The 43,972-nt window shown below is 71.2% G+C and carries 35 protein-coding genes; 17 read left to right on the top strand and 18 right to left on the bottom strand.

All coding sequences use genetic code 11. The annotated features are described in order from the left end of the window. Window positions 1–167 precede the first annotated feature (167 nt). Entirely contained in the window at window positions 168–929 is a 762-nt protein-coding gene (locus tag DLJ59_RS14090; protein ID WP_124772964.1) for an SDR family oxidoreductase, read from the bottom strand. Between the two features lie 188 nt (window positions 930–1,117). On the opposite strand from DLJ59_RS14090, the gene DLJ59_RS14085 reads away from it, so the two are divergent. Beyond that, window positions 1,118–2,014 (top strand): helix-turn-helix transcriptional regulator, encoded by an 897-nt coding sequence (locus DLJ59_RS14085; RefSeq protein ID WP_124772963.1) that lies wholly within the window; start codon window positions 1,118–1,120, stop codon window positions 2,012–2,014. Here the strand turns inward: DLJ59_RS14085 and DLJ59_RS14080 are convergent, their stop codons facing one another. Continuing rightward, complete coding sequence (locus DLJ59_RS14080) at window positions 2,015–3,898, bottom strand: Xaa-Pro dipeptidyl-peptidase (RefSeq protein WP_124772962.1); 1,884 nt, start codon at window positions 3,896–3,898, stop codon at window positions 2,015–2,017. A gap of 124 nt (window positions 3,899–4,022) precedes the next feature. Further along, window positions 4,023–4,559 (bottom strand): helix-turn-helix domain-containing protein, encoded by a 537-nt coding sequence (locus tag DLJ59_RS14075; RefSeq protein WP_124772961.1) that lies wholly within the window; start codon window positions 4,557–4,559, stop codon window positions 4,023–4,025. A gap of 292 nt (window positions 4,560–4,851) precedes the next feature. Here DLJ59_RS14075 and DLJ59_RS14070 point away from each other — a divergent pair, with 292 nt between their 5' ends. The 11 genes from DLJ59_RS14070 to DLJ59_RS14020 all read left to right on the top strand — a co-directional run bounded on the left by DLJ59_RS14070 (window position 4,852) and on the right by DLJ59_RS14020 (window position 18,455). Then, window positions 4,852–6,456 (top strand): ABC transporter substrate-binding protein, encoded by a 1,605-nt coding sequence (locus tag DLJ59_RS14070; protein ID WP_124772960.1) that lies wholly within the window; start codon window positions 4,852–4,854, stop codon window positions 6,454–6,456. 10 nt (window positions 6,457–6,466) lie between these two features. After that, window positions 6,467–7,552, top strand: a complete 1,086-nt coding sequence (locus DLJ59_RS14065) for an ABC transporter permease (protein WP_208648686.1) — start codon at window positions 6,467–6,469, stop codon at window positions 7,550–7,552. After that, window positions 7,549–8,448, top strand: a complete 900-nt coding sequence (locus tag DLJ59_RS14060; protein ID WP_124772959.1) for an ABC transporter permease — start codon at window positions 7,549–7,551, stop codon at window positions 8,446–8,448. The genes DLJ59_RS14065 and DLJ59_RS14060 overlap by 4 nt, the downstream gene beginning before the upstream one ends. Before the next feature lies 1 nt (window position 8,449). Continuing rightward, a complete protein-coding gene (locus DLJ59_RS14055; RefSeq protein ID WP_124772958.1) occupies window positions 8,450–9,427 on the top strand; it encodes an ABC transporter ATP-binding protein in 978 nt (325 codons plus the stop codon). Continuing rightward, window positions 9,424–10,401: an ABC transporter ATP-binding protein gene (locus tag DLJ59_RS14050; protein WP_124772957.1), complete on the top strand. Its 978-nt coding sequence runs from the start codon at window positions 9,424–9,426 to the stop codon at window positions 10,399–10,401. The genes DLJ59_RS14055 and DLJ59_RS14050 overlap by 4 nt, the downstream gene beginning before the upstream one ends. Before the next feature lie 9 nt (window positions 10,402–10,410). Continuing rightward, window positions 10,411–11,649 (top strand): amidohydrolase family protein, encoded by a 1,239-nt coding sequence (locus DLJ59_RS14045; RefSeq protein WP_124772956.1) that lies wholly within the window; start codon window positions 10,411–10,413, stop codon window positions 11,647–11,649. Beyond that, window positions 11,646–13,289, top strand: a complete 1,644-nt coding sequence (locus DLJ59_RS14040) for a DUF885 domain-containing protein (protein WP_124772955.1) — start codon at window positions 11,646–11,648, stop codon at window positions 13,287–13,289. The genes DLJ59_RS14045 and DLJ59_RS14040 overlap by 4 nt, the downstream gene beginning before the upstream one ends. A gap of 29 nt (window positions 13,290–13,318) precedes the next feature. Then, window positions 13,319–13,690 (top strand): nuclear transport factor 2 family protein, encoded by a 372-nt coding sequence (locus DLJ59_RS14035; RefSeq protein WP_124772954.1) that lies wholly within the window; start codon window positions 13,319–13,321, stop codon window positions 13,688–13,690. Then, complete coding sequence (locus DLJ59_RS14030; RefSeq protein WP_124772953.1) at window positions 13,687–14,013, top strand: TIGR04076 family protein; 327 nt, start codon at window positions 13,687–13,689, stop codon at window positions 14,011–14,013. The genes DLJ59_RS14035 and DLJ59_RS14030 overlap by 4 nt, the downstream gene beginning before the upstream one ends. Continuing rightward, window positions 14,010–15,002 carry an LLM class flavin-dependent oxidoreductase gene (locus tag DLJ59_RS14025; RefSeq protein WP_208648685.1) on the top strand — a complete coding sequence of 331 codons (993 nt, stop codon included), beginning with the start codon at window positions 14,010–14,012 and terminating at the stop codon, window positions 15,000–15,002. Before DLJ59_RS14030 ends, DLJ59_RS14025 begins: the two co-directional genes overlap by 4 nt. Before the next feature lie 102 nt (window positions 15,003–15,104). Further along, window positions 15,105–18,455 (top strand): S8 family peptidase, encoded by a 3,351-nt coding sequence (locus DLJ59_RS14020; protein ID WP_124772952.1) that lies wholly within the window; start codon window positions 15,105–15,107, stop codon window positions 18,453–18,455. Window positions 18,456–18,545: 90 nt separating this feature from the next. On the opposite strand, the gene DLJ59_RS14015 is transcribed toward DLJ59_RS14020, so the two are convergent. From DLJ59_RS14015 to DLJ59_RS13985, 7 genes are all read right to left on the bottom strand, one after another. Next, on the bottom strand, window positions 18,546–19,028 hold the full coding sequence (locus DLJ59_RS14015) for a DUF2231 domain-containing protein (protein WP_124772951.1): 483 nt from the start codon (window positions 19,026–19,028) through the stop codon (window positions 18,546–18,548). A 92-nt stretch (window positions 19,029–19,120) separates the two neighbouring features. Further along, window positions 19,121–20,347, bottom strand: a complete 1,227-nt coding sequence (locus DLJ59_RS14010) for an SGNH/GDSL hydrolase family protein (RefSeq protein ID WP_124772950.1) — start codon at window positions 20,345–20,347, stop codon at window positions 19,121–19,123. Then, entirely contained in the window at window positions 20,347–22,758 is a 2,412-nt protein-coding gene (locus DLJ59_RS14005; protein WP_124772949.1) for a glycosyl hydrolase family 95 catalytic domain-containing protein, read from the bottom strand. Before DLJ59_RS14005 ends, DLJ59_RS14010 begins: the two co-directional genes overlap by 1 nt. Before the next feature lie 82 nt (window positions 22,759–22,840). Further along, entirely contained in the window at window positions 22,841–24,655 is a 1,815-nt protein-coding gene (locus tag DLJ59_RS14000; protein WP_124772948.1) for an alpha-galactosidase D, read from the bottom strand. A gap of 71 nt (window positions 24,656–24,726) precedes the next feature. Continuing rightward, entirely contained in the window at window positions 24,727–25,893 is a 1,167-nt protein-coding gene (locus DLJ59_RS13995; protein ID WP_124772947.1) for an ROK family transcriptional regulator, read from the bottom strand. Between the two features lie 108 nt (window positions 25,894–26,001). After that, complete coding sequence (locus tag DLJ59_RS13990) at window positions 26,002–26,748, bottom strand: metallophosphoesterase (protein WP_124772946.1); 747 nt, start codon at window positions 26,746–26,748, stop codon at window positions 26,002–26,004. A gap of 95 nt (window positions 26,749–26,843) precedes the next feature. Then, on the bottom strand, window positions 26,844–27,890 hold the full coding sequence (locus DLJ59_RS13985; protein WP_124772945.1) for an SEC-C domain-containing protein: 1,047 nt from the start codon (window positions 27,888–27,890) through the stop codon (window positions 26,844–26,846). Window positions 27,891–28,498: 608 nt separating this feature from the next. Here DLJ59_RS13985 and DLJ59_RS13980 point away from each other — a divergent pair. The 5 genes from DLJ59_RS13980 (at window position 28,499) to DLJ59_RS13960 (ending at window position 34,611) form a co-directional block, all read left to right on the top strand. Beyond that, window positions 28,499–29,512, top strand: coding sequence for an ABC transporter permease (locus DLJ59_RS13980; protein ID WP_124772944.1), 1,014 nt, complete (start codon window positions 28,499–28,501; stop codon window positions 29,510–29,512). Between the two features lie 80 nt (window positions 29,513–29,592). Further along, complete coding sequence (locus tag DLJ59_RS13975; RefSeq protein WP_208648684.1) at window positions 29,593–31,332, top strand: ABC transporter substrate-binding protein; 1,740 nt, start codon at window positions 29,593–29,595, stop codon at window positions 31,330–31,332. A 122-nt stretch (window positions 31,333–31,454) separates the two neighbouring features. After that, entirely contained in the window at window positions 31,455–32,432 is a 978-nt protein-coding gene (locus tag DLJ59_RS13970; protein WP_124772943.1) for an ABC transporter permease, read from the top strand. Further along, window positions 32,429–33,538, top strand: coding sequence for an ABC transporter ATP-binding protein (locus DLJ59_RS13965; RefSeq protein WP_124772942.1), 1,110 nt, complete (start codon window positions 32,429–32,431; stop codon window positions 33,536–33,538). Before DLJ59_RS13970 ends, DLJ59_RS13965 begins: the two co-directional genes overlap by 4 nt. Before the next feature lie 11 nt (window positions 33,539–33,549). Further along, window positions 33,550–34,611 carry an ABC transporter ATP-binding protein gene (locus tag DLJ59_RS13960; RefSeq protein WP_124772941.1) on the top strand — a complete coding sequence of 354 codons (1,062 nt, stop codon included), beginning with the start codon at window positions 33,550–33,552 and terminating at the stop codon, window positions 34,609–34,611. Window positions 34,612–34,688: 77 nt separating this feature from the next. Here the strand turns inward: DLJ59_RS13960 and DLJ59_RS13955 are convergent, their stop codons facing one another. The 8 genes from DLJ59_RS13955 to DLJ59_RS13920 form a co-directional block, all read right to left on the bottom strand. Continuing rightward, window positions 34,689–35,723, bottom strand: a complete 1,035-nt coding sequence (locus DLJ59_RS13955) for an LLM class flavin-dependent oxidoreductase (RefSeq protein WP_124772940.1) — start codon at window positions 35,721–35,723, stop codon at window positions 34,689–34,691. 155 nt (window positions 35,724–35,878) lie between these two features. Further along, window positions 35,879–37,183, bottom strand: coding sequence for a HEAT repeat domain-containing protein (locus DLJ59_RS13950; protein ID WP_124772939.1), 1,305 nt, complete (start codon window positions 37,181–37,183; stop codon window positions 35,879–35,881). Between the two features lie 45 nt (window positions 37,184–37,228). Further along, the gene (locus tag DLJ59_RS13945) at window positions 37,229–38,065 is read right to left on the bottom strand and encodes an aldo/keto reductase (RefSeq protein ID WP_124772938.1); all 837 of its coding nucleotides are present in this window, start codon (window positions 38,063–38,065) and stop codon (window positions 37,229–37,231) included. 60 nt (window positions 38,066–38,125) lie between these two features. After that, window positions 38,126–39,925, bottom strand: a complete 1,800-nt coding sequence (locus DLJ59_RS13940) for a glycoside hydrolase family 15 protein (protein ID WP_208648683.1) — start codon at window positions 39,923–39,925, stop codon at window positions 38,126–38,128. A 49-nt stretch (window positions 39,926–39,974) separates the two neighbouring features. Beyond that, entirely contained in the window at window positions 39,975–40,451 is a 477-nt protein-coding gene (locus tag DLJ59_RS13935) for a hypothetical protein (RefSeq protein ID WP_124772937.1), read from the bottom strand. A gap of 245 nt (window positions 40,452–40,696) precedes the next feature. After that, entirely contained in the window at window positions 40,697–41,428 is a 732-nt protein-coding gene (locus DLJ59_RS13930) for a hypothetical protein (protein WP_208648682.1), read from the bottom strand. A gap of 173 nt (window positions 41,429–41,601) precedes the next feature. Next, complete coding sequence (locus DLJ59_RS13925; RefSeq protein WP_124772936.1) at window positions 41,602–42,000, bottom strand: DUF4190 domain-containing protein; 399 nt, start codon at window positions 41,998–42,000, stop codon at window positions 41,602–41,604. Window positions 42,001–42,069: 69 nt separating this feature from the next. Then, window positions 42,070–43,972 (bottom strand): AAA family ATPase (locus DLJ59_RS13920; protein WP_124772935.1); only part of this gene is annotated, 1,903 nt, incomplete at its 5' end.

Below are 43,972 nucleotides of genomic sequence, written 5' to 3'. Positions count from 1 at the left end.
CGCCCGCCCGCCTGGCTGGTTGTCCGCCCGACTGCCGGGCTGTCTGGCTGTTCGGCCGTTTCGCCGCCGCGCCCCCAGCCAGTCGGCCAGGCGGGCGGGCGTGTGGTCAGGGGGTGTGCTTGCCCGTCCCGGCGATGAGCGAGGAGGCCGCCGAGCGGGGAGGGGTGTCAGCCTTCGCGACCGGGGAGCATCGCCAGGGCCTTCGAGCGCTGTGCGACGAGATCGTCGTAGGTGCCGTCGCGCTCGGCCCAACGGTGCATGAGGACGCCTTTCACCAGGATTTCGTGCGGGGTGGGGTTCGCTGAGAGCAGGTGCATGACCTCGGTGGCGAAGTCGTCGAGCGGCAGCGCGTGCGGGTTGACCTTTTCCTGGCCCGCTGTGGCGACGGCCGGGGGGACGAGCTCGACGACGTCGACCCCGCTGTCGGCGAGCTGCGCGCGCAGTGCCTCGGAGTAGGCGTGCACGGCGGCCTTCGAGGCGGCGTAGCTGGGCATGGGCGGGAACGGCAGGAAGGCGATGCCGGAGGTGACGGTGATGAAGGTGCCGGCGCCCCGAGAAACCAGGTGCGGGGTGAAGGCGTCGATGACCCGGATGGTGCCGACCAGGTTGGTGTCGATCGTCGCCTCTGCCGCCCCGAAGTGCGCAGGGTCGCGCAGGTCTTCCAGGAGCATGAGACCCGACATCGTCACCACCGTGTCCAGCTCGGGGTAACGGGCGAGCACGGCGTCGCGAACGGAGGCGACAGAGGTGCCGTCCGTGACGTCGACGCTGAACGTGCCGAAACCTTCCCCGGCGAGCTCCGACAGGGCTTCGGTGCTGCGACCGCCAACGGCCACGGTGCTGCCGGCCGCGGCGAACCGCCGGGCCAGTTCCCGCCCGATACCCGAGGTTCCGCCGACGATGAGAACTGTGCGGTTGGAGAGATCCATGAGATCTTCCCTTCAATTCAGAGGGCGCCGACGTGTGAACTCGCGGCGCGAACAGTGATGCTCGCTGTCCTTCTCAAAACAGGGCGATCACAGTCTTGACGGATCCGGCTGGATGTGGCAGAGCCCCCGTTATCCCAGGTCCTACCAGGGCCCCTCTGCGGGACGCGTACCGCATTACCGTGGTGACCATGAGGGATGAGGAACCTGGCGACGGCCACCGGCTGGGCAGCTACCTTCGTGCCCGGCGCGAGCTGGTCTCACCGGCGCAGGTCGGGCTCCCGACCGGCGGCAGGCGCCGCGTGCCCGGCCTGCGACGTGAGGAAGTCGCCCTGCTCGCCGGCATCAGCCCCGACTACTACCTGCGCCTGGAACGGGGCCGCGACAAGAACCCCTCACCGCAGGTCCTCGAATCGCTCGCGCGCGTCCTGCAGCTCGACGACATCGAGCGGACGTATCTGCTCGACCTCGCGGCAGCGCGCCCCAGGGCGCCGCGCCGTAAGCGGTCCGAGCACGTACCGGCACGGGTGTATGAGCTGCTCGCCCACCTTCAGATCCCCGCGTTCGTCGAGGGACGCGCGTTCGACGTGCTGGCCTCCAACCCCATGGCCGTGGCGCTCTCGCCCCGTCTGCGCCCCGGTCAGAACCGGCTTCGTTCGCTCCTCCTCGATCCCGAGGAACAAGCCTTCCACCAGGACTGGACGAAGGCCACCGCCGACTTCATCGCCACCCTTCGCACCACCATCGGCGACGACATCGACAATCCGCGGTTCGTCGAACTGGTCGGCGAACTCGCTCTGTCCAGTCAGCGGTTCCGCACCCTGTGGGCCCGGCACGACGTCCGCAGTCTCGACGGCGGCACGACCACGGTCCACCACCCGGTCGTCGGTGAACTACGCCTGCACCGGGACAAACTCCCCATCGGTGACGTCATCCTGGTCGTCTACTACCCCGACAAGGACAGCGACAGTGACGAGAAACTGCGGCTCCTTGCGGCACTCGCACACACCGAGACCGCCGCTGCCGGCCAGACGCGGGTGGGGCAGCCCGACGCGTCGTCGGACCGCCCCACCCGTTCAAAGAGCTGATCAGAAGCCGAGTACGCCCCGCCCGCCGACCACGGGCAGTCGCAGCTCGCTGTCGTTCGGCGCGACCCGCAGCTCGGTGCCGCCCAACGGCAGGAGGGTGTACTCCTGGTCGCTGGAGAAGACGACCACGCCGATCCGGTGCCCCGCCGGGAAGATGTAGTCCTTCGGTTCCATGGTCCACCGGTAGTCGTACAGCTTGCCCTGCTTGACCGGCTGGGTGCGCTCAGCGCTCTTGCGGTTCTGCGGGTCCATCCAGCCTCGCGTCACCACGGTTGGGGTGGCGGTCGATCCGGTCGGGCCGTAGTCGACAAGGTACGCGGTGAGGTTCGCGTCCGGCTTGTTGTCGATCGCCATCCGCAGCCGCATCTCCGGCCGCCCTGAGATGCGCACGCTCTGCGTCAGCTCGGGGGAGCGGTAGGCGAGTCGGTTGGCGCTCGCGGTGTCCGGGTTGGACACCAGGGTGTCCGGGTGGATGGTCCGGCCCTCGTCGACGAAGCTCTGTTCGACAGTGGCCTTCGGCGGCTTGCCGGTGGTGAGCGCGCCGGGTGCGGTGGCGTCGGTGGCGGCGAACCGCAGGCCGACCTCGCGCGCGGCGGGGTCGGGCCAGTTGGCGTACGTGGTGTAGGCGCGGTCCTCGCGCTGGAGCACCGCGGTCGGCTCGTCCATGATGCCGTTGCGCACGTTCCACAGCCAGAAGTCGAACCAGCGGTTCTCGGTCTGCTTGTACGTCCACGTCTGGCCGTCCGGCAGGGTCACCGACGCGTTGCTGCCCGGCCCACCGTGCCCGCCCTGGTGTAGCCAGATCTTGCGCGGCACGTCGCGCTTGGCGAGCTGGTCCCACCAGCCGGCGAAGTGCTCGGTCTTCACGTTCCAGTCGTTGAGGCCGTGCACGACGAAGACGCTGGCCTTGACGTCGCGGGCGTCGAGGTAGTCGCGGTCCTGCCAGAACTTCGAGTAGTCGCCGGTGACCCGGTCCTGCTTCTCGGTGATCTCCGCGAGCTCGTCGGCGCAGGCCCCCTCGGCGCGTGCCTGCCCGGCGGTGTACTGGGCCAGGATGTCGAGGTCCTCGCCCTGGAACGTTCCGGGCGCGACGACGAGGCCGTTGGCCCGGTAGTAGTCGTACCAGCTGCTGATCGCGGAGACCGGCACGATGGTCTTGAGCCCCTTGACGCCCGTGGTGGCGACCTGGTTGGGCAGCGTCCCGTTGTAGGAGACACCGGTCATGCCGACCGCGCCGGTGGTCCAGCCGGCGGTGACCGGGGCGCCGTTCACGTCGTACGCCTTCGCCCGGCCGTTGAGCCAGTCGATGACCGCCTTGGTGCCGAGCGTCTCGGCCTGGTCTCCGCTGGTCGGGCAGCCGTCCGAGTCGCCGGTGCCGACGCTCTGACCCAGCACCACCGCGTAGCCGCGGGGCACGTAGTAGTCGTCCAGCGAGCCGGGGAGGTTGGCCTTTGCCTGGGCCCGTTGTGCGCCGGCGTCGAGCGCGCGACGCCTGGAGCGGTCGGTGCGGCCGTTCTGCGGTAGGTCGTCGACCAGCACGCTCGGGTAGGGCACGTCACCCCAGGTGCCCTTGCGGTACGGGCTGTGCTCGAAGATGACCGGCACCTTGAAGCCCTGTGTGGCGGTCTCGCGGGGGCGGGAGATGTCGATCGCCACCCGGTCGGGTCGACCGTCGTGGTCGGTGTCCACCGGGGTCTGGACGAACACCCGTTCCTCGATGGCGTCGGCGAGCGAGAACACCGGTTGGGTCATGCCGTCGCTGACCACGATGCCGGTGGGCGTTGTGGGCGGGGGCGGAGCCGCAGCCGCTGGTGGGGCTGCGCCGAGCACCAGAGCGCCGGACACGCCGACGCTCAGGAGTGCCAGATGACGGGGTCGACGCATGCGCGTCTCCCTTCGGTTGGGCTGGTTGCCGGGGTCGGCAGGAGCCGATCGAAGATCCATTCGTCGTCATGCTAGGTCCGCGGCGGCGTCCCGTCGATCCCCCTGCGACGTCCACGGTGGTCGGTCAGGGGGTCGGTGGCGTCACCGCGATGATCAGATGGGCGCGCTGGTCGCTGGCGTTGCGGTAGAGGTGCGCCAGGCGCGAGTCGAAGGTGACCGACTCGCCGGCGGTGAGGGTGTACGACTCACCGCCGATCTCGGCGACGACCTCACCGGTGATGACGATCGCGCACTCGGTCGACGGGTGCGCCCACGGCTCCGCGGAGCTGGCGTCGCCGGGCGCGAGGTGGGCTTGGAGCACCTCCAGGTCGCCCCGGCCGGGGGTGAGTCGTTCGTAGGTGATCTGGCCGGGTGGCGCGGCCAGTCTGGTCCGGGCGCCGACGCGGCTGACGTGTACCGGTGGCGCCTCGGGCTCGGAGAACAGCTCCGCGATCGAGGTGTCGAAGACCTGGGCGAGCTTTCGCAGGGTGGAGAGGCTGGGGTCGGTGGCGCCGTTCTCGATCTGGCTGAGCAGGGCGGGGGACACGTCGGCGGCTGTGGCGAGCTGGCGCAGCGTGAGGGAGTGCTGCTGACGCAGGTCGCGGAGTCGGTCACCGAGCATGGGTCCTCGTTCCAAATACAGTGTGGCTGAATCTTGATTGACCAAACTATACGGCCCTGTTTAGGATCACTAAACATCAGGCGGCAACGTTCACTAGCAGCGAACAAGCTGTGTTGAGACGCGAACCGGACGCCTGGCCGCCCGGTCTACATCCAACCCCGAGACGACGCCCCCGAGAAGCCCGCGACGCCGTCATCCCATCGGCCCGGCCGATGTGTGGCGTCGCCCGCCGGGACGTCGACACCCCGCGGATCCCGCTCGGCGGGCCGCGCGATACGAAGGTAGGAACAGCATGTCGGTGTCCCCCCGCCGGCTCCTCGCCGGAGCGTCCGCTCTGGCGACGCTGGCCGTCCTCTCCGTCAGCGCCTGTAGCGCCGGCGGCAGCGGTGGAAACGCGAACGGTACGGCGAAGACCCTCACCGTGAACACCTCGTTCGTGCTCAAGACCCTCGACCCCGGACGGGTCTACGAGGCAACCGGTCTGACCGCCGTGCACGCCCTCTACGACACCCTGCTCACCTTCAGGGGCTCGGACGTGAGCAAGCCGGTCCCCGCGCTGGCCGAGTCGTACCAGGCGTCGCCGGACGCCAAGACGTTCACCTTCAAGCTCCGGCAGGGCGTGACGTTCGCCGACGGCAGCCCGCTCACCGCCGACGACGTCGTCTTCTCGCTCAACCGGTTGAAGAACATCAAGGGCAGCCCCGCGGTCACCGTCAGCGGCCTGACCGTGACCAAGACCGACGACAGCACCGTGGTGGTCGCCTCTGCCACCCCCGACCCGAACATCCCGGTGGTGCTGTCGATGCCGTCGACCGCGGTGCTCAACTCCAAGGTCGCCAAGGAACACGGCGCCCGCGACGGCGCCGACGCCGCCCAGGGTGACACCGCGCAGCAGTACCTGGACACCAACTCCGTCGGCAGCGGCCCGTACCTGCTGAAGTCCTACGACCCCTCGTCGCAGGTGGTGCTGGAGGCCAACCCGAAGTACTGGGGCACGAAGCCGCAGTTCTCCCGGGTGGTGCTGCGCAACATGGATGTGCAGACCCAGAAGCTGACCATGCAGCGCGCCGAGGCCGCCGAGATCTCCCTGGACATCTCCGGCAAGCTCCTCGACGGACTGTCGGGCAGCCTGCAAACCTCCGGGGTGCAGGACACCGTCTACTTCCTCTTCCTCAACGCCGACCCGGGCGTCTCCGCGGTCACCTCGAACCTGAAGTTCAACCAGGCCCTGCGCGCCGCCATCGACTACCAGGGAATCGCCGCCCTGTACGGCAAGGGCGCCGCCCCCGGCGCCGGGCTGGTCGCGCCCGCCTTCCCGGGCGCGCTGCCGGCCGGCGAGGAGTCCAAGCGGGACGTGGCCCGGGCCAAGGCGCTGCTCACCGGGGCCGGCCTGACCAACCCGACGGTCAAGTTCAGCTACCCGGCCATCACCTACAAGGGGGTGGACCTCGGCACGGTGGCCACCAAGGTGCAGGGCGACGCCGCCGAAGCCGGTATCAAGCTGGAGCTCAACCCGCAGCCGTTGACCACCTTCCTCGACGAGATGCGCGGCGGGAAGTCACCTCTCGGATTCACCCCGCAGAGCCTGAACTACCCGGTCGCCGACTCGCTGATCAACAACATGGCGCCGGGGCAGGCGACCGCGCTGCGCTCCGGCTGGACGGTCGAGCGGGCCGACCCGGCCGTGGTGGCCGCCGGCAAGAAGGTCACGGAGACCCTCGATCTGGCCGGCCGGGCCACCGCCATGCAGGAGTGGCAGCGACTGATGAACGCGTCGTCGCCGTACCTCGTGCTGGCCAGCAACTCCTCCATCGTGGTGGCGACCGCCGACCTGACCGGAGCGGACTACACCGCCGCCGGTTGGCAGGTGGACGTCGCCGCGGTCGGCCGCAAGTAGTCCCGACGACATGACGACAGTCCACGACGGTGAGCCGGGCACGGTCGCCACGACCGCGTCCCGGCCCCGGGGTGCCCACCCGCTGCTGATCTTCCTGGCCAAGCGGGTGGCGGTCACCGCCGGCCTGCTGTTGGGCGTCACCGTGGTGACGTTCGGCCTGGTCAACGTGGTCCCCGGTGACCCGGTGACCGCGAACCTCTCCGACCAGGCGCTGAACGACCCCGCCGCGGTGGCCGCCTTCCGCGAGAAGTGGGGTCTGGACCAGCCGCTCTGGGCCCAGTACCTGCACTACCTGGGCAACCTGCTGCACGGCGACCTGGGCCACTCCCAGCAGACCGGCCGCGCCGTCCTGGACGACCTGCTGCACTACGTGCCGGCGACCCTGGAGCTGGCCCTGCCGAGCATGGTGCTGGCGCTGCTCATCGGCACCGGGATCGGCATGCTCGCGGCCGTCCGCAACGGCCGGCTCACCGACCAGCTCGTTCGGGTCGGCGCCCTGCTCGGGCTCTCCACTCCGCCGTTCTGGCTGTCGCTCGTGGTGCTCTACGTCTTCTTCTACCAGCTCGGCCTGGCGCCCAGCGGCGGGCGGCTCTCCACCGACTTCAGCCCGCCGCCCACGGTCACCGGCATGTACACCGTCGATGGCGCGCTCGCCGGGCAGTGGGACGTCGCCTGGGACGCCGCCCAGCACCTGTCCCTGCCGGTGCTGGTGCTGACCTCGCTGACCGTGGCGATGCTGGTCCGCTTCGTCCGCTCCGCGATGCTCGAGGTGCTCCAGCAGGACTACATCCGGGCCGCGTACGCCAAGGGTCTGCCGACCCGGGTGGTGCTGCGTCGGCACCTGCTGCGCGCCGGCCTCGTCCCGGTGGTCACCGTCTCCGGCCTGGCGTTCGCCTCGCTGCTCTCCGGGACGGTGCTGGTCGAGAGCATCTTCGGCTGGCCCGGCGTCGGCCAGTACGCGTACCGCAGCGCCACGGCGCTGGACCTGCCCGCGATCCTCGGCGTCAGCCTGTTCGTGGCACTGGTCTACACGCTGGTCAACCTGACCGTCGACCTGCTGTACGGGCTCATCGATCCGAGGATCCGGTTGTCATGACGACACTCGCAGACCCGAAGGCGGAGCGGGCCCTGGGCCGACGCCGCTGGCTCGGCCGACTACGCGGCGGCTCGGCCAGCCGACCGGTCTGGCGTCAGCCGATCACCGTGGTGGCGTTGACCATCCTCGGTGGATGGCTGCTGCTGGCGTTGCTCGCCGACGTTCTCGCACCGTACGACCCGTTGGCGCAGAGCGCCGACACGTACGCCTCGCCCTCCGGGGCGCACTGGTTCGGCACCGACTCGCTCGGCCGGGACATCCTCAGCCGAGTCATCCACGGCGCCCGCCTGTCCATCCCGCTGGCCCTGGCCATCGTCTCGCTGGCCCTGCTGGTCGGCGGGCTGCTCGGGTTGGCCGCCGGCTACATCGGCCGGTTCGTCGACGAGGCGCTGATGCGCCTGACCGACCTGGTGTTCGCGTTCCCGCAGATCATCCTGGCCATGGCGGTCACGGCGGCGTTCGGCCCGAACACCCGCAACGCCGTGCTGGCCCTGGTCATCGTCTCCTGGCCGGTCTACGCACGGGTGATCCGCAGCGCCGTGCTGAGCATGCGCGGCGACGACTACCTCAACGCCGCCCGCCTGCTCGGCGTCGGGCCGATCCGGGCGTTGCGCCGCGACGTGCTGCCGAACAGCATCGGCCCGGCGATCGTGCTGGCCACCCTGGAGTTGGGCAACGCGGTGCTGCTGCTCGCCGCGTTGTCGTTCCTCGGCCTGGGCCCCCGCCCACCGGCCGCCGAGTGGGGCTCGATGGTGGCCCTCGGCGCGCAGGACCTGTCGATGTGGTGGGTCAGCGTCTTTCCCGGCCTCGCCATCCTCACCGTGGTGATGGCGTTCAACGTGCTCGGCGACGCGCTGCGCGACCGGCTCGACCCCCGCTACACGAAGGGACGCTGAGGTGGCACCGCTGCTCGACGTCGACTCCCTGGCCGTCACCCTGCCCTCGCCGCGTGGCCCGCTGCCGATCCTGCACGACGTGTCGTTGACCGTCGACGAGGGCGAACTGGTCGGCATCGCGGGGGAGAGCGGCTGCGGCAAGAGCCTCACCGCGCAGACCCTGCTCGGGTTGCTGCCCCCGGGCGCGGCGGTCACCGGCTCGGCCCGGTACGCCGGCACCGAACTGCTGGGCCTGGACCCCCGGGGCTGGCAGCGGGTCCGCGGCGCCGGCATCGCAATGGTCTTCCAGGACCCCAGCGCGGCCCTGCACCCGATGCTCAGCGTCGGGCGGCAGCTCACCGAACACATGCGGGTGCACCTGCGGATGGACCGGCGAGCTGCCGTCCGCCGCGCGGTGGAGCTGCTCGACCAGGTCCGCATCCCGGACCCGGAGCGGGCGCTGCGCGCCTACCCGCACCAGTTCTCCGGCGGGATGCGGCAGCGGGTCGCCATCGCCATCGCCCTGGCCGCCCGGCCCCGACTGCTGATCGCCGACGAACCGACGACAGCCCTCGACGTCACAGTGCAGGCCGGGATCCTCGCCCTGTTGGAACGGCTGCGCGCCGAGACCGGGCTGGCCGTCGCGTTCATCACCCACGACCTCGGGGTGCTCAGCGCCCTCACCACCCGTGGCTACATCTTCTACGCCGGGCGGGTCGTCGAGACCGGCCCGACGGGCGCGCTGCTCACCGCCCCCACCCACCCGTACACGGCCGCGCTGCTCGGCGCCCGACCGCACGGCACCCAGACCGGCGGGACGTTGCGGCCCATCCCGGGTGCTCCGCCGGCGCCCGGCGAGGCCCCGCCGGGCTGCCCGTTCCACCCCCGGTGCGGGTACGCCGAACCGTCCTGCGGCACCGCCCCGCCCCCACTCACCCCCGCCGGTGCCGACCGGTCGGTGGCCTGCGTGGTCCGCCCGCACCTGGAGGTGGCCGCGTGAACACCACAGCGCCCGCGCGACTGTCCTTCACCGACGTCGAGGTCGAGTACCGCTCCCGGGGGCGTGCTCGGGTGCGGGCGGTCGCCGGGGTCAGTCTGGAGGTGTCGCCCGGCCAGATCGTCGGGCTGGTCGGCGAGTCCGGGTGCGGCAAGTCCTCGTTGGCCCGCGTCGCGGTCGGGCTCAGCGCACCGAGCGCCGGCACCGTCCGGTACGCCGACCGACCGGTCACCCCGCTGGGCTGGCGGCGCAGGTCCGGTGCCGAGGTCGCTCTCCAGATGGTCTTCCAGAACCCGTACGCCTCGCTGAATCCCCGGCGCACCATCGGCTCCCAACTGCTCGACGGCGTGCCGGCGGAGGTAACCGGGGCGGCCCGACGGGCCCGGGTGCACGAGCTGCTCGAACGGGTGGCCATGCCGGCCAGCGCCGCCCAGCGGTATCCGCACCAGTTCTCCGGCGGTCAACGGCAGCGCCTGGCGATCGCCCGCGCACTCGCCCCGGAACCCCGGATGATCATCGCGGACGAACCGGTCACCGCGTTGGACGCCTCGTCCCAGGCGCAGGTGGTCAACCTGCTCGTCGGGCTGGTCCGCGACCTCGACATGGGCATGCTCTTCATCTCCCACGACCTGGCGTTGGTGCACGAGATCGCCGACGTGACCGCCGTGATGTACCTGGGCCGGATCGTCGAAGCGGCACCCACCCGCGAGCTGTGGCGCGAGCCCCGACACCCGTACACCCGGGCGTTGATCGACGCGGTGCCGCAGATCGGGCCCACCGCGCGCCTGCCCGCCATCCTCGCCGGGGAGGTGCCCGACCCGGCCAACGCGCCCACCGGGTGCCGTTTCCGGCCGCGCTGCCCGCACGCGTTCGCGCCCTGCGGGGAGCAGCCGCCCACCGTAGACCTGGGCGGCCGCAGCGTCGCCTGCTGGCTCACCGACTCTGCCGCGGCCCCGACCGTCGCGCGCTCACTCTGAGGACGCAACATGCGCATGCCCACCGAACAGGTCCTGGTCAACCTCGCCCTCTACGACGGTGTCGAGGACGCCCTCCAACCGGATCGCGGTATCTGGATCGACGCCAACGGGATGATCCGGGCCGTCGGTCAGGTCGACGACGTCCTCGCCGAGACCGGTGCCGCCCCGGTGGTCGACCTGGGCGGCGAGCACGTCATGCCCGGTCTGACCAACATGCACGTACACCTCTCGCTGGGGTTGCCCGGCCACCTCGCCGACACGGTGCACGGCTCCAACCTGGCCGAGCTGGTGCTGCTGATGGCCGACTCCGCCCGGCGCACCCTGCACTCCGGTGTCACCACCGCCCGACTCGTGGGGGAGAGCCGGTACGCGGACTTCGCCCTACGCCGGGGGATCGAGGCCGGCGCGGTCGACGGCCCGCGCATCTTCACCGCCGGGCACGCGCTCTGCTGCACCGGCGGGCACGGCTGGGACGCTGACGCCCTGGAGGCCGACGGCGCGGACGGGTTCCGGCGGGCCACCCGCGAACAGTTGCGCGCCGGCGCCGACCTGATCAAGGTCTGCATCTCCGGTGGGATCGCCGGCCAGCACGAGGCGATCGACACCCCGCAGCTGCTCGACGACGAGATGGCCGCGGTCATCCGGGTCGCGCACGACTGGGGGCGCAAGGTCACCGCGCACGCCGGCCCGGCCGACTCGGTCCGCCGTGCCGTGGAGCTGGGCCTCGACTGCGTCGAGCACGGCTACGAGCTGACCGACGACGTCACGCGCCTGATGGCCGAGCGGGGTGTCTGGTACGTGCCGACGATCGTGGTGAGCCGCTGCGAGCAGTTCTTCCGCGACTCCGGGGTGCCGGGCTGGCTGATGGACCGGGCCCTCGCGGCCGGCCCCCGGCACTGGGAGAGCCTCCAGCACGCCATCCGCAACGGTGTGCCGATCGCCCTGGGCAGCGACATGCCGCCGCACGCCGGCTACGACGAGACCACCGCGACCATCCGCGAGCTGGAGTTCATGGTGGACGCGGGGATGCCCGTCGCGGACGCGCTCAAGGCCGCCACCACCCGCCCCGCGCAGTGGCTGGGGCAGGCCGACACCCTCGGCACCGTCGAGGCCGGCAAGCACGCCGACCTGCTGGTGCTGCGCGACGACCCGACCCGCTCGGTGTCGGCGTTGCGCACCCTGCACGCGGTGCTCAAGGGCGGGGTGGCGTACCGCGACGACCACGGCCGGCTCGGCGTACCGCGATGACCAGCATCACCGAGGTCGCCGACGGGTACCTCGACGCGCTGGCCGAGTTGGACCCGCAGGCGGCCGAGGCGGTGGGGCGTACCCCTGGGTCGCAGGTCCCGGACCTCTCGCCGGACGGCTTCGACGCCCGTGCGGAGCTGGCCCGACGCACCGCGACGGTCGCGGCGGCGGCGACCACCCACGACCCCGGCGAGCGGTCCCTGGCCGACGCCCTGCGCGACCGGCTGGCCAGTGAGGTCGACCTGTACGACGCGGGGTTCACCACCCGACTGCTCGCCCCGCTGGCCACGCCGGTGCACCTGCTCCGGCAGATCTTCGACAACCTGCCCCGGGACACCGAGGACGACTGGGCGGTGGTCGCCGACCATCTGCGCCAGGTGCCCGAGGCCCTGGACCGGTACGCCGCGACGCTGCGCCGGTCGGCGCAACGCGGACAGCTCGTCGCCCGCCGCCAGGTGCTGGTGGTCGCCGACCAGTGCACGGCCTGGACCACCGCCGACTTCTACGGGCGGTTGGTGAGTGGATATCGGGGTGGTCCGTTGACCGGGCACCTGGACCGGGGCGGCCGGTCGGCCACCGAGGCCACCGCTGGCTTCGCCGCGTTCCTCCGGGCCGAGCTGGCGCCCGCCGCGTCTGACGTGGACGGTGTCGGCGGCGACCTCTACCGGGTCACCGCCCGCAGCTTCCTCGGCGCGACCGTCGACCTCGACGAGGTGTACGCGTACGGCTGGGCGGAGTTGGACCGCACCGCCACCGAGCTGCGGACCGTCGCGGGCGAGCTGGGCCATTCCCGGGTGGCTGCCGCGCGGGCGGCCCTGGACGCCGACCCGGCGGGTCGGGTGTCGGCCGGGCCTGCCCTGGAGGAGTGGCTGCACCAGCGCACCGAGCGGCTGACCGACGCGCTCGACGGCACCCACTTCGACATCCCGGCCGTCCTGCGGCGGGTGGTGTGCCGGATCAGCCCCGCCACGTCCGGCGTCATGTACTACACGCCTCCCGACCCGGCGTTGACCCGTCCCGGCGCGATCTGGTGGTCGGTGCCCTCGGGTGAGGCGACGGTGCCGGTGTGGCGGCATGTCGGCACGCTGTGCCACGAGGGGTTGCCCGGTCACCACCTCCAGCACGCCGTCACCCTGACCACCGCGAATCTGCACCCGTGGCAGCGCAACCTCTGCCAGGTGCACGGGTACGCCGAAGGATGGGCGCACTACGCCGAGCGTCTCGCCGACGAGATCGGCCTGTACGCCGGCGGTGCTGAGCGGCTCGGCATGCTCGACGGTCAGATGTGGCGGGCCGCCCGCGTGGTCATCGACCTGGGCCTGCACCTCGGGCTGCCGATCCCGGCCGGCAACGGGTTCACCGAGGAACGCCGCTGGACGCCCGCGCTCGCGGTGGATGTCCTCACCCGCGTCGCCGGCCTGGACGCCGAGACCGCGCGCTTCGAGGTCGACCGGTATCTCGGTTGGCCGGCGCAGGCCCTGGCCTTCAAGGTCGGTGCGCGGTTGTGGCAGCAGGCCCGTCGGGACGTCGAACGGCGCGAGGGCGCGGCGTTCGACCGGAAACGCTTCCACCACACCGCGTTGGCGCTCGGACCCATGGGACTGGATCCGCTCCGCGCCCGCCTGGCCGACCTGTCCTGACCGCCGCACCCGATCGGAAGTGACCGCCGATGAGCGATGAGCTCGCCACCACCATCACCGACCTGTACCGGTCCCTCGGCGACCGGTCCGCCTTCGACGCGCACCTGCACCCCGACCTGACCTTCTGGGAGTCCGACGCCGACGACCTGCTGTCCGGCCTGCCCGCGCTGGACGGCCTGCGGGACCGGCGGGCGACCCGGGCGACGGGGCCGGCGCCGGTCTCGGTGGCGCCGGAACACCTGCGTACCGACGCCTGGGGCGACACCGGTCTGGTCCGCTACGTGCTGCGGGCCCGCTTCGCGGACGACCGGCCGGACGAGTGTTTCCGGGTGACCGACGTGCTGCGTCGTGAGGACGGCTCCTGGCGCATCGTGCACCACCACGCGGAGGCCGTGCGATGAGCGCCGAGGAACCCACCACCGACCTGTACGACCTGCGGGTCGTGGTGGAGCGGATCGAGGGGCGCTCGGTGTGCGGCCTGAAGCCGGGCGACCACATCGACCTGACCGGCTCCAACCGGCTCACCATCCCGGCCGGGGGGCACTTCTGCCTCTACGCCCTGGCGGCGTGCCTGCCGCTGCTGCCGGCGAAGCAGCGGGAGCTGGCCGAGGGCGACTGGATGGCCCGGGACAGCCACGTCGCCTGTCCGGACCCGGATGAGCGGGTCATCATGCGCATCGAACGGACCGGCCTTCAGCGCATCCCCACCGAGGAGTTGACGTGAGCGCTGGGCTGGTCGGCATCGGCCTACAGTCCGACAAGTCCGCTGACGAGTACGCGGAGCTGGCCGAACTGACCGAGCGGCACGGCTTCGACGTGCTGTCGGTCTTCGGTGACCTGATGTACCAGCCGCCGATCTTTCCGCTGCTGGTGGCGGCCCGGCACACCCGGCGGATCCGGCTGGGCGCGGCGTGCCTCAACCCGTTCACCATGCACCCGGTGGAGGTCGCCGGTCAGGTGGCCGCGCTGGACCTGGCGTCGCGGGGCCGGGCCTACCTGGGCCTGGCCCGGGGCACCTGGCTTAACGAGATCGGTGTGCCGCAGGTCCGTCCGATCCGGCGCATCGTCGAGACGGTCGCGGTCGTGCGGTTGCTGCTGGCCGGTGACGACAGCGGCTTCCAGGGTGGGGAGTTCACCGTGGCGCCGGGCACGTCGCTGCGGTACACGCCGGCCCGAGCCGACGTGTCGGTTCTCGTCGGCACCTGGGGGCGGCAGACCGCGCGGGCGGCGGCCGGTTTCGCCGGCGAGGTGAAGGTCGGCGGGTCGGCCAACCCGGCGATGGCCCGGATGATGCGCGCCTGGCTGGACGACGCAGCGGCCGCGGACCGGGACCGCACTGATGTCGTGCTCGGCGCGGTCACCGTCGTCGACGAGGACGGCGTCCTGGCACGTCGGGTGGCGCGCCGGGAGGTGGCCATGTACCTGGCGGTGGTCGCCGCCCTCGACCCGACGATCGAGGTGGACCCGGAGCTGCTGGCCCGGATCCAGCAGCACGTGGGCTGTCGGGAGGACGACCTCGCCGGCGCGCTGATCGGTGACGACCTGCTCGACCTGTTCGCCTTCTCCGGCACACCCGAGCAGGTCGCGGGGCAGGCCGCGGCGGTGTTCGACGCCGGGGCGGGTCGGGTGGAGTTCGGCACCCCGCACGGGTTGACGCCGTACGGGGGGATTGATCTGCTCGGCCGGCGGGTGCTCCCGCTGTTACGCGGGTGAAAACTCCTCGTCAAAGGCTCTCGAAGATCCCGAGTTCGCGCATATGATCTTGCGGGAAGTCGCCCGAAGAGGCGCTTTCGTCCACATAAGACGAGGAGCAACATGCTCAGGAAAACGCGGTGGCTGTTGGCCGTCGCCGTAACGGCCACAACACTGACCGCCCTACCGGGCGGCGCTGCCACGGCCGGACCCAGCAACATCGGTCAGGCCGGCGCACCCGCGGCCAGGGCCGACGGGAGGACGCACACCGTCACCCTGCTGACCGGGGACGTGGTGACCGTGCGGGACACCGGATCGGGCTGCCCGCAGGCCACGGTGCGGCCGGCGGACGAGAACGCGGTGATCCGCCAAAGCTGCGGCCCCGACGGCCACCTGCACGTCATCCCCGCCCGCGTCGCGTCCCAGATCGGCTCGGTCCTCGACCCCGACCTCTTCGACGTCACCGCGCTGATCGCCGACGGGTACGACGACGCGAACACCTCGCAGTTGCCGCTCATCGTGCAGCCGGCCACCGCGTCGGCCCGGGTGGCCGCGCTGGGAGACGTGCTGCCGCTGCCCAGCATCGGCGCGGTCGCCGGCCGCGTACCCAAGAAGGGCCCGGCCACCGCGAAGCTGGCGACGAACTCGCTGCTCGCCGGTGCGAAGAAGGTCTGGCTCGACCGCAAGGTCCGCGCCACCGCGCTGACCGGCGGCAAGCACGCCGACCTCGACCGCAACCTGGAGCAGATCGCCGCCCCCGACGCCTGGAAGGCCGGCTACACCGGCAAGGGGACCACCGTCGCGGTGCTCGACACCGGTGCCGACTTCACCCACCCGGACCTGGTCGGCCGGGTCGCCGACCGGGCCGACTTCACCGCCGAGGGCGGTGACGCCGTCGACCACAACGGCCACGGTACGCACGTCGCCTCGACCATCGCCGGCACCGGCGCGGCCGCCCAGGGCCAGCGTCGCGGCGTGGCGCCGGACGCCAAGCTGGTGATCGGCAAGGTCCTCGACGACCACGGCTCCGGCGAGGACTCCGGCATCATCGCCGGCATGGAGTGGGCCGCCGCCCGGGCCGACGTCATCAACATGAGCCTCGGCGGCAGCGACCCGGACGACGGCAACGACCCTCTCTCGCTCGCCGTCGACGGTCTGAGCAAGTCCACCGGCGTCCTCTTCGTCATCGCCGCCGGCAACAGCGGCGGCGCGATCTCCTCGCCCGGCTCCGCCGCCAGCGCGCTGACCGTCGGCGCGGTCGACCGTCACGACGGACTCGCCGACTTCTCCAGCCGCGGACCGCTGGTCACCAGCCACGTGGCGAAGCCGGAACTGGTCGCGCCCGGTGTCGACATCGTCGCCGCCCGGGCCGCCGGCACCAACCTGCAGGACCCGATCGACGAGCACTACGAGGCGATCAGCGGCACCTCGATGGCCAGCCCGCACGTGGCGGGCGCCGCCGCGCTCCTCGCCCAGCGGCACCCGGACTGGACCGGCGAGCAGCTCAAGGCCGCACTCGTCGGCGCCGCCGACCCGCTGACCGGTGTCGACGCGTACGCCGTCGGGGCCGGCCGGCTCAACGCGGCGCGGGCCCTCGGCGGCCCGACCAGCAACCAGCCGGTGGTCAACGTCGGCACGTTCGCGTACCCGCAGTCCGGGACCAGCGAGACGAAGCTGAGCTGGACCGGTGCGGCGACCCCGGCGACGACGCACCTCGACCTCGACGTGTCGATCGTCAACCACGACGGCCAGCCGGTGCCGCGCGGCGCGGCGTCGCTCTCGACGAGCCGGGTGACGCTCAAGCGGGGCTCCACCGCCGGTACGACGGTGCGGATCAACCGTGCGGCGCTGGCCGCCCGGCCGGGCTTCTACCTGGCCACCGTCACCGCCCGCGGTCCCGGCCGCAAGCTGGTCTCGACCACCCCGGTGAGCTTCTACGTCGAGCAGCCCAGCTACGACCTGACCATCCAGACGAAGCCGTTGTCCGGCCTGAAGGACGGCGCGGAGAGCTGGATCAACCTGTTGGTCACCAACCTCAGCGACCCGGTGATCTACTACGACGGCGCGGGCGGTACGCCCGGAGACACCTTCACGCTGCGGGTACCGGCGGGCCGGTACGCGGTCCTCGGCTCCTCGATCGCCTACTACGTCGACAGCGACGTGCTGGAGACGACGCTCGCGGCCGAAGCCGACCTGGATGTGCGTGGCGCCCGAAGCGTGACGCTCGACCCGGCGCGGGCCAAGCCGGTGACGGCGACGGTCGACGGGGTGCCCGCCACACCCACCAAGACCGACCTCACCAACGTCCAGACCGCGCCGAACGGGCTGTCCTGGTGGCACCAGGTCAGCGGGTACGGGTCCCAGACCACGGTCCGCACCACCGCGATGCCGAAACCCACTGTCGGGTCCCGGCGCAACTGGGCGGCCGTCAACCTGGACTCGCCGGCCGGCACCGCCAAGCCGTACCGCTACAACCTGGTGCACGAGTACGCGGACGGCGTACCGGCCGACCCCGCCTTCCGGGTGAGCAAGGCCGAGCAGGCGAAGCTCGCCCGGATCGAGGAGCGGTTCCACCAGGCCGACTCGGAGGGGATGGTCACCCAACTGATCCGCAGCGGCCTCACCCCGGACGGGGCGCTGGTGACGCAGACCCACGAGGGGAACCTGCCGCCGAACCGCACCGACTACCTCTCGCCCGGGTTCCTCTGGGCGGACGAGGGAGTCTACGGTGGCCTGTCGGCCCAGGAGGCACCCCGCAGCTACCAGCCGGGCAGTCAGCAGTCCAAGATCTGGGCGCGGCAGCCGCTGCACTCCGGCTTCTACGACGACCCGGCCGGCGCCACCTGGAGTTGCGCCACCGCACCGTCGCGGACCAGGGGCAACCTGCACATCGACCTGGTGTCGCTGACGGATCAGCATCAGCGGGCGGACTGCCTCCAGGGCACCTCGATCGGCGTGAACCGCAAGCTGTCGCTGTACCGCAACGGCAAGCTGATCGAGGAACGGGACCGGCCGCTCGCCGACTTCACGGTGCCGCAGCAACTGGCGGACTACCGGCTGACCCTCGACGTCGACACGAGCCTGATCCTGCCGATCTCCACCAAGGTCAACACCTCGTGGACGTTCCGGTCGGCTGGGCCGGACGGGACCGCAAGCGTGCCGTTGCCGCTGCTCGCTCTGGACTACGCGTTGCCGATGGACACCAACAACCACGCCACCGGCGGCACTGCCGAGTTGGCCGTCCGGCAGGCGCACGGGGTCAAGGCGCAGAAGGTGACGTCGTTCCAGGTCTGGACCTCGACCAACGACGGTGCCACCTGGACGTCGGCCCGGGTCACCAACAGCGGCGACAGCTACCGGGTCGCGCTGCCGAAGGCCGCCGCCGGGCAGGCCGTCTCGCTGCGGGTGAAGGCCGCCGCCAACGGCGGTAGCGGCATCGACCAGACCATCATCCGGGCGTACCACGCCGGCTGATGGTCACTCCGCTGGTGCGGCCCAGCCCCCGACCGGGCCGCACCAGCACCCCGCCGCATCAAGCGGGCGCACGGCGACGTGGCCGGACCGTCACTGGCCCTCCCAGACCGCCTTCGCCCCGGAGTCGCCGGTGCGGAACACGTAATACACGGTGACGGCCGCGGCCACCAGCGACAGCACCTGCAACGCCGGGGTCAGCAGCCGGGGGCGCGCACCCTCGGCGGGACGCGGCGGGACGAGCCGGACCAGTGCCAGGGCCACCACCCCCAACCCGATGCTGGCGTAGAGCGTGATGTCGCCGTACTCCTGGTGCGCCTCCAGCTTGGGGAGGAACTCGGGGGTGACCCGGTTGGCGGCGCGCATCCGCTCGAGGAAGGCGTCGCCGGAGAGCTTGCTCAGCAGGGCGGCGACCGGTGCACCCACGGCGAGCAGCCCCAGCACCCACCGGGTGTGCGGCCGGATCGGCGGGACGAGGGCGTAACCGACCGTCAGCAGGGCCAGCAGGGGCACGAACACGACCGCGGCGTGCAGCAGCAGAGGGTGGGCCGGGATGCCCATGAACTCCTCGAACATCGGCGTCTCCTCCGGTGACATCGGCCTGGACGTTGATCGTCCACGGAGGGACGCTATCGGTACCACGCGGGCGTGTCATCCCCTTCGATCGCTCACCTGTGGCAACGCAGCGCGGCCAGGGCGACGGCGTCCGCCATCGCCTGCATGCCCTTGTCGTTCGGGTGGAGGTGATCCCCGCCGTCGAAGACCGGCAGGAGCGCCTGCCTGTCGTACGGACTGCGAGTGATCGTGTCGAAGTCGACCACGGCGTCGAACACGCCGCTGTGCCGGATCCAGTCGTTCACACCCTGGCGCACGGTCTCACCGGCGACGTCGTACTCGTACCAGCCCTTGTACGCCATGACCGTGGCCCCGACGACACACGTGCCCGCCGCGTGCGCCCGGTCGGCCAACTGCCGATAACCCGTGGTCAGGTCGTCCACGGTGACGCCGGTGTGGGCCTTGAGGTCGTTGATGCCCTCGAACACGAACACCGTGCCGACCCCCGGTTGGGCGAGCACGTCCCGGTCGAAGCGGCGCAGCGCGGCCTCCCCAGCACCGTCCGCCAGCACCTTGTTGCCGGAGATGCCGGCGTTGGCCACCCCCTTGACCGGGCTGTCGGTAGCGGCCTGCAGCCGCCGGGACAGGTAGTCCGGCCAGCGGCGGTTCCGGTCGGTGCTGGAGGCCCACCCGTCGGTGATCGAGTCGCCGAGGACCGCTACCGAGCTGATCGCCGTGGACGTCTGCACGCTGACGGCGTCCAGCCAGTACCAGGAGGTCATCGGGTCGGTCCAACTGGTCGCCGCCTCCTCGGCGGCGTGATCACCCGCCGCCGCGTACGACGTCTGCATGGCCATCCCGTGCCCGCTCGTCGGGCCCTGCGCGCCGGTCACGTAGAGGCTGACGACGAGATCGCTCTGGGCGGCCACCTTGCCGGGCAGCGGATCACTGAGGACCGTCTCGCCGGCCGGCACCGTGACCGAGGGCTGGCCGCCGAACGTCAGTCGCCGGTTGCTGCCCCGGATCAGCTCCGCACCCTGCCGCTGCAACCCCGCGTACGCGCTGGCGAAGGTGACCGGATGGTCGCCGAAGGCGTTGGTCAACCGAATCCGCAGGGCGGCCCCACCCACGCTGGTGCGAACGACGAGCCGGTAGCTGCGTTCGGCCGGCCCGGCGCCCTGCCGGTCGGCGCTGGCGGCCCAGGTGACTGCGAAGTGCCGGCCCGCGCCAGCCGCCGGTTCGGGCGGCGTGTGCGCCTGCGCCGCCGACGCGACCAGGGGTACGCAGAGCAGCGCCGCGACGGCGGCGGCCACCCCGCGCCGGGGGAACCCGGCCCGCATCAGAGGTTCCTCAGGGTGACCGACTCACCGGTGCGAAGGGTCACCTGACGCGACCGGCCGTTGGCCAGCACCGTCGTGCTGCGGCCGCCGACGCTCGTCAACCGGGCCTGGGTGACCCTGCCATCGCGCCAGCTGACGTCGGCGGTGAAACCACCGCGTACGCCCACCCCGGCCACCGAACCGGCGGCGGCCCACGCGGCGGGCAGCGCGGGCAGCAGCTCGACGTGGCCGGGTCGGGAGTAGACCAGCATCTCGACGATCGCGGCGGGGGTGCCGAGGTTCGCGTCGATCTGGAAGATCCCCCGACCCGGGTTCGTCTCGTAGATGTCGAAGAGGTTCATGGCGCTGCCGTTGCTGCCGTTCGCGGACGGCCTCAGGTTGTTGACGATGAGCTGGTAGGCCTTCTCCGCGTCCTTCAGTCGGGCCCAGCACAGGCTGCGCCACGCGTTGGCCCAGCCGAAGCTGTTCATGCCGCGTGCGTCGAGCAGCGCGGTCGCGCCGGCGACGATCTCGGTGGGGGTGGAGCCGTCCGGGCGGATCCGGTCGCCGGGAAACAAGCCGATCAGGGGGGAGAGGTGCCGGTGGGTGGTCTCACCGAGATTGTCGGGTGACATCCACTCCTGCAACCAGCCGGAGGTGGGGCTGACCTCGGGCAGGTAGAGGCGCTTGCGGAGGCCGTCGATGGTCCGGGCATAGGCGGTGTCCCGGCCGAGCACCTGGGTCGCGCTGCGGTAGTTCTCGAAGAGGTTCCACACCAACTCCTGGGAGTAGGTGTTGCCCCGGGTGTCCTGCGGCCCGTGTTCGGCCGACCAGTCCCGATCGGCGACCAGCACCTCGCGTGCGACGCCGGACGCGTCGGTGACGGTCGCGGTGACGAGCCGGGTCTCCCAGAACTCCACGGCACCCTTGATGACCGGGTAGATCTTCGCCAGGTAGGCGCGGTCCTGGGTGTACTCATAGTGCTCGAACAGGTTCTGGCAGAGCCACGCGTTGCCGCTCGGGTGCCACCACCAGCCGCTTCCGCCGTACGGGTTGGTGGAGAAGGCGACGGCCCACCCGGCGATCCTGCCGCTGGTGTTGCGGAACCGGTTGGTCGAGGTGTTGAAGAGCCGCTGGGTGATGTCGGTCCAGACCGGCAACTGCGCAACGCAGTAGTCCGCGAACGCGTCGAAGGTGTCGGTGAGGCCGGCCCGGTCGGCCGGCCAGTAGGTCATCTGGATGTTGACGTCGCTGTGGTAGTCGCCCATCCAGTCGGGGTCGTTGCCGTCCAGCCACGGACCCTGTAGTCCGATGGGCAGACTGCCCCGCGACCCGGAGATCATCAGGTAGCGGCCGAACTGGAGGTACCCGGCCTCCAGCTCCGGGTCGGGCACGTTGTCGCGCCAGCGCGCCTGCACCCGCTCCCAGGTGTCCAGGCCGCGCTGGGCGGCGGACGACGTGCCGAGGTCGATGGCGAACCGTTCGAACGCCGGGCGGACGTCGGCGACGTGGGTGTGCAGCAGCTCGCGGACGGATTCGCGGGCCGCCGCGAGGACCTTGTCCCGGGCCAGCCGTTCCGGCTGCACCGACGGGTCGCGGAAGCCGGTGGCGGCGGTCGGCGCGTAGTCGGTGCCGCCGCTGACGATGACGGTGAGGTCACGGCAGTCGGTGAACGAGATCGACGTGCCGGTCACCGCGATCGTCCCGGTGCCGCTGTGGGCGGTGACGGCGGCGCCGTAGCGCAGCCCGTTGGCGAAGGACGCGCCGAACGACGCGTACCGGCCGGTGGGGTCGGCGGTGGTGGCCTCGCCATGGGTGCCGGCCAGGGAGATCGCGCCGGTGTACGTGCCACCGCCCTGCTGGGAGAAGTGCAGGACGATGACGTCGTCCGGACGGCTGGCGAAGATCTCCCGCCGGTAGCCGACCCCACCGATGTCGTACGCGGTGGTGACCAGGCCCTGCGTCAGGTCCAGGGTGCGGCGGTAGGCGTCGACCGCGCCGAGGTCGTGCCCGGGGATGTCGACGGTGAGCGTGGCCAGCATGGTGAGCGAGCCGAAGTCCTCCCGCCCGTAGGGGAACTGGCCGTCGCTGTCGAGCGTGTCGTTGCGACCACCGGTCCACAGCGTCGCGTCGGTGACGGTCAGGAGTTCGCGGGACGGGTCGTTGCTCGCGAGCGCGCCGAGTCGGCCGTTGCCCACCGGCAGGCCCTGCTCGATCATCGAGGTGGCGGAGCCGGGCGCCTGCCACCAGAGCTGGTTCTTCGCGGCGACGTTCGGGGCGAGCATCGGCGATGCGGTGGGACGCCGGGGTGCGGGCGTGGCGGCGAAGGCGGGCAGGCCACCGAGTGCGGTGACCGCGCCGGAGGCGGCGGCCAGCGCGAGGAAGCCGCGACGGCTGGGGTGGTTGTCGCGCGGTTCGGTGCGGGTATCCATGTCGGGTTCTCCAACCTGGGCGTTCGGCGGATGCGCGCGTCGGCGCGGCCCGGCGGTCGTGCGCCGGGCCGCGCCGGGCACGTCAGAGGGTCTGCGGTACGGCGATCCGGTCGATGTCGGGGGAGTACCAGGTGCCGCTGTCGAAGGTGATGGTGTTGACGCCGGCCTTCAGCGCCAGCTGCACGCTGACCGTCTCGACGGTGCCCCAGTCACCCGTGGAGGGGAACTTCAGGTAGGTGCCGTTGCCGCCGTTGGCGGAGACGTGCACCGACCGCACGTCACCGCTGACGTAGGAGACGGCGACGGTGTAGATGCCGTCTCTGCGTACGGTGACGTCGTTGAACCGCACCGTGCCGCCGGCGTAGAGGTTGCCGACCTTCTGACCACCGGAGCAGGCGTCGCAACCCCCGACCGAAGCGTTGCCGGTCAGGGTGTTGGCCGCAGCCTCGGCCTCGTAGCTGGTCGAGGCGAGCGCGGTGCCCGGTCGTACGGTGAACAGCCGCGAGCCGTGCGCGGGCAGCGCCGCGGTGATGGCGTTCTTCTTCTTCCCGAGGTCGAGGCGGTTCCACACGTCCCGAACCGTGGCGTTGCCGGTGAACCCGAACGACGCCCAGTGCGCGGTGACGGACGCGGGCGCGTCGCCGAGGTTGAACAGCGCGACGGTGTAGGTGCCGTCCGGGTTCTTCGCACCCCAGACCTGCTGGTCACCGGCGGGGGTGACCGGCCGGGCGGGCGGACCGCCGTTCTGGTCGATGGCGATGACCTCGCGGTTGGTCAGCAACGACAACCCGTAGTCGTCGAGGCGGGTGAGGTCGTCCCCGGTGTACAGCGGCGACTTCGAGATCGCCCACAGCGTCGCGTACGACTGGCGCTCAGCCCTGGTGAGGCCGTCCATCTCGCCGTTGCCCACGTTGAGCGAGTCGAGGTCGTTCCACCCGCCGGGGCCGGCCTTGCGGCTCCAGGCCGGCGCGTCGTCGAACCGGTCGTCGACCGAGTTTTCCCAGCTGACCAGGGTGTGGCAGTAGCACTCGACGTCGGTGTCGATCCGCCACCCGTTGGAGTACCGCTTCCAGTCGGCGGCGTGGTTGATGTCGAGCGACCAGGACAGTTCGAGGTGGATCGGGCGGCCGGCGGCGGCGATGGCCTGCTGCCAGGCGGCCACGTCGGCCACGTTGTCGTAGTTGTCACCGGACTTGAACGAGCCCGGGCCGACCCCGTCGAGCTTGAGGAAGTCGTAACCCCAGTCGGCGAACAACTGCGCCTGTGAGTCGATGTACTTCTGCGCGCAGAGGTTGTCGAAGTTCAGCTTGTACGCGCTGTCCCAGCCGTTGGTGGTGCGCAGGTCCGGGTAGACGATGTCTGCGGTGGTGCAGTCGGGGGCGTCCCAGATGGGCGCGGCGCCATTGGCGTACGCCTCCTTCTCCAGACCGACGGGCAGGTAGATGCCGGCCTTCAGCCCCTTGCCGTGGATGTGCTCGGCGACGACCTGCATACCGCGCGGGAACCGCACCGGGTCGGGCGTCTGCCGGGCGTACTGGTCGAACCTCGGCACCCAGTCGTTGTTCCGCCACCACCCGGCGTCGATGTTGACGTACTCGTAGCCGTACGGCTTCAGTTTCGTGGCGAGGGCGTCCGCCTGCTTGAGGACGTTGGCCTCGGTGAGGTAGCTGTAGTCGCCGTCGGGGTTCAGACCCGGGTACTTCGAGGACTGCATGGTCCAGCTGGTCCACCCCATGAAGGGGCGCTGCGCGAGGCCCGCCGGGGCCTGCCCGGGGGCGGCCTGGGTTGGGGCGGCCTGGGCCGGGACGGCGCCCGCGCCGAGTAGCGCGGCCAGTGCCACCGCGACGAGGGGTACGCCGGTGCGGGGTCGTCTGCGCGGGGTTGTCGGTGACGGCATGGTCAACCTCCTGATGGCACGGTGGGTCGAATCGAGCGTTATGGACGGCGGGTGGCCGGGATGACGCCGGGTCAGGGGACGACGAGCGACTGGATGCTCACCGCCGCCGCTCCGCGGGCCCACTCCTCGAAGGGCAACGGGCGGATCGAGAGGGGGCACCGCGCGGCGGCGCCGAAGGCCTGCCGTTCGAAGCTGGTGCGGATGTGGCTGTCGAACAGGTCGTAGGCGGCCAGCCCTTCCCCGGATACGACGATGCGGGTGGGGCCGACCAGGTTCGCGACGGCCGCGATGGCGCAACCGATCGCGCCGCCCGCGCGGGTGAAGACCCTCCGCACCTCCTCGTGGCCTGCGCGTGCCAGGCCCACCGCCTCGGCGATGGTGAGGTCGGGGCGGCCGGTGCGGTGGCGGGCCTGCGCCACGATGGCGTCGGTGCCGGCGATCGACTCGACGCAGCCGCGACCGCCGCAGTGGCAGTCTGGGCCGGTGGCGTCGACGGTGAGGTGGCCGATCTCGCCGGCCACCCCGTGTGAGCCGGAGACCAGGCGGCCGTTGACGACGAGGCCACAGCCGATGCCGGTGCCGACGGTGACCAGGGCGAATGACTCGGCGCCCACCCCCTCGCCGAACCAGTGTTCGGCGGCGGTGAGCGCCTTGACGTCGTTCTCCACTGTGACGGTGAGACCGGTGCGCTGGGCGGCGAGTCGGCCCAGCGGCACGTCCCGCCAGTGCAGGAACGGCGAGTAGCGCACCAGGCCGGTGCTGCGGTCGATGTCGCCGGAGAGGGCCAACCCGAGCCGGTGGACCCGGGTCCGGTCGCCGGGGAACGCGCCGAACAGGTCGTCGGTGAGCCGGCCGACCTCGGTGAGGACCGCGTCGACGTCGGGGTCGTCCAACGGACGGCGGGCGCTGGCCTGGACCTGCGCGCGCAGGTCGCAGACCACGCCGATCACCTCGTCGGCGGTGATCTTCACGCCGAGGAAGAATTCGCGTTCGGCGCGGACCGCGAGAGGGCTGGCGGGGCGTCCGGCGCCCGGCCCGGAGCGTTCGGTGGCGGCCAGTTCGTGCAGGTAACCCAGGTCGATGAGGGGCCGGGCGGCCTTGGTGACGGCGGCGGAGGAGAGCCCGAGCCGGCGGGCGAGCGCGACCCGACTCACCGGCCCCTCGGTCAGCACCGTCGTGAAGATCGCCGTCGCCGCCGGCGGTCCGGAGAACGCACCGGCGTCGATCTCAGGAAACATGGACGAAATCTAAGGCGAATATTTAACTTCTTCAAGTATTGATTTGCCTCAGTGTTCCGTCCTACAGTCGGCGGCGCGCCGGCCAGAGCCCGGTCACCGAGCCCAAGGTCAGACCACCACCCGGTAGTGGGTGGTGAACAGCCCAGCGTCGTCGTACACGTGGAACGCGACGCCGGGCGGCTGGGCCTGGGTGGCCAACGGACCCTCGCCCTCCCAGGGCATCCGCAGCGTGGAGACCACACCCGGCGCGATCCGCAGTGGACGGCCCGCGAATGTGCTCGCGGCGGCGGTGTGGAAATGCCCGGTCAGCACGGCGACGACCTGTGGGTGGGCGGTGACGAGCTCGGCCAGGGAATCGGCCGGCAGTAGCCGCATCGGGTCGATGACCGGGTGGTGCAGCACCACCGGCGGGTGATGCACGGCGATGAACGTCGGCGTCCCGGCCGGCACCGAACCCAGCTCGTCGGCGAGCCACGCCACGGTCTCGTCGTCCAGGTGGCCGTCGTCCGCGCCGGGCACTGACGAGTCGGCGAGGAGGAAGACCGCGCCCGCCACGTCGTGCCGGGTGTTGATCGGGCCGGTGCCGCCGCGGTCGTCGCCGAGCAGACCCTTGCGGTACGCGTCGCGCACATCGTGGTTGCCGGGGCAGACCATCACCGGCAGCGGGGAATCGAAGAGCTTCGCGGCGGTCTCGTACTCGGCCACCTCGCCGTGGTCGGCGATGTCCCCGGTGATCAGGATCGCGTCCACCGGTCGTGGCAGGGAGTGCAGGTGGTCCATGACCCGGGCGGTCCGCTCGGCCGATCGGGGATGGCTGTCGAGGTGAGTGTCACTGAGGTGTGCGATGACCAGCACGACGCCCCCTGATGGCCGTGAACGGTATGGGCATCAGGGAAGCTACCCGGCTCGACGTGGTGGCGGCGCGGCGGGTCGCGACCCGATCGCCACGCTCAGCTGCGGGAACGCGGGAGGCAGTCCTTCTTGTACTTGAGGCCCGAGCCGCACCAGCAGGCGTCGTTGCGCTCCGGTGGCCAGGCGATCCGGGCGCTGGGGCGAGCCGACACCTCGGCCGCGTAGCCCGCCCGGATCGCGGCATCGGTCGGGTCGCCGTCCCCTCGACCGGCGAAGGCGTGCAGCCCGGCCACGGTGGCGCCGAACACGCCCAGCCCGGCCTGACCGGCACCTGTCAGCCGTACCAGCTCCTTCTCCAGTCGGGCCCGGTGCGCGTCCCAGTCCGGCCCGTACACCTCGGCGAGCGTCGGGTGCTCGGAGAGCAGACGATCGAATTCGGCCCGTGGCCAGAAGAGCAGATCCGACCCGGCGCCCCGGCGCTCTCCGGCCCGGCGGACGAGCTGATTTTCCAGCCGGTCCGCCAGATCGTCCTGCCGGTCGTGCGGCAGATTGAGATTGCGGCGTACCCGGTGCCGTTGTTGCAGCAGGAAGAAGAGGACCCCGGGCGCGTCCGGCGGGCCGAGCTCCACCACGGGGTCGGTCGCGGTGATGGCCTGCGGGCGCGCCCCGGCGGCGGCGCGCTCGCCGAGCAGGGTGTCGACCGCCTCGCTCAGCCAGGTCTCGGCGGTCGTCGAACGACCACCGGCGTCCAGCGCCGCGCTCACGTAGGCGGGGGCGTCGGGCTGCACGGACAGCAGCGGGCGTAGCGCTGTCAGCTCCGCCATCGCCTCGTCGTCCCGACCGCCGGAGCGGAACAGTGCCCGGGCCCGCAGTGCCCGGGCGAAACCGGCCCGGGGGTCGTCCTCGGACGGATACGCCGCCAGGGCCTGTTCCGCGTAGCGCAGGGCGGCATCTGGTCTCGCCCGGATCTCGGCGATCTCGGCGGCCAGGGTCAGGGCGTCCCCGGCGTCGTCGGGATCCTCCAGTCGGCCCTGCTGCGCCGCCTCGGCGAGATCAGCGGCGACGCCGAGCGGGTTGGCCGTTCCGAGCGCCGAGCGGCGAAGTTCAGCGAGGTGAGCCTTGGTGAGTACGTCTTTCGTCGGCACGATCTCACGGTACGTCGCGGGGCTCCCGGCCTGCCGGCAGATCACCTTTACGCCGCTCTCGGGCCCTCGGGAGCTACCCTCCCGGCCGCTGGAGCTGCGACCACGCCCCGCCCGCCGTCACCACCACCCGATCTCCCTTTAGCATCCGCTGACGTCTATCCAAAATGAGACTCAAGGGCATTTGTTTCGTCGTGGTTTACCTAGATCAAACCGGTGGGGCTCGGCGTTTCCGCGCCATTGAAGGCCGTTACTTCGGGTGGTCAAGTGCGGTGCCCTCGCCGGCGCTGTGTGCCGAGATGGGCCGTCGCATCGACGCATTGAGCTGCTAATACATCGATGGTTGCCTGCAGCAACGAGGTGGGCTGAGTCACGTCCGTCACTGCCCGTGATCGCCCGGGCGCCGGTCGCGCTTGTGGCATAAATCGATACCTGGCTGTCCGAATGACTGAATAAACGGTCGTTCAGGATACAAGCCTGTTGCACAACCGACTCACGATGAAATCATTTGCCCAGCTAACGTTCCGGCACTGGAAGCCGCCATCCGGACAACCGTCCGGGTGGCGGTGTCATGTGTCAGCACGATGAGGAGGTCGTCCCGCGTGGAGCCGATGGTCACGGAGCCCCAGGTGCTCCGCGCCGGAGATCCGGACGACGGACAGGTGCGGAGCGTGTCGTCGACCGCCGCCCCGGTCCGGACGGTCAGCAAGTCGCCGACCCGGATCGCCCTGGCCCGGCTACGCCGCGACCGGATCGCGATGATCTGCGCCGCGATCTGCGTGGCCTACGTCCTGATCGCGATCTTCGCGCCGCTGCTCGCCAGGTTGGAGGGACAGAACGCGACCGACCTGCACCAGGACCTGATCGACGAGTTCGGCTTCCCGATGGTCGGGCCGACCGGCGAACACTGGTTCGGGGTGGAGCCCCGGCTGGGCCGCGACCTCTTCGCCCGCTGGGTGTACGGCGCCCGCCCGTCGCTCATCGTCGCGGTCGCGGTCACCACCATCACCACGATCATCGGCGTGGTGGTGGGTCTGGTCGCCGGCTTCACCGGCGGCTGGGTCGACCGGGTGCTCTCCTGGCTGATCGACCTGGTGCTCAGCCTGCCGTATCTGCTGTTCGCGATCGCGAGCTCCGCAGTCCTGGTCGCGATCTTCGGCGGCGCCGACGGTGCCGGGGCCGAGGACGTCGCCCAGATCCGCTTCATCTCGCTGATCTGCGTGCTGTCGTTCTTCGGCTGGGCGAGCCTCGCCCGGCTGGTGCGGGGGCAGGTGCTGTCACTGCGCGAGCGTGAGTTCGTCGCGGCGGCCAAGGTGCTCGGCATCCCGACCCGGCAGGTGCTCTTCAAGGAGCTGCTGCCAAACCTGGTCGCGCCGATCGTCGTCTCCGTGTCACTGGCCCTGCCCGGCTACGTGGTGGCCGAGGCCGGTCTGACCGTGCTCGGTGCCGGGCTGATCGAGCCCACCCCGTCCTGGGGTCTGACGATCTCCGCCGCGACCACCTACTACCGGGCCGACCCGCTCTACCTGTGGCTGCCCGTACTCGGCATCACGATTCTGGTGCTCGCCCTGAGCCTGCTCGGCGACGCCGTGCGCGACGCCTTCGATCCCCGGACCCGTCGATGAGGACGCCCCGGGCTGGAGGAGAACCACGGACCCTGCACGCCGGGGGTCCGTTGACTGAAAGAAAAGACAGGAGCACGTCTGTGAGGCAACTGAAGGTTGGTCTCGCCGCCGCACTGGCCGCCACCATGGCGGTCGCCGGCTGCGGCAGCCCTTCGTCGAAGAACGGCAGCAACGGCGGGGGTGACGCCAAGGGCATCGAGACCCAGCAGAGCGCGCTCGACCCGACTGCCAAGGGCCCGGCGGCCGAGGTGCCCGGCGCCAAGAAGGGCGGCGTGATCACGGTCTACTCCCAGGTGACCCCGAACACGTTCGACCCGACCGACACCTACTACGCCGACGCGCTGGCGATCGAGAAGCTGATCTTCCGCAGCCCGACCCAGTTCGCGATCCGCAACGGCAAGCCGGTGCTCGTGCCGGACCTGACCGACCTCGGCACCGTCTCGTCGGACAAGCTGACCTGGACGTTCAAGATGCAGTCGGGCATCAAGTACGCCGACGGCAGCGAGGTCAAGGTCGAGGACCTGGCGTACGCGATCAAGCGTTCGTTCGCCCACGACGTGTTCGCCAACGGCCCGACGTACCAGCTGACCACCTTCAAGGGCGGCGACACCTACAAGGGTCCCTACGCCAGCGACGACGCCTTCGCCGGCGTGGAGACCCCGGACTCGGGCACGCTGGTCATCCACCTGGCGCGGCCCTTCGCGGACCTGCCCCTCTACATGACCTTCCCGGTGTTCACGCCGATCCCGCAGGCCAAGGACACCAAGGAAAACTACAAGAACAACCCCCTGGCGACCGGGCCGTACCAGTTCGACACGTACACCCCGGGCACCGAGCTGAAGCTGAAGAAGAACCCGAACTGGGACCCGAACACCGACGCGGTGCGACACCAGTACCCGGACGGCTTCACCTTCAAGTGGGGCGGCGAGGACCCGAAGACCCAGCAGCAGGTGCTCAACAGCGCTGGCGAGGACGCCAACGCGCTCAACTACGGCCCCGTCGACGCCTCGCTGATCCCGCAGCTGACCGGGGACAAGAAGGCCCAGCTGATCCAGGGTGAGCAGCCCTGCACCTACTCCGTGCAGATGGACACCCGCAAGATCCCGCTGGAGGTGCGCAAGGCGATCGCCAAGGCGTACCCGTACGACCAGGTCAACAAGGCCGGCGGCCTGAACAGCTTCAACTCCCAGCCGGCCAGCACCGTCCTGCCGCCGAGCGTGCCGGGCTACACCAAGTACGACGCGCTGCCGGGCCTGAGCGGTGTCGGCCAGGGCGACCCGGCCGCCGCCAAGGCCGACCTGGAGGCAGCCGGCAAGGTGGGCTTCGAGCTCAGCTGGTACTACGACAACACCAAGCCGGTCCCGCAGCAGACCAACCAGATCCGGGTCGACGCGTTCAAGGCGGCCGGCTTCGCCGTCAAGCCGATCGGTGTCACCACCGCCGAGCTGCGCTCCAAGATCGCTGACTACGACGCCCCGGTCAACATGGGCCAGGCGCCGCAGGGCTGGTGCTCGGACTGGCCGAGCGGCGGCAGCTGGTTCCCGGTGCTCTTCCAGTCGCACAGCCTCACCGACGGCACCAGCTGGGGCGAGCTCACCGACAAGGCGCTGGACGCCAAGATCGACGAGATCGGCAACCTCCCGGCCGACCAGGCCGTCGCCAAGTGGGGCGAGCTGGACAAGGAGATCCTGGGCATGTACGTGGCCCTGCCGCGCTACTACGGCAAGCTCGCCTTCGCCATCGGCACGAACATCGGTGGCGCCGAGGGCGACGCCTCCGCGGGTGAGCCGTTCTACCTGAACATGTTCCTGAAGAACTGACCTCCCGCACCCCCATCGTGGACGCCGGCCGGCCTCCGGCACCGTGCCGGCCGGCGTCCACCCCTTTCCCCGTTCCGGCTTGGGCTCCCAGCCCTGGCCCGCTGCCACCAGGAGCCTCGGCGGTGCTCATCTACATCCTGCGACGGATCGCCAGCGCGGTCTCCGTCGTCATCGTGACGCTGGTCGCCAGCTTCGGCCTGTTCTTCGTCGCCCCCACCGACCCGGCCGGGACGATCTGCGGCCAGCGCTGCACCCCGGAGCGCCACGCCGACATCAGCGCCAGCCTCAACCTCGACCAGCCCGTGGCGCAGCAGGTCGGCGAGTATCTCAAGGGGCTCGCGGTCGGGCGGACGTACCACTCCGGCGGGCTCACCATCGAGTGCGACGCGCCCTGCCTCGGCTACTCGTACACCCTCGGCCAGCCGGTGACCAAGCTGATCGGGCAGGCGTTGCCGGTCACCGTGTCGATCGTCCTCGGCGGTGCGGTGGTCTACCTGATCGCCGGCATCCTCGCCGGCATCATCGCGGCCCGAAGACGAGGCACCTACCTGGACCGGCTCATGGTCGGCACCTCGCTCGGCATCAACGCCGTGCCGTACTTCGTGGTGGCGCTGCTCGTCTCGCTGTACGCGACGTTCCTGCCGCACGCCGGCTACCACCCGCTGCTGGAGAACCCCTTCACCTGGGCGGCCGGGCTGCTGGCCGCGTGGCTGACGCTCGGCCTGGCGAACTCCGCCTCGTACACCCGCTACGCCCGCGCGTCGATGATCGAAACGCTGGGCGAGGACTACATCCGTACCGCCCGCGCGAAGGGCATCAGCGAGCGGCGGGTGGTCTACCGCCACGGCCTGCGCGCCGCGATCACCCCGATCGCCACCATCTTCGGCCTCGACCTGGCGTTCCAGCTGACCGGTGCGATCTTCACCGAGGCGATGTTCGGGTTGCCCGGCCTCGGCGTGCTCACCCTGCGCGCGTTCAACCAGTACGACCTGCCGGTGCTGATGGGCGGTGTGCTGGTCGGCTCGGTGGTGCTGGTCGTGATGAACCTGCTCGTCGACATCCTCTACACGATTCTCGACCCGCGAGTGAGGCTGGGATGACCGAACCGCAGCTGCTGCCGACCCCGGGCCGACGGCCCGAGACCGTCTCGCGCGCCCGCCGGGTGGCCGGTGACCGCACCGAAGGGCAGTCCTACCTGGAGGTCAAGGACCTCACCGTCAGCTTCCCCACCGCCGACGGGCTCGTGGGGGCGGTCCAGGGGCTCAGCTACTCCCTGCCGCTGGGCCGCACCCTCGCGGTGGTCGGCGAATCCGGCTCCGGCAAGAGCGTGTCCAGCATGGCCATCATGGGCCTGCACGACCCGCGCAGCACCCGGATGACCGGCTCGATCACGGTCGGCGGTGAGGAGATCGTCGGGATGACGCCGACCGAACTCCGCAAACGCCGCGGCGCCAACGCCGCGATGATCTTCCAGGATCCGCAGTCGTCGCTGCACCCGTACTTCACCGTCGGTGACCAGATCATCGAGGCGTACCGGGCGCACCACCGAGTGTCCAAGCGGGTGGCCCGGGACCGGGCGGTCGACATGCTCGGCCGGGTCGGCATCCCCAACCCGCGCCGCCGCCTGGACGACTACCCGCACCAGTTCTCCGGCGGTATGCGGCAACGCGCGATGATCGCGATGGCCCTGGTCAACGACCCCAAGCTGCTCATCGCCGACGAGCCCACCACCGCGCTGGACGTCACCGTGCAGGCGCAGATCCTCGACCTGATCATGGAGTTGCAGCAGGACTTCGGCTCGGCGGTCCTCTTCATCACCCATGACCTCGGTGTCGTCGCCGAGATCGCCGACGACGTGCTGGTCATGTACGGCGGACGCGGCGTCGAGTACGGCCGGGCCGAGTCGATCCTCGGCCAGCCACTGCACCCGTACACCTGGGGTCTGCTGGAGAGCATCCCGGCGGTCTCCGGCGAACCGGCCCGGCTGCACCCCATCCCCGGCACCCCGCCCAGCCTGCTCGCGCTGCCCAGCGGGTGCTCGTTCCACCCGCGCTGCGAGTTCGCCGGCCGGGTGCCCGGCGCCGCCTGCTCGGTCGACCTGCCCGACCTGGTCTCCCGCACCGAGGACACCACCCGGACCTCCCGCTGCCACCTGGCTGACCCGGCCGGGATCTTCGCGACCGACATCCTGCCCCGGCTGCCCTGAAGGAGCACGAGATGAGCACCACCACCGACACGGCGATCCGCCCCGCTCCGGCCGACCAGCCGGGCGGGGACGGTACGCCGCTGCTGGAGCTGCGCGACCTGCAGATGCACTTCACCGCCCGTGGCGACGGATGGTTCGGCCGCAACGCCCACCGGATTCGGGCCGTCGACGGGGTGTCACTGCAACTGCGCGCGGGCGAGACGCTCGGGCTGGTCGGTGAATCCGGCTGCGGCAAGACCACCACCGGGCGTCTGATCACCCGGCTGCTGGAGCCGACCGGTGGGCAGGTCCTCTACCAGGGCACCGACATCACCCACCTGAAGGAGAAAGACCTGCGGCCGTACCGGCGCGAGCTGCAGCTGATCTTCCAGGACCCGTACTCGTCGCTCAACCCGCGGCACACGGTGGGCACCATCATCGGCGCGCCCCTGCGGGTGCACAACCTCGTGCCCAAGGGCAAGGAGCTGGACCGGGTCCGGGAGTTGCTGGAGGTGGTGGGGCTCAACCCCGAGCACTACAACCGCTACCCGCACGAGTTCTCCGGCGGCCAACGGCAGCGCATCGGCATCGCCCGCGCGCTGGCCGTCCAGCCCAAGGTGATCGTCGCCGACGAACCGGTCAGCGCCCTCGACGTGTCGATCCAGGCGCAGGTGATGAACCTCCTCGAAGACCTGCGCAAGGAGTTCAACATCGCGTTCGTCTTCATCGCCCACGACCTGGGCGTGGTGCGGCACTTCTGCGACCGGGTGGCGGTGATGTACCTGGGTCGGGTCGCCGAGATCGCTGACCGCGACCCGCTGTACGGCACGCCCGCGCACCCGTACACCCAGGCGCTGCTCTCCGCCGTGCCCGACCTCGGGGTGGTGCGCGGCGCGGCACCCAAACCACGGATCCGGCTGGCCGGCGACGTACCCGGCCCGATGGACCCGCCGACCGGCTGCCGGTTCCGCAGCCGCTGCTGGAAGGCCGAGGAGGTGTGCGCCACCACGACCCCGCCACTGTTACAGGTGGGTGCCGGGCACGCGGCGGCATGCCACTTCGCCGGATCACTGCAGGAGGAAGCGGCGGCCTGAGCGCCCACGGGCCGGTGGCCTGAGTGCCCCGCTGGCGGCCTGGGCCGCCAGCGCGGGCGGGCCGGCGGGGGACGGGCTCAGTCGGCCAGCAGCTCCCGAACCCGGGGGATCACCTTCGTGGCGTACAGCTCGATGCTGCTCATCAGGTGTTCGTGGGCCATGGTGCCGGTGGCGTACTTGAGGTCGATGCGCCGCAGACCGAGAGTTCGCACCGTCTCCGCGACCTTGCGGGCCACCGTCTCCGGTGAACCGACGTGCCAGGACCCCTCGGCGATGTCGGCTTCGAACCGGGCCCGGGTGGCCGGCGGCCACCCGCGCTCCCGGCCGATCCGGTTCAACATGTTCCGGGCGTGCGGCCACAGCCGGTCGGCCGCCTCCTTGTCGGTCGCGGCGACGAAGCCGGGCACGTGCGCGCTGACCGGAAGGCGTTCCTGACCGAACTGGTCGAGGGCACGGTGGTACAGCTCGACGTAGGGCGCGAACCGGGCCGGGTCACCCCCGATCACCGCCAGGGCCAGCGGGAAACCGAGCCGGGCGGCCCGGATCACCGACTGAGGGCTGCCGCCGACGCCGACCCAGGTGCGGATCCGCCCGGATTCCGTCTTCGGGTAGACCTCCTGCTGCCTCAGCGGGGCCCGTACGCTGCCCTCCCAGGTCACCGGGCCCTCCGCCAGCAGCCGTGCCATCAGCTCCAGCTTCTCCTCGAACAGCTTCTCGTAGTCGCCGAGGTCGTAACCGAACAGCGGGAACGACTCGGTGAACGAGCCCCGACCCAACGTGATCTCGGCACGGCCCTGGGAGACCGCGTCGAGGGTGGCGAAGCGCTCGAAGACGCGTACCGGATCGTCCGAGCTGAGGACCGTCACCGCGGTGCCGAGCCGGATCCGCTCGGTCTGGCCGGCGATCGCGGCGAGCACGATCTCCGGGGCGGAGATCGCGAAGTCGTCGCGGTGGTGCTCACCGAGGCCGATCGCGTCGACACCGAGCCGGTCCGCGAGGACCGCCTGCTCGACGACGTTCCGGATCACCTGCGCGTAGGGCAACGGCTTGCCCTTCACGTCGACCGTGACATCCCCGAAACTGTCCAGCCCGAACTCCACCTCGGTGGCCACGTCGGTCCTCCTGATCACGATGCGTCCGCCGCACCCGTTCTCCCACTGCTTCCGGCGGTTCAACGGCGATGTCGTCGGCTCGCATTCCCAGACTTGGGAGTGGTAAGCGGCACTAGATGCGGCGCACCGTCGACGCCGGCCAGCCGCGTCGCCGGCTACGGCAGGCGCGCGAGGTACCCGAGCATCGCCACGCGGCTTCCCGGCAGGCCGTACTCCCCGACCAGCATGGAGACGTTGCCGAACTCCTGCCCGTCGATCAGCCACGGCTCAGTTGAGCGCCCCAGCACCTCGGCGAGCCGCCGCTGCCGGGGCGTCAACGCCGCGACCGGCGTCCCGTTCGGCGCGGGCCCATCCGGGAAGGCGATACGCAGTGCCGCACCCAGCACCGTCAACGACCTCTCGCCGCTGACGACGGGCAACCGGTCGAGCAGCGCGTCGAAGGCGCGGTCGGTGTGCCGCGCGCCGAGCTGCCGCAGGGCCAGGCCCGCGTAGCCGCCGAGGTCGCCGTCGAGGAACGGCACCCACCCGCCGGGACCGGGCGCCATCACCGCGTCCCCGCTCGGATCGGCCGCGCCCTCGGGCGGGGCGACGCCGTCGGCGGGTGGGACCACCGCGCCGTCGGGCGGGTTCGCCGCCCAGCTCAGCAACGCCTCGACGGTCGCCTGGTCGGCCGTCGCGCCGAGGACGCGGGCCCGACCGATCGCGGCGGCCCAACGAACAACCGGGCGCGGATCGGCCAGCCACCGTTCGTCCGGGGCGGCCCCGAGCAGCCCCGACGCCACCAGCATCGTCGCCACCTCGCCGGGCGCCACCTCGACGCCGGGCTCCCGGGTGGCGTCGATCGCGGCGGCCAACGCGGACACACTGCCGGCGGCCTCCTCCGGAAACCAGGCCAGGGTGTACGCCGCACCCGTCCGCACGCCCGGGTCGGGGTGTTTCAGCAGGGTGCGCAGGAGCGGCACCGCGGCGCGCACCGCGTCGTAGACCGACAGCTCGACGTACGCCCACAACCGGGCCTGATCGGACCGGTCGAGGGACTCGACGTAGGCGTACTCGACGTACTCCTTCGCCGACTCGTCCGCACCGGTCCACGGTGGCGGTTTCGCGGCGAGCAGCTCACGCCCGCCCTCGGCGGCCCGGCGGTGTGCGGCCACCGGGAAGCCGTCGGGGAGCACACCCTCGTCGAAGCCGACAGCCAGGGCGCTCAGCAGCCCCAGCACCGCCGCCGGGTCCGGGGTGGCCGGGTCGGCGAGCAGGTCCAGCAGGAACGGCACCGCGTACGCGCTCGCCTCGAACCGGCCGCCCTGGTGGAAGACGGTGGTGTACAACTCGCCCAGCGCCTCGTCCCGGACGGCCGGGTCGAACGAACCGAGGGCGCGCAGTTGGTCGGGCACGTCGTCGGCCGCCCCGTAGGCGTGGCCCAGTCGCGCCCAGTCGATGTCGTCGAGTCCGTCGAGCACGGCCCATGCTCTCCCACCCCACCGACACTCAGCGGGTGGGGTTCGTCAGAACTCCTCGTACACCGCCGGGTCCTGGTCCGAGAGCCGCCCGTCCGGGCGGCCCAGCGCGGTGATGGCCTCGACCTGCGCGTCGGTGAGCGTGATCCCGAAGACGTCCAGGTTCTCGAGCTGCCGCTGCGGGGAGGCGGCCTTGGGCAGCGGAATCACCTGGCGGGCCACGTGCCAGGCGAGGATCGTCTGCGCCGGGCTGACGCCGTGCGCGGCCGCGATCTCCCCGATCACGGGGTGCTGCCGCAGGTCGTTGCCGTGGCCGAGTGGGCTCCACCCCTGCACCAGGATGCCGTGCTCCCGGTGGTAGTCGAGCGCCTCCTGCTGCGGGAAGTACGGGTGCACCTCGATCTGGTTGACCACCGGGGCGACCCCGGTCTCGGCCACCAGCCGCTCGATGTGCTCGGGCAGGAAGTTGGACAGCCCGATGTGCCGCACCAGCCCGCGCTCACGGGCCTCGATCAGCGCCCGCCACGCCTGCACGTACAGGTCCTGCTTGGGGTTCGGCCAGTGGATCAGGTACAGGTCGACCCGGTCGAGGCCGGTGCGGAACACACTCTCCTCGATGGTGGTCAGCGCCTCGTCGTAGCTGTGGTGCCGCCCCGGCAGCTTCGAGGTGACGATCAGTTCGTCCCGTACGTCGCCCGCCGACCGGGCGGCCCGGCCGACCGCGCCCTCGTTCTCGTAGTTGACCGCCGAGTCGAGCAACCGGTAACCCGCCCGGATCGCCTGACCGATCGCGTCGACACCCGCCGAACCGTTCAGTTGGTACGTGCCGAGCCCGATCGCCGGCAGGGTGGTGCCGTCGGCAGCCGTCAGATGGGGAATCGTCATGATCGGAACCCTACCCGCGCGAGCCGTCCCACCGGCTGGGTCTGCCGCCCGGACGGGCCCTCACGCAGACCCGTCACCGGTGGGGGCGTCCCGGATGGCGAGTGCGGCTTGGATGAGCGCGGCGTGGGTCAGCGTCTGCGGGTAGTTGCCGAGGTGGGCACCCGTCGCGGGGTTCAACTCCTCGGCGTAGAGGCCGAGAGGGCTGGCGTGGTCGACCATGGCCTGGAACAGCTCGATGGCCTCGCGGCGACGCCCGGTGCGGGCAAGGCCCTGAACGAGCCAGAACGAGCAGGGCAGGAACGCGCCCTCGGCGCCGGGGAGGCCGTCACGTCCCGGCGGGTAGCGGTAGAGCAGCGCACCGCCGGCGGACAGCCCGTCCCGGATGGCGTCGATGGTGCCCCGTACCCGCTGTGACTCGGCCTGATCCATGCCCAGCAGCGGCAGGACGAGCAGGGCCGCGTCGAGATCCTGGGAGCCGTAGCTGCGGACGTAGCTGGCCGCCGTCGGGTCGAAGCCGCGCGTTCGGACCTCGGCGGCGATGGCAGCACGGGCGTTCTGCCAACGTCGACGTTGACCCTCCGGCAGGTGATGCGTGTCCGCGATGGCCAGGGCACGGTCCAGGGCGAGCCAGCCCATGAGCTTGGAATGGACGTGTTGGGCCGGCTCCCGCACCTCCCAGATCCCGGCATCGGGCTGCTGCCAACAACCGGCGACCACGTCGGCGAAACCACGCACCGCCCGCCACGTCTCGCCGTAGAGGCGGTGCCCGGCCTGAGCGAACGCCCACGCGGCGTCGATCACCCAGCCGTAGCCGTCGAGCTGGTGCTGACCGGCGGCACCGTTGCCCACCCGTACCGGACGGCTGTCGAGGTAGCCGGGCCAACCGGGCAACTCTCGCTCCGCTGGAGCGTGCCGGCCGTACAGGGTGAGCAGCGCCGGCAGACGCGGCCGTTGCAGGCGGCTGGCGTGCAACAGCCACGCGAGGAAACCGCGCGCCTCGTCGGTCTTGCCGACGCTGAGGAAGGCGCTGACACCGATGCTGGCGTCCCGGGGCCAGACGTAGCGGTAGTCCCAGTTTCGTCCCCCACCGGGATCCTCGGGCAATGACGTGGTGGGTGCGGCCACCGGCGCTCCCGAGGGCGAGTACGTCAGCAGCCGCAAGGTGAGCAGGCTTCGTGCGACGTGTTCCCGGAACGGTAGCCGCTCGTCGATCTCCGCGGTCCAGGCCCGCCACCGGGCCTCGTCCTCGACGAGCAGGTCCCAGGCGGCCGCCGGCTCGACGTGGATCACCGGTTCGCGGTGGGCCACCGCCAGGACGAGGGTGACCGGACGGCCCGGCCGGACCGTGATCGAGCTGGGCCGACCCGGTTCAATTCTGAACGCGGGCGTGCTGTTCAACGCGACCGCGAGCGCGCCCCACTCACACACGAGCGCCTGCCGCCGGTGGTGGACTCGGGGCCGGCGGTGCCGCGCGCCGAGGCGGGGATCGAACTCCACCACCGCGTCGACCGCCGCTTGCTCGGCCGACAACCGTCGCACGATCAGTGTCGTGGGCAGCAGACGACCGCTGACCTCGGCCACCATCGCCTCGGTGAGGCGCAGCCGGCCGCCGCCCACCGCCCAGGTGGTCTCCAGGGTGGCCGTGTGCTGTCGGTAGCGTCGCTCGACGACAGTGGCCGGCCCGGCCGGGCCGACCCGGAACGTGCCGGCGTCCGGGCCCCCGACCAGTCGGCCGAACAGAGGATCGCCGTCGAAGCGCGGCACGCAGAGCCAGTCCATCGCGCCGTCACTCGCGACCAGGGCGGCGGTACGCGTGTCGCCCAGCAGACCGTAGTCGCTGATTGGTGGCCCACCGGTCACGCAGATCGCTCCCCGCTGGGCCGCGCCGGAGAGCAGCCGGACACGCGGATCACCTGGCCTGCAGGAGCAACCCGAGGAAGGCCCCGTAAACGACGTGGACGACAGCCGTGACCAGCGGTGTCTGGATACCGTAGTTGACGGCGAACAGCCCGGGTGGCTCCAACACCGCCGTGCTGGCCGGCCCCGCCCGTTGCGAGGCCATCCGCGGGTGGACACCGGGAAGCAGCGGCAGAATCACCGTCAGCGCGATCCCGACGTGCACGATCCCGAGCAGCGCCCCGATCCACCAGGTGGCCCGGTGCAACAGCGCGAACGCGGCCGCGTAACCGAGCGCGAAACCCTGACCGATGCAGAGGTGCAGGAAGAACCCGAAGACCCGGGCCCGATCGGGATCCTCGGTGACGAACGCACCGAGCACCAGGGGAAAATCGAGCCGAGTGAGACCGGCCAGTTGGGCGGTGATCATCGCCGCGGTGAGCGCCGCGGTGGCGACCAACCCGAACAACGCCCATCCGGCCCAGTCCATCTCAGCAGTCGTCGAGGTCGCGGGCGTTCTCGGTCATCGGTCCACCCTCCGGCTGAACAGCGTGAATCCCACGGCCCGGACCGGACACCCGCCCACCGGGGCGCCCGGTTTATCACCATAAGCCACCGGACCTGGCGCGGCGGCCCGCTCGCCCAGACGTCCCTTGACGAGTTGACACCGGATCAGTGCCTTGCCACTGCCTCAGGTAGGCGCTCCAGCCATGCCGGCGGCGCGCTGCACGTCGGTCACGGCCAGGACGGCGGTGGTGGGCCGAATGCGCGACGACTGGCCCGCACGGCCAGAGCCGCGAGGGCAGCGTTGGCGCCACCGCCGATCACCGCACCGATACCGAACGGTGCCACTCGACCGAGAACGACGATTCCCTGCTTGGTCCCGTACTTCGTGATGAAGTTCCGCCCCAGGACCATGTTGATCTGGCGCAACGTGGCGACAGGCACCTTGGCGACAACGTGACGTCCCCAGTGTTGCCCGGTGCGCTCGGCGACCTTGGTGATGGTGGCGGAGCCGGACCCACCGAGCATGATCCCCATCACGACCGTTCGGCGGCGCTCGACCTCGTCGATGCGGACTCCGTGGACTTCGGCGATCGAGAGCGCGAAGAGGGCGCTCAGCTGAAGTGAGGACAGAGCCTCGCCGGCCGACAGCGCCAATGCGACGCCCGTGCCGACGCCCGGTGCCGCCGCGGTTCCGCCGACGGCGGCGCCCGCCCCGGTCAACGCGCTGACGTAGATCCGCTCCAGGTTGCGAATCACCTCGGCTGGTGTCGCCTCCGGGTTGCGCTGGCGGGCCCGGGCGATGTTTTTCTGCACCAGTGGGGTCTGCAGGGCGATTGCCTTGTCCAGCAGGTCGAGGACCCGCTGCCCATGCGTGCCCGCCTCCGGCGCTGGTAAATCGAGGGCGTCGTCGTCAACGGGTAGGGAGAGCTCGTTCTCGGATCCCTCGGATTCAGGCGCCATCTCACAACCTTCATGATCGACAACGGGAGCATCACAGTAGGTGTCAATGTGCTCACCCCGGCTCAGCCGGAGCGGCACCTCATCGCGCGTAGCGTCCAGACGCGAGTGTCTGAACAGATCACACGTGCGGGGTGAGCGGGGCTGGGCGTCGCCGCGGCCGGCGGCTGACGTCCTCACGGGCTCGGTGTCGGCGTCGGGGTCGCGGCGCCGATCACACCGCCGAAGAAGACCATGACGGTGAGCGCGATCATCGGGCCGACGAAGACGTACCCGAGGATCAGGCCCGTCACTGCCATTCCCCGTCCGGACTTCGTCCCGTGGCGCGTCTCGTAGAGCCCGACGTGCCCGAGGACGACCGCGAGGACGCACGGAATCCCGAACAGACACCAGCCACCGAGAACACCGAGGATGCCGAGGACCATCGACGCGGTGGCGGTGCTCGACGAGGGCAGGGCCGGCACCAACACCTGGGGCCACACCTGGTGGTAGTGGGGCGGCGGGTAAGGGCTGGCGGGAACGGCCGAGATCGGTGGCTGCGGGTGGGTCGGGTCGTATCCAGGCTGGTAGGACAAGGGGGTTTCCTCATGGTCGTCAGCTGTCAGGGTCAGTTCGTGGTTCGGGCGGTCAGTCCGGGTAGCGGGTCACCGGGTCGGAGCCGGTCGCAGCGTCACCACCGACCTCTCCGCCCGGGTCACCTCGACGATCCGCGCCTTGCCCAGGTCGAGCCGGCGCACCGCGTCCGGCAGGCGGGTGTCGTGGGTGAAGACCACCACCTGCCGCTGCTCGGCCAGCTCGGCGAGCACCCGGGCGAGACCATCCACTTTCGACGGGTCCATGCTCTGCACCGGGTCGTCGACGACGATGAACCGGAACGGGCTCTCCGGTGCGCAACTGCGCGGCAGGAACGTGGCCAGCCCGAGCGCCTGCATCTCACCCTGACTCATCACGCCCAACGCGGTGCCGTTGTCGGCGCCGTCCACGCTGACCGGGAAGACCACCCGCCGTCGGGTGTTCGCCCCTGCCAACGTCATCGCACCCAACTCGACGTTGCTCTCCTGCCGCAGCTGCGCCCAGATCCGCTGCGAGTGCCCGGCGAACGGCGCGACCCGCTCGTCGCGGATCGCCGTACCGGCGTCCTTCAGCCAGGCGCGCGCCGTCTTCAACCGGGCCAGCATCGCCTCCCGCGCCGGCAGCCCGCCGGCGGCGGCCACCCACTCGCGCACGTCGGCCGCCGCAGCCCGCCAACCGGTGTCGCGCTGCCGCAGAAACCCCTCGGCGTACGCGCGGGCCGCGTCCGCCGCCACCACCACCGCCGGGTACCGCGTGGCCAGGTGGTCGGCCAGGTCGGCCGGCTTCCCGGGTACGCGCCGCAGCGCCGCCACGGCGTCCCGCAGCGCCCCGACCGTCGGCTCCGATCCGGGGCCCTCCGGGACCGTGAGGTCGTCGATCAGGTGGTGTGCCTGCCGCAGCAGAGCGGTGAGCCGGTTCGCCGCGGCCTGGGCGGCGACGCTGCGCTGCCGCAGGTCAGTGAGCGACTGCGCGGCGGCGGCACGCCACCCACCGTCCAGAACGCCGGTGGCGCAGACCGGACACGACCCGTCGCCCTCGTCCTCGTGCTGTTCCAGAGAGAGGCGGAGCAACTCGGCGCTGCGCAACGCGGCCCGGGACCGGCCCCCGTCGTAGCGCAACGCCTCGGCCGACGCCTCCCGCAGCTGACCGGCCAACCGGCTCACCTCGTCGACCGACGGCGGGGCGAGGTCGGCGAGTTCCCGACAGAGCAGCACCTCCCGGTCGGCGGTCACCTCGTCCGGCTCGTCGAGGATCGCCGTCACCGCGTCGAGGTCGACAGCGCCCCGCCCGCGCAGCAGCGCGACGGTCCGCCGAGCCCGGTCGTCGGCGATCCCCGCGAGCGCGTCGGCCAGGGCGGTGCGCTGTGCGCGTACCTCCTTGATGGTGGTGTCGTGCGGCCGGGCGGCGCGCAGCAGACGCTGGTCGGCGTCGATGAGCGCGTCCAGCCCGAGGATCGCGAAGAGCGCGTCGAAGAGCTGACTCTGCGTGCCGGCGGCGAGCTTGCCCAGCTCGGCGGCGGTGAGGAACGGTCGGTACAGCTCCAACGGGCGGGCCAGACCCAGCTCTGTCAGGCCGCTGTGCCGCCCCCGGGCGCTGGTGACCGTCACCTCGGCGTCGGCCAGTTCGGCCCCGACCGGCCAGGCCCGGTGCACCCGCGTCGGCGTGGCCACCCCGTCGACCCGCAGCTCCACGTCAACCCAGCACGGGTCCGGGTTGTGCAGGTTGCGCCACCCCGTACGCCACACGCTGGTCTTGTCGGCCCACCGGGCGCTGTCGCCGGTGAGGGCGAGTTCGGCGGCCTCGGCGAAGCTGGACTTGCCGGAGCCGTTGCGGCCGACGACCAGTGTGAAACCCGGCCCGGGGCCGATCTGGATGGTCCGTTCCGGACCGACACCGCGGAACCCGGCGACCGTCACCGACTTCAACCAGATCCGTTCCGCCGGACCGTCAGCGGTGGGGGAGCGGGGGTCGAGC

The sequence above is a fragment of the Micromonospora inaquosa genome, assembly GCF_003857055.1.
Taxonomy (GTDB): Bacteria; Actinomycetota; Actinomycetes; order Mycobacteriales; family Micromonosporaceae; genus Micromonospora; species Micromonospora inaquosa.
This window is presented reverse-complemented; position numbering and strand designations above follow the sequence as displayed.

Coding starts and splice junctions, on each gene's coding strand:
- DLJ59_RS14090 (WP_124772964.1), bottom strand. CDS start 929: ATGGATCTCTCCAACCGCACAGTTCTCATCGTCGGCGGAACCTCGGGT.
- DLJ59_RS14085 (WP_124772963.1), top strand. CDS start 1,118: ATGAGGGATGAGGAACCTGGCGACGGCCACCGGCTGGGCAGCTACCTT.
- DLJ59_RS14080 (WP_124772962.1), bottom strand. CDS start 3,898: ATGCGTCGACCCCGTCATCTGGCACTCCTGAGCGTCGGCGTGTCCGGC.
- DLJ59_RS14075 (WP_124772961.1), bottom strand. CDS start 4,559: ATGCTCGGTGACCGACTCCGCGACCTGCGTCAGCAGCACTCCCTCACG.
- DLJ59_RS14070 (WP_124772960.1), top strand. CDS start 4,852: ATGTCGGTGTCCCCCCGCCGGCTCCTCGCCGGAGCGTCCGCTCTGGCG.
- DLJ59_RS14065 (WP_208648686.1), top strand. CDS start 6,467: ATGACGACAGTCCACGACGGTGAGCCGGGCACGGTCGCCACGACCGCG.
- DLJ59_RS14060 (WP_124772959.1), top strand. CDS start 7,549: ATGACGACACTCGCAGACCCGAAGGCGGAGCGGGCCCTGGGCCGACGC.
- DLJ59_RS14045 (WP_124772956.1), top strand. CDS start 10,411: ATGCGCATGCCCACCGAACAGGTCCTGGTCAACCTCGCCCTCTACGAC.
- DLJ59_RS14040 (WP_124772955.1), top strand. CDS start 11,646: ATGACCAGCATCACCGAGGTCGCCGACGGGTACCTCGACGCGCTGGCC.
- DLJ59_RS14035 (WP_124772954.1), top strand. CDS start 13,319: ATGAGCGATGAGCTCGCCACCACCATCACCGACCTGTACCGGTCCCTC.
- DLJ59_RS14030 (WP_124772953.1), top strand. CDS start 13,687: ATGAGCGCCGAGGAACCCACCACCGACCTGTACGACCTGCGGGTCGTG.
- DLJ59_RS14020 (WP_124772952.1), top strand. CDS start 15,105: ATGCTCAGGAAAACGCGGTGGCTGTTGGCCGTCGCCGTAACGGCCACA.
- DLJ59_RS14015 (WP_124772951.1), bottom strand. CDS start 19,028: ATGTTCGAGGAGTTCATGGGCATCCCGGCCCACCCTCTGCTGCTGCAC.
- DLJ59_RS14010 (WP_124772950.1), bottom strand. CDS start 20,347: ATGCGGGCCGGGTTCCCCCGGCGCGGGGTGGCCGCCGCCGTCGCGGCG.
- DLJ59_RS14005 (WP_124772949.1), bottom strand. CDS start 22,758: ATGGATACCCGCACCGAACCGCGCGACAACCACCCCAGCCGTCGCGGC.
- DLJ59_RS14000 (WP_124772948.1), bottom strand. CDS start 24,655: ATGCCGTCACCGACAACCCCGCGCAGACGACCCCGCACCGGCGTACCC.
- DLJ59_RS13995 (WP_124772947.1), bottom strand. CDS start 25,893: ATGTTTCCTGAGATCGACGCCGGTGCGTTCTCCGGACCGCCGGCGGCG.
- DLJ59_RS13980 (WP_124772944.1), top strand. CDS start 28,499: ATGGTCACGGAGCCCCAGGTGCTCCGCGCCGGAGATCCGGACGACGGA.
- DLJ59_RS13965 (WP_124772942.1), top strand. CDS start 32,429: ATGACCGAACCGCAGCTGCTGCCGACCCCGGGCCGACGGCCCGAGACC.
- DLJ59_RS13960 (WP_124772941.1), top strand. CDS start 33,550: ATGAGCACCACCACCGACACGGCGATCCGCCCCGCTCCGGCCGACCAG.
- DLJ59_RS13945 (WP_124772938.1), bottom strand. CDS start 38,065: ATGACGATTCCCCATCTGACGGCTGCCGACGGCACCACCCTGCCGGCG.
- DLJ59_RS13935 (WP_124772937.1), bottom strand. CDS start 40,451: ATGGACTGGGCCGGATGGGCGTTGTTCGGGTTGGTCGCCACCGCGGCG.
- DLJ59_RS13930 (WP_208648682.1), bottom strand. CDS start 41,428: ATGGCGCCTGAATCCGAGGGATCCGAGAACGAGCTCTCCCTACCCGTT.